Source organism: Phenylobacterium sp. 58.2.17, from assembly GCF_026411515.1.
GTDB lineage: Bacteria > Pseudomonadota > Alphaproteobacteria > Caulobacterales > Caulobacteraceae > Phenylobacterium.
Genome location: NZ_JAPMTQ010000006.1, coordinates 112,031 through 153,055, shown reverse-complemented (window position 1 = coordinate 153,055; position 41,025 = coordinate 112,031). Strand labels below are relative to the sequence as shown.

The 41,025-nt window shown below is 68.5% G+C and carries 33 protein-coding genes (1 of these 33 running past the window's edge); 20 read left to right on the top strand and 13 right to left on the bottom strand.

Features of this window, described 5'->3' with window-relative positions:
• Positions 1-80: 80 nt before the first annotated feature.
• Positions 81-893: a sterol desaturase family protein gene (locus OUA97_RS07185; RefSeq protein WP_267231140.1), complete on the bottom strand. Its 813-nt coding sequence runs from the start codon at positions 891-893 to the stop codon at positions 81-83.
• A gap of 178 nt (positions 894-1,071) precedes the next feature.
• On the opposite strand from OUA97_RS07185, the gene cysT reads away from it, so the two are divergent.
• From cysT to OUA97_RS07170, 3 genes are read left to right on the top strand one after another with little or no spacing between them, the layout of a single operon-like run.
• A complete protein-coding gene (gene cysT, locus OUA97_RS07180) occupies positions 1,072-1,938 on the top strand; it encodes a sulfate ABC transporter permease subunit CysT (RefSeq protein ID WP_267231139.1) in 867 nt (288 codons plus the stop codon).
• Positions 1,935-2,777, top strand: coding sequence for a sulfate ABC transporter permease subunit CysW (gene cysW, locus OUA97_RS07175; RefSeq protein WP_416362415.1), 843 nt, complete (start codon positions 1,935-1,937; stop codon positions 2,775-2,777). Before cysT ends, cysW begins: the two co-directional genes overlap by 4 nt.
• Before the next feature lie 16 nt (positions 2,778-2,793).
• The gene (locus OUA97_RS07170; protein WP_267231138.1) at positions 2,794-3,831 is read left to right on the top strand and encodes a sulfate/molybdate ABC transporter ATP-binding protein; all 1,038 of its coding nucleotides are present in this window, start codon (positions 2,794-2,796) and stop codon (positions 3,829-3,831) included.
• A gap of 31 nt (positions 3,832-3,862) precedes the next feature.
• On the opposite strand, the gene OUA97_RS07165 is transcribed toward OUA97_RS07170, so the two are convergent.
• Genes OUA97_RS07165 through OUA97_RS07155 form a run of 3 tightly spaced genes read right to left on the bottom strand, consistent with a single transcriptional unit; the run spans position 3,863 to position 7,235 of the window.
• Positions 3,863-4,840, bottom strand: coding sequence for a transglutaminase family protein (locus OUA97_RS07165; protein WP_267231137.1), 978 nt, complete (start codon positions 4,838-4,840; stop codon positions 3,863-3,865).
• A gap of 14 nt (positions 4,841-4,854) precedes the next feature.
• The gene (locus OUA97_RS07160) at positions 4,855-5,781 is read right to left on the bottom strand and encodes an alpha-E domain-containing protein (RefSeq protein ID WP_267231136.1); all 927 of its coding nucleotides are present in this window, start codon (positions 5,779-5,781) and stop codon (positions 4,855-4,857) included.
• The gene (locus OUA97_RS07155; RefSeq protein ID WP_267231145.1) at positions 5,778-7,235 is read right to left on the bottom strand and encodes a circularly permuted type 2 ATP-grasp protein; all 1,458 of its coding nucleotides are present in this window, start codon (positions 7,233-7,235) and stop codon (positions 5,778-5,780) included. The genes OUA97_RS07160 and OUA97_RS07155 overlap by 4 nt, the downstream gene beginning before the upstream one ends.
• Before the next feature lie 298 nt (positions 7,236-7,533).
• Here OUA97_RS07155 and OUA97_RS07150 point away from each other — a divergent pair, with 298 nt between their 5' ends.
• Genes OUA97_RS07150 through OUA97_RS07140 form a run of 3 tightly spaced genes read left to right on the top strand, consistent with a single transcriptional unit; the run spans position 7,534 to position 13,819 of the window.
• Positions 7,534-9,267 carry an autotransporter assembly complex protein TamA gene (locus OUA97_RS07150; RefSeq protein ID WP_267231135.1) on the top strand — a complete coding sequence of 578 codons (1,734 nt, stop codon included), beginning with the start codon at positions 7,534-7,536 and terminating at the stop codon, positions 9,265-9,267.
• Positions 9,264-13,442: a translocation/assembly module TamB domain-containing protein gene (locus OUA97_RS07145; protein WP_267231134.1), complete on the top strand. Its 4,179-nt coding sequence runs from the start codon at positions 9,264-9,266 to the stop codon at positions 13,440-13,442. Before OUA97_RS07150 ends, OUA97_RS07145 begins: the two co-directional genes overlap by 4 nt.
• Positions 13,443-13,444: 2 nt before the next feature.
• On the top strand, positions 13,445-13,819 hold the full coding sequence (locus OUA97_RS07140; protein ID WP_267231133.1) for a hypothetical protein: 375 nt from the start codon (positions 13,445-13,447) through the stop codon (positions 13,817-13,819).
• On the opposite strand, the gene phhA is transcribed toward OUA97_RS07140, so the two are convergent.
• Both phhA and hspQ read right to left on the bottom strand, forming a co-directional pair.
• Entirely contained in the window at positions 13,816-14,691 is an 876-nt protein-coding gene (gene phhA, locus OUA97_RS07135) for a phenylalanine 4-monooxygenase (protein WP_267231132.1), read from the bottom strand. The two genes, OUA97_RS07140 and phhA, sit on opposite strands and share 4 nt — an antisense overlap.
• Positions 14,692-14,808: 117 nt before the next feature.
• Positions 14,809-15,141, bottom strand: a complete 333-nt coding sequence (gene hspQ / locus OUA97_RS07130; RefSeq protein WP_267231144.1) for a heat shock protein HspQ — start codon at positions 15,139-15,141, stop codon at positions 14,809-14,811.
• A gap of 313 nt (positions 15,142-15,454) precedes the next feature.
• Here hspQ and OUA97_RS07125 point away from each other — a divergent pair, with 313 nt between their 5' ends.
• Positions 15,455-16,564: a Ppx/GppA phosphatase family protein gene (locus OUA97_RS07125; RefSeq protein ID WP_267231143.1), complete on the top strand. Its 1,110-nt coding sequence runs from the start codon at positions 15,455-15,457 to the stop codon at positions 16,562-16,564.
• The gene (locus OUA97_RS07120) at positions 16,561-17,265 is read left to right on the top strand and encodes an RlmE family RNA methyltransferase (RefSeq protein ID WP_267231131.1); all 705 of its coding nucleotides are present in this window, start codon (positions 16,561-16,563) and stop codon (positions 17,263-17,265) included. The genes OUA97_RS07125 and OUA97_RS07120 overlap by 4 nt, the downstream gene beginning before the upstream one ends.
• A gap of 6 nt (positions 17,266-17,271) precedes the next feature.
• On the opposite strand, the gene OUA97_RS07115 is transcribed toward OUA97_RS07120, so the two are convergent.
• Positions 17,272-18,162 carry a LysR family transcriptional regulator gene (locus tag OUA97_RS07115; RefSeq protein WP_267231130.1) on the bottom strand — a complete coding sequence of 297 codons (891 nt, stop codon included), beginning with the start codon at positions 18,160-18,162 and terminating at the stop codon, positions 17,272-17,274.
• Between the two features lie 54 nt (positions 18,163-18,216).
• Here OUA97_RS07115 and OUA97_RS07110 point away from each other — a divergent pair, with 54 nt between their 5' ends.
• The 8 genes from OUA97_RS07110 to OUA97_RS07075 all read left to right on the top strand — a co-directional run bounded on the left by OUA97_RS07110 (position 18,217) and on the right by OUA97_RS07075 (position 27,342).
• Complete coding sequence (locus OUA97_RS07110) at positions 18,217-19,401, top strand: MFS transporter (RefSeq protein ID WP_267231129.1); 1,185 nt, start codon at positions 18,217-18,219, stop codon at positions 19,399-19,401.
• 71 nt (positions 19,402-19,472) lie between these two features.
• Positions 19,473-20,933 (top strand): IMP dehydrogenase, encoded by a 1,461-nt coding sequence (guaB, locus tag OUA97_RS07105; RefSeq protein WP_267231128.1) that lies wholly within the window; start codon positions 19,473-19,475, stop codon positions 20,931-20,933.
• Entirely contained in the window at positions 20,933-21,328 is a 396-nt protein-coding gene (locus tag OUA97_RS07100; protein WP_267231127.1) for an MAPEG family protein, read from the top strand. Before guaB ends, OUA97_RS07100 begins: the two co-directional genes overlap by 1 nt.
• A 15-nt stretch (positions 21,329-21,343) precedes the next feature.
• Positions 21,344-22,633 (top strand): RsmB/NOP family class I SAM-dependent RNA methyltransferase, encoded by a 1,290-nt coding sequence (locus OUA97_RS07095; protein ID WP_267231126.1) that lies wholly within the window; start codon positions 21,344-21,346, stop codon positions 22,631-22,633.
• Positions 22,630-24,189, top strand: coding sequence for a glutamine-hydrolyzing GMP synthase (guaA, locus tag OUA97_RS07090; RefSeq protein WP_267231125.1), 1,560 nt, complete (start codon positions 22,630-22,632; stop codon positions 24,187-24,189). Before OUA97_RS07095 ends, guaA begins: the two co-directional genes overlap by 4 nt.
• Positions 24,190-24,477: 288 nt before the next feature.
• Positions 24,478-25,734, top strand: coding sequence for a tyrosine-type recombinase/integrase (locus tag OUA97_RS07085; protein ID WP_267231124.1), 1,257 nt, complete (start codon positions 24,478-24,480; stop codon positions 25,732-25,734).
• A 10-nt stretch (positions 25,735-25,744) separates the two neighbouring features.
• Positions 25,745-27,058 carry a SidA/IucD/PvdA family monooxygenase gene (locus tag OUA97_RS07080; RefSeq protein ID WP_267231123.1) on the top strand — a complete coding sequence of 438 codons (1,314 nt, stop codon included), beginning with the start codon at positions 25,745-25,747 and terminating at the stop codon, positions 27,056-27,058.
• 86 nt (positions 27,059-27,144) lie between these two features.
• On the top strand, positions 27,145-27,342 hold the full coding sequence (locus tag OUA97_RS07075; RefSeq protein WP_267231122.1) for a hypothetical protein: 198 nt from the start codon (positions 27,145-27,147) through the stop codon (positions 27,340-27,342).
• A gap of 39 nt (positions 27,343-27,381) precedes the next feature.
• Here OUA97_RS07075 and OUA97_RS07070 read toward each other — a convergent pair whose 3' ends face one another.
• Positions 27,382-27,678, bottom strand: a complete 297-nt coding sequence (locus OUA97_RS07070; protein WP_267231121.1) for a helix-turn-helix transcriptional regulator — start codon at positions 27,676-27,678, stop codon at positions 27,382-27,384.
• Positions 27,675-27,956: a helix-turn-helix domain-containing protein gene (locus tag OUA97_RS07065; RefSeq protein WP_267231119.1), complete on the bottom strand. Its 282-nt coding sequence runs from the start codon at positions 27,954-27,956 to the stop codon at positions 27,675-27,677. Before OUA97_RS07065 ends, OUA97_RS07070 begins: the two co-directional genes overlap by 4 nt.
• A gap of 334 nt (positions 27,957-28,290) precedes the next feature.
• Here OUA97_RS07065 and OUA97_RS07060 point away from each other — a divergent pair, with 334 nt between their 5' ends.
• The 3 genes from OUA97_RS07060 to OUA97_RS07050 all read left to right on the top strand — a co-directional run bounded on the left by OUA97_RS07060 (position 28,291) and on the right by OUA97_RS07050 (position 31,577).
• The gene (locus tag OUA97_RS07060) at positions 28,291-28,890 is read left to right on the top strand and encodes a winged helix-turn-helix domain-containing protein (RefSeq protein WP_267231118.1); all 600 of its coding nucleotides are present in this window, start codon (positions 28,291-28,293) and stop codon (positions 28,888-28,890) included.
• A 274-nt stretch (positions 28,891-29,164) separates the two neighbouring features.
• Positions 29,165-29,836, top strand: a complete 672-nt coding sequence (locus OUA97_RS07055) for a lasso peptide biosynthesis B2 protein (RefSeq protein ID WP_267231117.1) — start codon at positions 29,165-29,167, stop codon at positions 29,834-29,836.
• A gap of 70 nt (positions 29,837-29,906) precedes the next feature.
• Positions 29,907-31,577 carry an asparagine synthase C-terminal domain-containing protein gene (locus OUA97_RS07050; protein WP_267231116.1) on the top strand — a complete coding sequence of 557 codons (1,671 nt, stop codon included), beginning with the start codon at positions 29,907-29,909 and terminating at the stop codon, positions 31,575-31,577.
• Here OUA97_RS07050 and OUA97_RS07045 read toward each other — a convergent pair.
• From OUA97_RS07045 to OUA97_RS07030, 4 genes are all read right to left on the bottom strand, one after another.
• Positions 31,501-33,942: a prolyl oligopeptidase family serine peptidase gene (locus OUA97_RS07045; protein WP_267231115.1), complete on the bottom strand. Its 2,442-nt coding sequence runs from the start codon at positions 33,940-33,942 to the stop codon at positions 31,501-31,503. The two genes, OUA97_RS07050 and OUA97_RS07045, sit on opposite strands and share 77 nt — an antisense overlap.
• Before the next feature lie 30 nt (positions 33,943-33,972).
• On the bottom strand, positions 33,973-36,963 hold the full coding sequence (locus OUA97_RS07040; RefSeq protein ID WP_267231114.1) for a TonB-dependent receptor: 2,991 nt from the start codon (positions 36,961-36,963) through the stop codon (positions 33,973-33,975).
• Between the two features lie 154 nt (positions 36,964-37,117).
• Entirely contained in the window at positions 37,118-38,095 is a 978-nt protein-coding gene (locus OUA97_RS07035) for a FecR family protein (protein ID WP_267231113.1), read from the bottom strand.
• A gap of 6 nt (positions 38,096-38,101) precedes the next feature.
• A complete protein-coding gene (locus OUA97_RS07030; RefSeq protein ID WP_267231112.1) occupies positions 38,102-38,617 on the bottom strand; it encodes an RNA polymerase sigma factor in 516 nt (171 codons plus the stop codon).
• Positions 38,618-39,447: 830 nt separating this feature from the next.
• On the opposite strand from OUA97_RS07030, the gene OUA97_RS07025 reads away from it, so the two are divergent.
• A protein-coding gene (locus OUA97_RS07025; protein ID WP_267231111.1) for a ParB/RepB/Spo0J family partition protein crosses the window boundary here: on the top strand, positions 39,448-41,025 show its 5' portion. The gene runs 402 nt beyond the window's last position; only the first 1,578 of its 1,980 coding nucleotides appear in the window; the start codon lies at positions 39,448-39,450; its stop codon lies beyond the right edge, outside the window.

The window sequence follows — 41,025 nt, the reverse complement described above, 5'->3', positions numbered from 1 at the left end:
TCAGATCGTAACGCGCCATTCAAAGCTCCCTTCCGGAAGCCTTGAATCAGCGTCGCCGATCGCCAGCAAGATTTATGGGTTCAGAACCTAGTCCTGGCGCCGACGGCCAGGCGACGCAGGCTCCCAGCCCAAGCATGAAGCGGATAGAGGTACTGGCCGATTGCGCCTTTACCCATATCGGCGTCCACGCCCAAAGCGCCCTCGCAAGGCCCGGGGGCGAAGTAGGTGCCGAATAGCCGGTCCCACACCGAGAAGAGGGTCGCGAAGTTCTTGCCGTGAACATCGCGTGAGTGATGCCATCTGTGCATGGCGGGGGAATTGAGGATCAGGTCCAGCTTGCCGAAGGTCCATGGCACGTCGGCGTGGATCAGATAGCCGTAGTAGTGCCGGGCCAGGCCGTTGAGGCCCAGGGCCCATGCCGGAAAGCCGAGCGCGGCCAGAAGTACGGTGTCTAGCGCCGTGCCGAAGCGGTCGACCGGATGCATGCGGTTCAGGCTGAACCACGAGAGTTCGCGGTCGCTGTGGTGAATGGCGTGCGCCGGCCACAGGGCCGGGCTGTGCTGCAGTCGATGGCGCCAGTAGCCGATCAGATCGCCGATCACCAGGACGGCCAAGGCCGCGCCTCCGTGCCCGGCCGCGCTCCAGATGAAGGCGAGAGGCGCCTGCGACAGGATCGGATCTAGGGCGATGATGGCGGCCAGGATGAGCGGCGCCACGAACAGCAGGTCGATGACGTAGATGACCGCGTTGATTCGTGTCTCAGACAGCTTCGCCCTGCCGGGCAACCGACGCAGAAACAGTCCGATCAGCGCGAACGTCACGCCAAAGATGAGCATTTCGACGGTCTGGCGCCGGGCCAGGGTCAAAAGGTCTTCAAGGCTGAGCCAGGTCAAAGCCGCCGTCCCCTGCGTTCACCGGGCAGGGATAACGCACAATGGCTTAGCCTTTCATTTCCGGGTGTAAGAAAAACTATATTGTCGATGGGGGCAATGGGAATTAGCCAGGCCGCCCTGACCGGACGCAGCGAACTCGGCGTCTCGGCGTTTAAGCGTCTGAACCGGGGCTGTAACAATGACTGCGACCTCGCCGGCCGAACCTGTCGCGTCACGAAGGCCGTGGATCCGGCGACGCTCGGCGATCCCTGGCTTTACGCTGACCATGGGTCTCACGCTCGCGCTCCTGTCGCTGATTGTGCTCATTCCACTGTCGGCGGTGGCGCTGAAGGCGTCGGAGCAATCGGCCTCGGAGTTTCTGCAGGCCGCCTTCAACGAACGTGCGTTGACCGCTTATCGGCTGTCGTTCGGCGCGGCCTTGATCGCGGCTCTGATCAACGGCGTCTTCGGGCTGCTGACCGCCTGGGCCCTGGTCCGCTATCAGTTTCCCTTCAAAAGTCTGGTCAACGGGATCATCGACCTGCCGTTCGCCTTGCCGACGGCGGTCGCCGGCATCGCGCTCGCCACCCTCTACGCGCCCAATGGCTGGATCGGCGGCCCGCTGGCCCCGGCCGGGATTAAGGTCGCCTATACGCCGCTGGGCGTCATCGTGGCCCTGACGTTCATTGGCCTGCCGTTCGTCGTGCGCACGCTGGAGCCGGTGATGCGCGACCTGGCTGCGGACGTTGAGGAGGCCGCCGCCAGCCTCGGCGCCACGCGCTTTGACACCATCGCCCGGGTGATCCTGCCGGCGTTGGCGCCAGCATGGCTGACCGGTTTCGCCCTGGCGTTCGCGCGAGCGGTCGGCGAGTACGGCTCGGTGATCTTCATCGCCGGCAACATGCCCTACAAATCAGAGATCGCACCGCTGCTGATCATCATCGAGCTCGAGCAGTATGACTATGCCGGGGCCGCGACGATCGCCGTGGTGATGTTGTCGGTCTCGTTCCTCATGCTGTTCGTCATCAACGCCATCCAGGCCTGGGCGCGGAGGCTCGCCGCATGAGCCGGCTGCGTCACCCAACCGAAGACCCGCCGTGGGCGAAGGCCCTGGTTCTGGCGATAGTCGCAGCCTTCCTGGCTTCGGTGCTGATCCTGCCGATGGTGTCGGTGTTCTTCGAGGCCCTGCGCAAGGGGCTGCCGGCCGCTCTGGAGGCGATCGGGACCGAGGATGCCCGTGCAGCGATCAAGCTGACCTTGATCACCGCCGCGATCACCGTGCCCTTCAACATCATGTTCGGGGTTTGCGCGTCGTGGGCCATCGCCAAGTTCGAGTTTCCGGGCAAGCCTTTCCTGATCACCCTGATCGACCTGCCGTTCTCGGTGTCGCCGGTGGTCGCCGGCCTGATCTACGTGCTGGTGTTCGGCGCCCAGGGCTGGTTCGGGCCTTGGCTGATCGACCACGACATCAAGATCATCTTCGCCGTCCCTGGCATCGTGCTGGCCACTATCTTCGTGACGTTTCCATTCGTCGCCCGTGAACTGATCCCGCTGATGCAGGAGCAGGGGGTGGACGAGGAGGAGGCCGCTGTTTCGATGGGGGCGTCGGGTCTGCGCACGTTCTGGAGCGTGACGGCGCCGAACATCCGCTGGGGGTTGCTCTACGGCGTCCTGCTCTGCAACGCCCGCGCCATGGGCGAGTTCGGTGCCGTGTCGGTGGTCTCGGGCCATATCCGCGGCCTGACCAACACCATGCCGCTGCATGTGGAGATCCTCTACAACGAGTACGATTTCGTCGGCGCGTTCGCCGTCGCGGCGTTGCTTTGCTTCCTGGCGGTCCTAACCCTGGTGCTGAAGACCCTGCTTGAAATCGCCCAGCCGCCGTCGCGGCCGGGCCGTCATTGATCGCGAGACGCTGCAGATGACCATTTCCATCCGTTCGGTGGAGAAGAATTTTGGGCGGTATCCAGCGCTCAACAGCGTCAGCCTCGAGATCGCCGACGGTGAGCTGCTGGCGCTGCTGGGGCCATCTGGTTCGGGCAAGACCACCCTGCTGCGCGTCATCGCCGGGCTGGAGTTCCCCAGCAGCGGTCAGGTGCTCTACGGGGATCGGGACATGACCTATGCCGGCGCCGCGGCGCGGCAGGTCGGCTTCGTGTTCCAGCAGTACGCGCTGTTCCGCCACATGACGGTCGCCAAGAACGTCGCCTTCGGTCTGGACGTGCGCAAGGGCGCGGCCAAGCCGGGCGAGGCCGAGATCGCCCGGCGCGTCGACGAGCTGCTGCGGCTGGTCGAGCTGGGCGACCTGGGCAAGCGCTACCCGGCCCAGCTGTCGGGCGGCCAACGCCAGCGCGTCGCCCTGGCGCGCGCCCTGGCGGTGAACCCCAGCGTGCTGTTGCTCGATGAGCCGTTCGGAGCCCTCGACGCGACCGTCCGCAAGTCGCTGCGCAAGGAACTGCGCCGGATCCACGACGCCACCGGCGTCACGACGATCTTCGTGACCCACGACCAGGAAGAGGCGCTGGAACTGGCCGACCGCGTCGCGATCCTGAACCAGGGCGCGATCGAGCAGGTCGGAACCCCGCAGGAGATCCACGACGATCCGAGCGGCGCCTTCGTCGCCGGTTTCGTCGGCGAGTCCAACCGCCTCGAGGGCGAGGTGAAGGGCGGGCGATTCCGCAGCGGCGACGTCCAGTTCGTCGCCTCGGGCCTGGCCGACGGCGCCGCGGTGGCCTATGTGCGGCCGCATGAGCTGGTGCTGTCGCCGACGGCGGGGGAGGCGACCTTCAGATTCGTCGCCAACCACATCGCCCCGCAGGGCGCGGTGGCGCGGATCGACGGGACCACGTCCGGCGGCCTGCGCCTGGAGGCGGCTTTCGCCCGTCAGGCGGTGGCGGACTTGCGGCCGGGCGCGCAGCTCAATCTATCGGTTGGGCGCGCCTACGTCTTTCGGGCCTAGGTGATGCCGGGGCCGGCGCCGCCGGAGTCTCTCACTGCTGCTGTTGTTGCTGTTGCTGGTCGTAGGCGGGGACGCCGGCCGGCCGCCGCCGTCCACCTCGCGCGAACGACGGTTGTGCCATGCGGATGAACTCGGGCTCGGTCGGGGCGGCGCGGGCGCGCCTGACGGAGACGCCGACCGCCAGCTGGCTCTCGGCGTCGCCCTTATAGACCCCGCGCGAGGGCGGCACGTCGTTGTAGTCGCGACCCACGGCGGCGGCGATGTGGCGCTCGCCGGCCATCACGTTGTTGGTCGGATCGAACCCGACCCAGCGCAGCGACGGCAGGAAGACCTCGACCCAAGCATGGGTGGCGTCCGGATCCGAGCGATCCCCGGCCTGGCGGTCGGTGAAGAGATAGCCCGACACATAGCGGGCCGGCACGCCCCAGCTGCGGCAGATGGCGATCATGATGTGGGCGAAGTCTTGGCAGACGCCGCGGCCGGCGCTCAGGGCCAGGTCGATCGGGCTGTCGGCATGGGTGACGCCAGGCTCGTAATCGAACGAGGTGTAGATGGCCTCGGAGAGGGCCCGCACTGCGTTGAGCGGATCGCGCCGCCGCAGGTCGTCCAGGCGGTGCTCGGCGACATAGTTGCGCAGCGCGTCGGTCTCGGCGGCGAAGCCGCCGAGGGTCAGGAAGTCGAAGTTCTCGCCGCGAACGAAGTCGCTACGCAAGCGATCCCATTCGCCGTGATCGAGGCTGTCAGGCGGCGTGGGCGGGGCCTGGGTCTCGACGGCGGCGTTGGCCACGATCCGCAGGCGGTCATGGGGCTGGGGGACATCGAAGTGATAGACGGCGTTGCCGAACGGATCGGCGTAGGAGAACAGCTGCGCGGCCGGATCGACGTCGAGGTCGAACGACACGAGCCGCTGACGAGGGGTCTTCTGCGGCTGCATCCAGACCTCCATGACGCTTTCGCGCACAGGCTCGGCGTAGTGGTACTGGGTGACGTGCCGGACTTCGAGAAGCATGGGGCGATTGGGTCCTAGGCCGGCAGCCGGGTTTCCAGGGAATAGGCGACGAAGGTGTCGTAGATCGACTGATGCAGCGCCGCGCAGTCCTCCAGCACGCTTGAGATCAGGCCCCCGGCGCCGTCGTCCATGTCGGCATACTGCAGGCGCGCGCGCAGGCGCCCGGCCAGCCGCTCCGGCGGCGAGTGGCCGCCGGCGTCCGCGTGTCGCGCGGCGGAGCTGAGATATTCTTCGATGCGCGCCGTGCAGAAGCGCATCGAGCGAGGGAACTCCTCGTCGAGCAGCAGAAACTCCAGCACCTTGCGCGGCTGGACGTCAGCGGTGAAGCGGCGCAGGTATGGCTCGAGCGCGCAGCTCATCCGCAGCACGCTCATCAGCGCCATGTGGTCCTCGGGCGCGCGGCGCAGCCCGAAGCACGCCTCCAGCAGGCGACCGATGAGCTGCGCGCGTTCGAGGTAGACGCCGAGCAGCAGAAACCGCCAGCCCTCGCCATGACTCATCGTCGCATCGGAGGCGCCCTTGAAGAGGTGCAGGTCGGCGATGATCTCGTGCAGAAACGCCGACGGGCCGTCGCCGAAGGCGCGGGGCGCGTCGCCTGCCGTGACCCGGAGATGGAGCATGTTGAGGCGCTCCCAGGTCTCGGTGGTGATCTGGTCCCGGACCTGGCGCGCGTTTTCGCGGGCGCGGGCCAGCGAGGACACGATCGAGCCGCCGTCATGCCGGTCTAGCGCGAGCGCCAGGGCGAGCTGATAGGGATCGTCGGCGCTGTGCAGTTCAGCGTCGCCGACCGCCGAAAGCACAATGCGCGAAACAAGGCCTGCGGCCTCGTTGCGGTCCAGGGTGGCGTTGAGCATGACGTCGCTGAGCCGGCACAGATGCTCAGCGCGTTCGACGTAGCGGCCGATCCAATAGAGGCTGTCGGCCACGCGGGCGAGCATCATGGCTGGGCTCCTGTCGGCGCCGATTCCAGGACCCAGGTGTCCTTCGAGCCACCGCCCTGGCTAGAGTTGACGACCAGCGATCCCTTCTTCAGGGCGACCCGGGTCAGGGCGCCGGGCGTGACTACGATCTTGTCGCCCGACAGGATGAAGGGGCGCAGGTCGACGTGGCGCGGCTCGATCTCGCCATCGACGAGGCAGGGGGCGGTCGACAGCTGGATGGTCGGCTGGGCGATGTAGTTGGCGGGATCGGCGGCGATGGCTGTGGCGAACGCCTCGCGCTCCTTGCGGCTGGCGTGCGGTCCGACCAGCATGCCGTAGCCGCCCGAGGCTCCGACCGCCTTGACCACCAGCTTGTCGAGGTTGGCCAGCACGTGGGACAGCTGGGCCGGCTCGCGGCACAGATAGGTCTCGATGTTCGGCAAGATGGCGTCCTCGCCTAAATAGTAGCGGATGATCGCCGGAACGTAGGCGTAGACGGCCTTGTCGTCGGCGACGCCGGTGCCTGGCGCGTTGCAGATCACTACGTTGCCGGCGCGATAGGCGTTGAAGAGGCCGGCAGAACCCAGCGCCGAGTCTCGGCGGAAGGTGAGGGGATCGATGAAGTCGTCATCGACCCGGCGATAGATCACGTCGATCCGTCGGAGGCCGGTCGTGGTGCGCATGTAGACCATGTTGTCGTGCACCACGAGGTCGCGGCCCTCGACCAGCGGGCACCCCATCAACCGCGCGAGATAGGCGTGTTCATAATAGGCCGAGTTGTAGACGCCCGGAGTCAGCACCACGATCTGAGGGTTCGGCCGCCAGTCGGCCGCCATGCTTTTCAACGTCGTGAGCAGGAGATCGGGATAACGGTCGATCGCCCGCACGCCGGCCTGGCGGAACGATCCGGGAAAGGTGCGCCGCGAGGCCTCCCGGTTGGCCAGCATGTAGGACACGCCCGAGGGGACGCGCAGATTGTCCTCGAGCACGGCGAAGGCGCCGTCCGGCTGGCGGATCAGGTCAGAGCCGCACACGTTGGCGTAAGCCTCGTGCGGGACATAGAGGTTCTGCATCTCGCGGCGGTAGGAGGGCGCGCCCAGCACCAGTTCGCGAGGAACCACGCCGTCCATCAGGATCTGCTGGGCGCCGTAGATGTCGGCGAGGAACATGTTCAGTGCGCGCAGGCGCTGGGTCAGGCCGGCCTCGATCCGTTCCCACTCGACGGCCGGGATGATGCGGGGCAGGAGGTCGGTCGGAATGATCCGCTCGGTGCTGCTCTCGCCGCCATAGACGGTGAAGGTGATGCCCTGGAGCAGGAAGTAGCGTTCCAGCGTCCTTTGGCGCTCGGCCATCTCGGCCGGGGCGAGGGTCGCGATGCGTTGATGCAGGCCCGCATAGTGGTCGCGCACGCCCCCTGCGGCGGTCAGCATCTCGTCGTAGGGCGTGGCCGGCGACGGGGCCGCCTGCAGGCCCATTGTGCAATCAGGGTCTTGGATCGCCACGCCGTACTCCACCCGCCAGCCCTTTCCTGCGGTTCGCCAGGAAGCTTAGGAAAGGCGAGGGCGATTGAAGCCGGAAATCCGACCGCCATGGCCCCCTGGGCGCAGGCGCCTGCGAATTGGGCATATGGGCGCCTGCGGCGGCGGCGCCTTCGTTGATCGGTGGTGGGTGACAGGCGAGCGCGACGCGGGCTACACCGATAGATGGGGCGCTTGTGAAAGGATTGGCGTGGGACGATTGGTCGTCGCGGTCGCCGCCTCGGCGGCCATTTGCGTGTCTGGGACAGCCCGGGCCGAATCCCCGCGCGCGACCATCGAGGGACAGCTCGACCGCGACCTGCGCGAGGCGATCGATCGCGCCGTCGGCGAGACCGACAAACCCATCGCCAATCGCTTCGAAGCGCGCCGCCGGGCGAACGATGCGGGCGAGGACGCGATCGCGGTGCTGCGCTCCGAAGGCTACTACGCCTACGAAGTGGAACCAGACGTCGGCGACGGCGACCCGCCGACGGCCATCGTGCGCGTGACGCCAGGCCCGCGCTTCACCCTCTCGGACCCGCAGATCGACTGGATCGCCCCGGCTCCGGTCGAGAGCGTTCGGCAATCGGGCGAAGTGGTGATGGGCCTGGCCACCGGAGCGCCCGGCCGCGCTGTGGACGTGATCAATGCCGAAGGCCGCATCGTCGCGGCTGTTCAGAAGCGCGGCTATGCGGACGCCGCGGCCCAGCCGCGCGAGGTCATCGTCGACCACGCCGACAGGACCGTGCGCCCGACGTACAAGATCGCGGCGGGCGAACTCGTGCATCTGGGGGGGCTGAAGATTGTCGGCGAAACCGGCCGCAGCCGGCGCGGCTGGCTCGATAGCCTCGCGCCGTGGAGCGCGGGCGACGTCTACGACCCGGAGGATGTCGGCGAGCTTGAGCGACGCCTGCTCGACACGGGGGTGTATGACTCCGTGACCGTCTCGCTGGCGCCCAAGGACCAGGCCGAGCCGGATGGCCGCCGCCCGATCCTGTTGAGCCTGGCCGACCGCAAGTCGCGGACGCTGGAACTTGGAGCCAGCTACTCGACCACCGAGGGCCTTGGCGCAGACGCCCGCTGGACGCGCTACAACCTGCTCGGCCGAGCAGACACCCTGGCGATGCTGGCGCGGGCTTCGAACATCGACAGCCGGCTGGGGGCGGAGTTGACGCTGCCTCACTGGCGCCGGCCGCAACAGACGTTCAAGGCTGGCGGCGGCGCCTATTCGAACCGCACCGACGCCTATGATGAAACCGGGATCGGCATCCGCGCCGACGTGACCCGCCGGTTTCGCAAAACGTCCTACGTCACGCTCGGCGGGTCGATCGACTACGGCAAGGTCGAGGAAAAGCAGACGATCCTGATCTCGTCGCTCGGGGACAATCTCGTCACCCTGGCGGGGCTTGCGGCCGGGGCCCTGGACCGTTCGGACGATCCGCTCGATCCCAAGCGGGGCTGGCGTCTCGACGTCCGAGCCGAGCCGACCTACCTGATCGGCGACGAGCGCATGGCCTACCTGAAGGTCCAGAGCCAGGGCACGGCCTACATCCCGTTCGGGGAAAAGGCGCGCACTGTTCTGGCCGGACGCCTCAAGGCCGGAGCAATGATCGGCGGCAGCATTCCCGAAGTGCCGGCGTCGCGCCGGTTCTACGCCGGCGGCGGCGGGTCCGTCCGCGGCTATGCCTACCAGGCCATCGGGCCCCGCGACATCGACAACACGCCGGAAGGCGGAATCTCGCTGCTCGAGACCTCGCTGGAACTGCGCCAGAAGGTCGGCGAACGCTGGGGCGTGGTCGCGTTCGTGGACGCCGGCGCGGTGGGCACGAGTGAATTTCCGACAGGCGACGATTTCAGCGTCGGCGTTGGGGTAGGCGTTCGCTACGACCTCGGCTTCGGTCCGATCCGGGCGGATATCGCGGTCCCGCTCGACCAGCGCGAAGGCGACCCCTCATTCCAGATCTATCTCAGCATCGGGCAGAGCTTTTGAGCGAGACGCCGAACGAGATCGAGGAGGCGCCGGCCGCGCCGAGGAAAAAGTCCCGCCGGCGGTGGGGACTGGTCGCGCTGGTGGTCTGCGCGCTGCTCGTCGTGGTGGCCGGGGCGGCGCTGCTTGCCGGGCGATATGGGGCCCTGTCGCCTCAAGGGCGCTCGATCATCGAGGCGCGGGCCAACGGGCTCAAAGTCGGCCGCTTCGGCCGCCTCTATGTCGAAGGGCTGAGCGGCGACATATGGCGTGACTTCAGCGTGCGGCGGGTGATCATCCGCGACCCCAAGGGGGTCTGGCTCGAGGGGCGCAACCTCCGCCTGGCCTGGACCTTCCGCGACATCCTCGGGCGTCGCTTCCATGCCACCGACGTCACCGCCGAGCACCTGATCGTCTATCGCCGGCCGGTGACCGAGCCCAGGCGGCCGTCGGCGGGCATGCCGATCGACGTGGTCATCGATCGCGCGGTCGGGCGGGTCGAACTGATGCCGGAACTGGCGCGCACCCGAGGGGTCTACGACGTCGATGCGTCGATCGAGCTGATGCGGCGCAATGGCGGTCAGCGGGGAACGGCGAAGGCGGCGAGCGTGCTTCACCCGGGGGACCGTCTCGACGTCAAGTTCGACCTGGGAGGCGGGCGGCCGCTGGTCCTTGAGGCCGACGCGCGGGAGGCCAAGGGCGGCGCCCTGGCCGGAACCCTCGGCCTCGCGCCTGATCGTCCGTTCCTGCTGCACGTCAAGGCCAAGGGCGAGGCATCGACCGGCCGGTTCTCGGCGCTCGCTGAGAGCGGGACCAGCCGACCGGTCGACGCGACAGGGGTCTGGGGCCCGGACGGCGGATCTGCGCAGGGCCGCATCGAGCTCGCAGCCTCGACCCACACCCAGCCGCTGGTGGCCCGGCTTGGGCCGCAGGTGCAGTTCGCCGCGACGGGGCGCAAGGCGGGGCAGGGGCTTTTCGACCTGGAGGCCGACCTGACCTCGGAGAACGTCGCTCTAACGGCGAAAGGCAAGGCCAACCTCGGCGAGCGGCGTACCGGGCCGCAGGGGGTGGCGCTGACGGCCTCGGCTCGGGAGCTCTCGAAGGTCACCGGCGGGCCATCCATGGGGCTCGGCCGGGTCGACGGCGTGCTGACCGGGACTTTGAATGACCTGCGGTTGGTCGGAACCGCGGACGTCGCGCGGCTGCAGCTCGGCGCCTACGGCCTCGAGCAGGTTTCAGGCCCGTTCGAACTCACGCGCAAGGACAAGGTGCTGGCGCTCGAGGCGCGGATCGCCGGCGCCGGCGGGCGCGGCTCGGGCCTCGCCGCGGCGCTGCTCGGCGCGCGCCCAACCGCTGTCGTCGACGCCGCGCGGCTAGCCGACGGGCGCCTGATGCTGCGCAAGGTCGAAGCAAGCGGAGCCGGGTTGAAAGTCGAGGCGAGCGGCGGCCGCAGTCTTCTCGGCGGTCTCAACTTCAAGGGGGCGGCGTCGTTCACGAACCTAGCGGCGGCGCGGTCCGGCGCCAGCGGTGCAGTTACTGCGGACTGGTCGGCCAGCCAGGGCGGTGCAGGCAAGCCCTGGGCTCTGACGCTCGACGCCAAGGGCGCGCGCTTCGCTTCCGGGTTCTCCGAACTCGACCGCCTGCTGGGCGCCTCGCCGCGCCTACAGGCCCGCGCGGAAGTGGCCGGACGCAAGATATCGATCGCGAGCGGAAACCTCGATGGGGCCGCGATCAAGGCCAGCACGGCGGGGGTATTGGACGAGACCGGCGCGATGCGCTTCAAGCTCGACTGGTCCGCCAGCGGGCCGTTCCGCGCCGGTCCGGTCGAAATCAGCGGCAAGGCCAGCGGCACGGGCGCCGTCACGGGCAAGCCCTCGGCGCCCCGGGCGGACCTGCTTGCCGACATCGAGGCCATCGACCTGCCGCGCTTGCCGCTGAAGAACGCCAAGCTGACCTTGAGTTTCATGCGTGGCGCGGGCGGCTCCAGCGGGGTCGTCGCGCTGGCGGCCGGCAGCGAATACGGCCCGGCGGCGGCCCGTTCGGCCTTCAGCTTTCCGCGCGGCGGCGTCGACCTCAGCGACCTGTCGCTGGACGCTGGCGGCCTGACCGCGAGCGGATCAATCTCGCTTCGCAAGGCGACGCCTTCCAGCGCCGATCTCAAGGTGCGGGTGATCAAGGGGGCCTTCCTCGATGGCGGGGCGGTCGCAGGTTCGGTGAAGATCGTCGATGCGGCCGGCGGACCGCGCGCGACCCTGAACCTGACCGCCAGCGACGCGGTTCTGCCCGGCTCCCGCTTTGCGGTGCGCAACGGGGCGGTCACGGCCGATGGGCCCCTGTCGCGGCTGCCTTATCAGGCCCGCCTCCAAGGGGTATCCGCCAGCGAGCGCTGGCGGCTGGACGGCGCCGGCGTCCTGATGGCGCAGGAACCCGGCTACGAGCTGACTTTCGCAGGCGACGGGGCCTACGGGCGACGCAACATGAAGACGGTGGAGCCGGCGATCCTGCGCTTTGGCGGCGCCGAGCGCAGTGCGCGGCTGCGGCTGGCCGCCTCCGACGGCGGCCGGATCGATCTCGACGCGAGCCTTGAGAAGGACGGCGCGGAAATCCGCGCGCAGGTCCAGCGACTGGGTCTGGGCCTGGTGAACGCCGACCTGAACGGCCGCGCCGACGGCACGCTCGTACTATCAGGCCGTGGCGGGCGGCTGGACGGAACCCTGGAAGCCAAGCTGGATGATGCGCGAGGCAGGGGCTCTCCGCGCGAGCAGGGCCTGGACGGGGTGCTCAAAGCGAAGCTTTCGGGGGAGGCGCTTGAGATCGACGCCGCCGTCACCAACGAGCATGGTTTGCGGGCGAACGCCGAGGTCGTCCTGCCGGCTGAGACCAGCGCCAGCCCCTTCCGGATCGCGATCGCCCGCACCCGGCCGATGCGTGGCACGTTCTTCGCGGATGGGGAGGTCAAGCCGCTCTGGGACCTGCTGGTCGGCGGCGAGCGCGAACTGGCTGGGCACGTGCAGATGCAAGGGACGCTCAGCGGCACGCTGGCCGATCCGCGCGCGGTCGGACAGGCGGAGGTCGACAACGGCCGGTTCTCCGACGGCGCCACGGGGCTCGTCCTGGCGGACGTGACCTTGCGCGCGACCCTGGCCGATAACGCGGTGAACATTGTGCAAGCGACCGGCGGCGATGGGCATGGCGGCTCGCTGGCCGGGTCGGGCCGGCTCAGCCTGCTGCGCGACGGGGAGTCGACCTTCAAGCTCGACCTCAAGAACTTCCGCTTGATCGACAACGACCTAGCGACCGCTTCGGCCTCCGGACAGGCGACTCTCGACCGAACAGCGGACGGCAAGGTCCGGTTGGCCGGCGACCTGACCATCGACCGCGCCGACGTCGCGGCCAAGCTCACCGGCGGCTCGGGCGTGGTGAACATGGACGTGATCGAGCGCAACAAGCCGGCGGACATTTCCGGTTCGCTGCAGCCGGTGGCGCGCCGCGGGGCGGTGATGACGCTCGACGTCACGCTCAAGGCTCCGCGGCGGATCTATCTGCGCGGCAAGGGGCTGGATGTCGAACTGTCGCTCGACGCCAAGGTCGGTGGCACCACAGCACGACCGACCTTGTCGGGCACGGCGCGCGTCGTGCGCGGCGAATACGATTTCGCCGGCAAGCGATTCGAGTTCGACGACCGGGGCGTGGTCTATCTGGCGACGTCGCCGCAGGCGATCCGCCTCGACCTTTCGGCCACCCGCGACGATCCCTCGCTGACCGCCGTGGTGCGGATCCGCGGCACGGCGGCCAAGCCGGAGATCACCCTGACCTCGGTGCCGACCCTGCCCAATGACGAGGTGCTGTCGCAGGTGCTGTTCGGCCGCTCGGCCTCCCAGCTGTCGCCGCTTGAAGCAGCTCAACTGGCCTCGGCCTTGTCGTCGCTGGCGGGAGGCGGCGGCTTCGATGTGGTGGGTAACCTGCGCACCTTCGCCGGCCTCGATCGGCTGTCGCTTGCGGGCGGCGATGAGTCCGGGGTCACTGTCTCGGGCGGCAAGTACCTGACCGACGACGTCTATCTGGAGATCACGGGCGGCGGGCGAGAAGGCCCCTCCGCGCAGGTGGAGTGGCGACTCGGCCGCAACCTCTCCATCATCTCGAAGCTGGCCAGCCAGGGGGACGGCAAGCTCGCCGTCCGCTGGCGCAAGGACTACTGACGATGCGACGGCTTCTTCCGGTTCTGCTGACGCCCATGCTGCTCGCTGGATGCGAAAAGCCGCTGACGGCGCCGACCAACCCTGGGGTCTGCTGGCGCATGGTCGAAGGCATGAACGGCAAGCCGGACTTCCGCCCGATCGCTCCGAACGTCGACACGCTGGAGAACTGCGCCGTTCAACTGGAGGGGCTGCGGATCACCAGCGGCTTGCCGGTGACGGGCGCGTTCCAGGGGCGCTTCATTTACGTCACCGATCAGGAGATCGGAGCCGCCTCCGGCCCCAAGGCGCAACGCTATCGCGTATTCACGCCCGAGCAGCGGCTGGAGATCCAGAAGGGTTTCCAGACGCTGTTGGATCGGGAGAAGGCCGGCGGCTAGGCGGTCGCCTGCCGACCGCCGCGTTCGGCGTAGGCCTGGGTCCCGCAGGTGAATATCCGGTCGCCGGGCGCCATGGCGTCGATGGCGATGTCGGGCTCGTTCTCCAGACGGGCATAGACGGCGGTGAAGTCGGCGAGCGTCGTCTCCCGCAGCGCCTTCAGCGACGGAATGACGAAGTAGACCTGCTGGAAGTCGTCGATGCGGTAGGGCGTGCGCATGACCCGTTCAAGGTCGAAGCCGATCCGGTTGGGGGAGGGATCGTCGAGCGCGAAGATCGACTCCGACCGGCTCGAGACGATCCCGGCCCCGTAGATCCGCAGGCCCTGCGGCGTCTCCATGAGGCCGAATTCGACCGTGTACCAGTAGAGCCGCGCCAGGTTGTGCAACTGACCGCGGCCGAGCGCCTTCAGTCCGCCCTCGCCATAGGCCTGCATGTAGTCGGCGAAGATGGGGTCGGTCAGCATCGGCACGTGGCCGAACACGTCGTGGAAGACGTCCGGTTCCTGCAGGTAGTCGAGCTCGTGCGGCTGGCGGATGAAGCGGCCGGCCGGGAAGCGGCGGTTGGCCAGGTGCTCGAAGAACACGTCGTCGGGAACCAGGCCCGGCACGGCGACCACGGACCAGCCGGTCAGCTTGCGCAGTTCCTCGTTGATGCGCGCGAACTCGGGGATGCCGCCGCGATGCAGGTCCAGTGCATCGAGGCCGTGCAGGAACGCATCGCAGGCGCGGCCGGGCAACAACTGCGCCTGGCGCTCATAGAGCGTCATCCAGACCTGATGCTCGGCCTGAGTGTAGCTCGCCCAATCCTGGTCGATCGTCCAATCGGCCCGGGCTTCGGGTGGCGGGGTGGTGTTGAAACCGTCTGCGCTCATGTCGGTAGAATGAGCGTGTCGCCGCGAAACTTCCGTTCGAACTGTGCCGGCAAATCGAAGTTCGGCGGATAAAGATTTCGCGCGGGCCGCGCCTGGGGGAATGGCCTTGCCGACGGCCTAGTGGCTGATCCGCGGGCGCAGCACGTAGTGCCCCTCTTCGAAGGATTCGAAGATCAGGGCGGCCTGCGGGTGGCCGACCGGCTCGCCGCTGTCGTCGGGCATCAGATTCTGCTCCGAGACATAGGCGACGTAGGCGTTCTCGTCGTTCTCGGCCAGCAGATGGTAGAACGGCTGGTCCTTGCGCGGGCGGATTTCTTCCGGAATCGACAGCCACCACTGCTCGGTGTTGGCGAAGGTCGGATCGACGTCGAAAATCACGCCGCGGAATGGATAGTGCCGGTGCCGAACGACCTGTCCGATGGCGTACTTGGCCAGACGCGCCTCGGTCAGCACCGTCGGGGGCGCCACCAAGTCTCGTCCGCTTTTTTCGATTCGCGCGTCCATAAAACCGACTCTAGACCCCGGCGCCTAACTGGGAGGTGAACGTACTGCTCATCGTTCACGGCGCAAGTGCGCGCCTTCCGAGAGGCGAACCGCCTTGCTACAGTCGCCTGTGAAACGAGGCGTCAACGCAGGCGCCTGCTAGGGACGGATGTCGGTCCATGAGGGTGGCGCTGTTGAGCACGTTCGGGTGGAGCGTGTTCCAAGGCCTTGAAATACAAGCGTTTCGGTCGCCGTTCCGGTGACCGCGACACTTGATCGGATAGCGGATTCCGCGTCTCGCAAGGGCCCGGCCGCGCCCTCGGCGGATTCGCCGTGCTATGGCGCGCTCGATCTGGGTACGAACAATTGCCGTCTGCTCATCGCCACGCCGATGGGGCGCGGATTCCGCGTCGTAGAGGCCTATTCGCGGATCGTGCGTCTCGGCGAAGGACTCTCGCAGACAGGGCGACTATCTGACGCAGCCATGGATCGGGCCATGGCCGCGCTCAAGGTCAGCGCCGAGAAGGTGCGCCGCCGCAAGGTGGTCAAGCTCAAGGCGATCGCCACCCAGGCCTGTCGTGCGGCGGAGAACGGACAGGAGTTCGTGGAGCGCGTCGCCGCCGAGACCGGGCTGAACCTTCAGATCATCACCCCGCGGGAAGAGGCGCATCTGTCGGTGGCCGGTTGCCTGAACCTGCTCGACCGTCAGGCGCAGGCTGCGCTGGTGGTCGATGTCGGCGGCGGGTCGACAGAGCTCTCCTGGGTGGACCTGACGGCGGGCGGCCTGGACACCGAGCTCGGTAAGTTTTCAGCCTCCCAGTTGCCGATCAAGGCGTGGCTGTCGATCCCGATCGGCGTGGTCACCCTGGCCGAGCGCTTTCCGGAGGGCGAACGCGCGACCGAGCGCTGGTTCCGGGCGATGGTCGATGCGGTGAAGGATGAACTCGCCGCCTTCCGCCACGCTGACGACCTGAGGCCGGTGTTCGACGCCGGCGCGGCGCATCTTGTCGGCACCTCCGGGGCGATCACCAGCCTGGCCGGCATGCACCTGGGTCTGCGGCGCTACGACCGCAGCGTCGTCGACGGCATCTGGATGAGCCGTGCGCAGTGCGACGCCGCCGCCCAACTGCTGCTGGAGCTCAGCCCGGCCGAGCGCGCCGGCCAGCCGTGCATCGGCCCCGACCGCGCCGACCTGGTCCTGGCGGGGGCGGCCATTCTCCAGGCTGTGCAGGAGCTGTGGCCCTGCACGCGGGTCCGCGTCGCTGATCGCGGCCTGCGCGAGGGCATCCTGATGTCGCTGATGTCGGGAACCGGAAAACGTCGTCGTCGCCGTCGGCGGCGGCGCGGGCGTGGATCGGGCGCGGCATCCGCGGTAAACGCCTCCGAATGAGCGAGCCGCCCCGCAAACGCATGGTTAAACCGCCGTCCGGCGGACTTGAAGAAGGTCGTGGCAAGCCCGCGCGCCTGAAGACGGCCAAGGATCGCACGCCGTCCCAGCAAGCCTGGCTGAACCGCCAGATCAACGACCCGTTCTCGGCCAAGGCCCGCGCGCACGGCTATCGCAGCCGCGCGGCCTACAAGATGACCGAACTCGATGATCGCCTGAAGCTGTTGAAGCCGGGCGCGCGGGTCATCGACCTGGGGCTGGCTCCGGGCGGCTGGACGCAGGTGGCCATCGAGCGCGGCGTCACGAACATCGTGGGCGTGGACCTGCTGCCCGTCGATCCTCTGCCGCCGGCCCACATCCTGGAAATGGACTTCACCGATCCGGCTTGCGGACCGATGCTGATCGAGTTGCTGGGCGGGCGCCCGGACGTCGTGCTCTCTGACATGGCGCCCAACACCGTGGGCCACAAGCGCACGGATCACCTGCGGATCATGGGGCTGATCGAGGCCGCCGCCGATTTCGCGATCAGCGTCCTGAAGCCCGGCGGCGCATTCGTCGCCAAGGCGTTCCAGGGCGGAGAGACCGCCGAGGTGATCGCCGAGCTCAAGCGCCACTTCAATGATGTGAGGAACATCAAGCCCAAGGCCAGCCGAGCCGACAGCTCCGAGGTCTATCTGGTCGCGACGGGCTTCAAAGGCGCCTGAGCAGGTTCAGCCAGGCGGGGCGGGGGTCTTGGCCCCCTCCGCGATCAGCCACGTCCTGAACTGGTCCAGCGCCCGGCTGCTGACCCCAGGTGCGGCGAGCAGTGCAAATGCGCTCTCGGCTCTGCGAAACCCGAACGGCGCCACCAGGCGGCAGGTGCGCACGTAGTCGGCCACCAGCGGCCAGGGCATCACCGCGACGCCCAGGCCGGCGATGGCGGCGTCCAGCGCGAAATGCAGGTGCGCGAACGGCTGCTCCGGACTTGGCGGCAACTCGACGCCCGCCAACGCCGCCCAGATCGCCCAGCCCTGGGGGTGGGTCTGGGCCATCAGTCTCGGCGCCTTCAGCGGATCGGCGCCAAACCGGTCGGCCAATGCGGGCGACATGACCAGGCCCAGATGGCTCTGGATGAGCGGGGTCGCCCCGGGCGCGGCCAACCGACTGGTCGGCACGATGCGCACCACCGCGTGCGCGCCGCGATACGAGATGGCGTGCGACGGCAGTTCGGCAAGCTGGAGATTGACGCGTGGGTGGGCGCTGGTGAAGCCGCCCAGGCGCGGGATCAGCCACTTGACCGAAACGCTGGCGTTGACCGCAATCAGCAGGTCTTCACCGCTGGACCGCACCTGCCGCACCGCCGTCGCGATCTGGTCGAAGGCCCCGGTCAGCGCCGGCAGCAGATCGCGGCCGGCTTGCGTCAGCTCCAGCCGGTGCTTGGGCCCGGTGAACAGCCGGACGCCCAATGCTTCCTCCAGCGCCTTCACCTGCCGGCTCACCGCGCTGTGGGTGACGTGCAGTTCGTCGGCCGCCAGGGTCGCGCGGCCGGTGCGCGCCATCGCCTCGAAGGCCCGAAGGGCGTTGAGCGACGGCAGGACGGAGAATGTGAGATTTTCGAACATACGTTGTCGAATATATCGTTTTCCTCAAATTTCCTATGAGCGCACAAGCTCGCCATGTCGGGAGCGCCCAAACCCAAAGCCGCCGTCACCCTGGTCTTGGGGCTGGGCCAACTGGTCGCCTTCGCCTCCAGCTTCTACCTGCTGGGCGTGCTGGGCGACCCCATCGCCGCCGATCTGGCGCTGCCGCCGACCTTCGTCTTTAGCCTGATGTCGGTCGCCATGGTGGTCACGCCGCTGGTCGCCGCGCCTTATGGCCGCTGGATGGACGCCCATGGCGGCAAGGGCATGCTGCTGCTCTCCAACCTCGTTTTCGCTGTCGGGCTGGTCCTTCTCGCCCTCGCGCAGGGGGGGCTGACGATCACGCTCGCCATCCTGGTCATCGGACTTGGCATGGCCATCGGCCTGTATGGGACCCCGTTTGCGACCTTGGTGTCGCTCTATGGGGAGGCGGCGCGGCGGCCGATCACCGGCGTGGCGTTGCTGGGCGGCTTGGGCTCGACGGTCGGCTGGCCTTTGACCCTACACTTCGAGCAGGCCTTTGGTTGGCGCGGCGCCTGCGTCGCCTGGGCGCTGGCCCACCTGGCCCTGATGCCGCTGGCCGCGCTGGCGGTTCCCAAGGTCAGGGGCAGGGCGGCGGACGGAACGGATGCGAACGCGGGCGATACGGTCGTCTGGGATCGCCGCATGGTGCAGATGGCCGTGCTGTTCGCCTGCTCCTGGTTCGTCTCGACCAGCATGAGCAGCCATCTGCCCCGACTGCTGAGCGAATTTGGCCTGACGCCGGCGAAGGCCGCGGCGATCGCTGGCCTCACAGGCCTTGCGTCGGTGACGGTTCGGTTCGCCGAGTTCACGGTCCTGCGCCGCTTCCGGCCGCTGATCGCGACCCGGGTTGCGACCCTCATGCACCCGCTGGGCGCCACGGGATTGCTGACCCTGGGCGCGCGGGGGGCGCCGCTGATGGCCCTTGGCCACGGGGCCGGAAGCGGGATGCTCACCGTCGCAAAGGGCGTGCTGCCGCTCAGCCTGTACGGGCCTGCGAACTATGCTTACCGATCGGCCCGGCTGTCGCGGCCGGCCCAGATCGTTCAGATCGGCGGCCCGGCGCTGTACGCCTTGGCCCTGGCGCAGTCGCCAAAGGCGGCCCTGGCCCTTTCAGCAGGCCTCTGCCTGGTCATGTTCGCCATGACTTTCGGCCTTCAGACCCATTCGAAACCTCAAAAGGAGCACGCTGCGGCATGATTACGCTCGATCCGGCCCTTGCCGGGAGCGCCCGAGAGGGCTTATACGCGGCTCGCAAAATGGAGCCTTACATGGACATTCGCGAAGGTCTCACCTTCGACGACGTTTTGCTGGAACCGGGTGCGTCCGACGTGATGCCCACCCAGGTGGACACCGCCACCAAGTTCACTCGCGAAATCAGTCTCAATATCCCCCTCGTGTCCTCCGCCATGGACACGGTCACCGAGAGCCGCCTCGCCATCGCCATGGCGCAGGCCGGCGGTCTGGGCGTGCTGCACCGGAACCTCACCGTCGAGGAGCAGGCCGATCAGGTCCGCGAGGTGAAGCGCTATGAAAGCGGGATGGTCATCAATCCGCTGACCATCAACCCGGAAACCACGCTTCGCGAGGTCCGGGAGATCAAGGCGCGCCGCAAGATCTCTGGCTTTCCCGTGGTCGAGCCGGGCACCGGCAAGCTGGTTGGCATCCTGACCAACCGCGACATGCGTTTCGAAGGCCGCGACGACATCCCGGCCAAGGAACTGATGACCAAGGACAACCTGATCGTCGTCCGCCAGGGCGTCAGCCAGGCCGAAGCCCGCGAGCTGCTGCGCAAGCACAAGATTGAACGCCTGATCGTCGTCGATGACGACTATCACGCGGTCGGGCTGATCACGGTCAAGGACATGGAAAAGGCCCAGGCCTATCCGTCCGCGGCCAAGGACGCCCAGGGCCGCCTGCTGGTCGGCGCGGCCTCCACCGTCGGCGACGCCGGTTACGAGCGCTCGATGGCTCTGGTGGACGCCGGCGTGGACGTGGTGGTCATTGACACTGCCCACGGCCACAACGCCGACGTCGCCAAGGCGGTCGGGCGACTGAAGCGCGAGACCAACCGCGTGCAGATCGTCGCCGGCAACGTCGCCACCTATGAAGGCGCGCGGGCCCTGATCGACGCCGGCGCCGACGCCGTGAAGGTGGGCATCGGCCCGGGCTCGATCTGCACCACCCGCATCGTCGCGGGCGTGGGCGTGCCGCAGCTGACGGCCATCGCCGACGCGGTCCGGGCCGCCAAGGGCACAGACGTTCCGGTGATCGCCGACGGCGGCATCAAGTACTCGGGCGATCTGGCCAAGGCGTTGGCCATGGGCGCGCACGTGGCGATGATGGGCTCGGCCTTCGCCGGCACCGACGAGGCGCCGGGCGAGGTGTTCCTGTACCAGGGCCGCTCCTACAAGGCTTATCGCGGCATGGGCTCGCTGGGCGCGATGGCCAACGGGTCGGCTGACCGCTACTTCCAGAAGGAAGTCTCAGCGCTGAAGCTGGTGCCCGAGGGCATCGAGGGCCAGGTCGCTTACAAGGGCCCGATCGGGGCCATCCTGCACCAGATGGTCGGCGGCCTGCGGGCGGCCATGGGCTATGTGGGCGCGGGCGACCTCGAGACCTTCCGCAACAATGCGCGCTTCATCCGCATCACTGGCGCGGGGCTCCGTGAGAGCCACGTCCACGACGTGATGATGACCCGCGAGGCTCCGAACTATACGAGCCCGGTCTGATGACCATGGCCGTCGAACTGAAGCTGCTGGGCGTGGCCGTGATCCTCGGCCTTATCCAGATGCTCTGGGCGACGGCCGCGGCTCGGCGCCAGCAGGGCCTGAAGTGGGCGGCCGGCTCGCGGGACGAACCGCGACCGATCGCCGGGGCGGCGGCGCGGCTCGACCGCGCCTTCGCCAACTTCAAGGAGACGTTCCCGCTGCATGCCGCGGCGGTGATCGTCGCCTACCTGGCGGCCAAGCTGGGCGACCTGACGCTGTGGGGCTCGGTGCTCTACGTCGCCGGGCGGGCCCTGCATCCCATCGCCTATGTCCTGGACGTGCCTTACCTGCGGACGCTGGTCTGGTTCGTCGGCTTCGGCGGCACCCTGGCGGTCGTGGCCGCCATTTTCCTTTGACTGTGAGAACAGCCCTTGCGTGACGGCGGACGCCTCTCCGCAGCCATCGAGATCCTTACCGACGTCGAGACGCGTCACCGGCCTGTGAAGCTGGCGCTGAAGGCGTGGGGGGATGCGTCCCGGTTCGCGGGGTCGAAGGACCGCGCTTGGGTCTCGGGCCTGGTGCTCGACGTTCTGCGCCGCCGGCGTTCGCTCGCCTGGCGCATGGGCGACGACAGCCCGCGGGCCGCGGTCTTCTGCGCCCTGCATGTGCTGTGGAACTGGCCGGTGGAGCGGATCGCCGAAGCTGCGGCCGACGCGCCGCATGGCCCCGGAGCGGTGAGCGAGGCCGAGCGCGCCGCCCTGGTCCAGCCGCGCGACATGGCCGAGGCGCCCCCGTCGATCCGCGGCGACTATCCCGAATGGCTGCAGCCGTCGCTTGCGCGGGCCTTCGGCCCTGAGGCGGCCCTCGAAGGGGCGATGCTTTCCGAGCGCGCGCCGGTGGACCTGCGGGTCAACACCCTGAAGACCGATGTCGAGCAGGCGCTCAAAGCGCTCGAACCGCTGGGCGCCCAGCCGACCGGCGTGCTGCCGAACGCGTTGCGTATTCCCGCCCCCGACCCGAGCCAGCGCACGCAGTCGCTGGAGGCGGTCCCAGCCTTCTCCAAGGGCTGGTTCGAGGTTCAGGATCTCGCCTCGCAGATCGCCGCCGAGGCGGCCGGCGAGATCAAGGGCGCGCAAGTGCTCGATCTCTGCGCCGGGGGCGGGGGCAAGACCCTGGCCTTGGCCGCCGCCATGGCCAACAAGGGCCAGATCTACGCCTATGACAGCGAAGCGCGGCGGCTAGCCGATACGGTCCGACGCTCCGAACGGGCGGGCGTCCGCAACCTGCAGGTCCGCTCGCCGATCTATCCCAATGCGCTGAAGGGCCTCGACGGCAAGATCGACGTGGTCTTCATCGATGCGCCCTGCACAGGCACGGGCGCCTGGCGTCGTCATCCCGACACCAAGTGGCGGCTGAAGCCGGCGACCCTGGCCCAGCGCACGGCCGACCAGGACGCGGTGCTCGACCACGGCGTTCAGTTCGTGAAGCCGGGCGGGCGGATCGTCTATGTCACCTGCTCGGTGCTGCCCGAGGAGGACGAGGATCGCGTCGCCGCCTTCCTTGAGCGTTGGACGGACTTCCGCGTGATCCCGGCCACCCAGAACCCCCATCTCGTCACCCACCTCACGGCGGAGGGTTACCTTCGCCTTTCGCCCCGCAGCTCGGCCACCGACGGCTTCTTCGTCGCCGTGCTTGAGCGCGCCAAATGGACCCCGCAATGACCCAGCCCGCCCACGAGAAAGTCCTGATCGTCGATTTCGGCAGCCAGGTGACCCAGCTCATCGCGCGCCGGGTGCGCGAGAGCGGCGTCTATTGCGAGATCCACCCCTTCGACAAGATCGACGAGGTGCTCGGCGGTTTCTCCCCGAAGGCGGTGATCCTGTCGGGCGGTCCGGCCAGCGTCCATGAGGACGAGAGCCCCGCGGTGACCAAGAAGGTCTTCGAGCTCGGCGTGCCGGTGCTGGGCATCTGTTACGGCGAGCAGACCATGTGCGCCGAGCTGGGCGGCCGGGTCGAGCCGGGCACGACCCGCGAGTTCGGCCGCGCAGAGATCGAGATCGTCAAGGAAAGCCCGCTGCTGGATGGTTTCGGCGGCGTCGGCCATCGCGAGGTGGTCTGGATGAGCCACGGCGACAAGGTCACGGCCCTGCCGATGGGCTTCGAGGCGGTAGCGGTGTCGGAGGGCTCGCCCTTCGCGGTGATCGCCGACGAGGGCCGCCGCTACTACGGCATCCAGTTCCACCCGGAGGTGGCCCATACGCCGCGCGGGGCGCTGATGCTGCGCAACTTCACCCACAAGATCGCCGGGCTGAAAGGCGACTGGACCATGGCGGCGTTCCGCCAGGAGATGGTTCAGAAGATCCGCGACCAGGTGGGCGAGGGCAGGGTGATCTGCGGCCTGTCGGGCGGGGTCGACTCCTCGGTCGCCGCGGTGCTGATCCACGAGGCGATCGGGGACCAGCTGACCTGCGTGTTCGTCGACACCGGGCTGCTGCGCAAGGACGAGGCCACCCAGGTGGTGACTATGTTCCGCGATCACTACAACATTCCGCTGGTGCACGTTGACGCCGGTGATCTCTTCCTCGGTGAGCTAGCCGGGGTTTCGGATCCGGAGACCAAGCGCAAGACCATCGGCAAGCTGTTCATCGACGTCTTCGACAAGGAAGCGGCCAAGATTGATGGCGCGAACTTCCTGGCCCAGGGCACGCTCTATCCGGATGTGATCGAAAGCGTCTCGGCGCGGGGCGGCCCGTCCGCGGTGATCAAAAGCCACCACAATGTCGGCGGGCTGCCGGACTACATGAAGCTCAAGCTGGTCGAGCCGCTGCGCGAACTCTTCAAGGACGAGGTCCGCGCGCTGGGCGTCGAACTGGGCCTGCCGCCGCAGTTCGTCGGCCGCCATCCATTCCCCGGCCCGGGCCTGGCGATCCGCATTCCGGGCGAGATCACGCGGGAGAAGGTCGCTGTGCTGCAACAGGCCGACGCCATCTATCTTGAGGAAATCCGCAAGGCCGGGCTCTATGACAGCATCTGGCAGGCGTTCGCCGTCTTGCTGCCGGTTAAGACGGTAGGGGTGATGGGCGATGCGCGCACCTACGAGGACGTCCTGGCCCTGCGGGCGGTCACCTCGACCGATGGGATGACCGCGGACTTCTTTGAATTTCCTTGGGAAGTTCTCGGCCGCTGTGCGACGCGGATCATCAACGAGGTGCGCGGCGTCAACCGCGTGGTCTACGACGTGACCTCCAAGCCGCCCGGCACGATCGAGTGGGAATGATTCCGATGGATTCGGTTCGCTTCGAAGCCTATCGCGGATTTCCGCTAAAGCGTTGAAATAAAAAGTGAATGATGCCGGTACCTATCGGCTCCTTTTGATGCCCAGCGATAGCGCGTGGCGCGATCGCTGACGGGTCGGCTACGCGTTGCCGAGGGTCGGTCGCAGAGATACCGTCAATGAATTCAGCCGGGGTGACGGTATTTGTTTGGCCATAAGTGGCGGAAAACAAATCACAAAATCCGCGCTGGACGGCCGAAATTGGCCTGACGGTATTTTGCGGAGATTGGCGTGCTTACAGACGTCGCCCTCAAGAATCTCAGGGCTCGAGCAAAGGGCTACAAGGTCACCGATAGGGACGGAATGTACGTGCACGTGTCGCCAGGCGGCGCGATCTCGTTTCGTTTCGACTATCGGCTGAATGGTCGGCGGGAGACCGTCATGCTCGGCCGCTACGGTCCGGCAGGACTCTCCTTGGCGCGAGCGCGAGAGAAGTGCTTGGACGCCCGCCGCGCGGTGAGCGAGGGCCGTTCCCCGGCCATCGAGAAGCAGCGGGAGAAGCGGCGGATCAAGGAGGCGAAGAGCTTCGGCCAGTTCGGTGAGAAGTGGCTGACAGATGGGCCGATGGCGGACAGCACGAAGGCGATGCGTCGCTCGATCTGGGAACGGGACCTGTTGCCGGCCTGGCGCAATCGCCTTTTGACAGAAATCTCGCCTGCCGACATCCGAGCCCTGTGCGCCAAGATTGTCGATCGCGGCGCGCCCGCGACGGCGCTGCACGTTCGCGACATCGTCAAGCAGATCTTCGGCTTCGCGATCTTGCATGGTGAGAAAGTCGCAAATCCGGCCGATGAGGTTGGCCCGTCGTCCATCGCCACGTTCAGGCCGCGTGACCGGTCGCTGTCGCCGTCGGAAATCCGCATCGTGCTGACGCAGGTCGAGCATGTGGCGACGCTTCCAACGATCCGGCTCGGCATCCGCCTGTTTCTGATGACCCTGGTGCGAAAGAGCGAGCTGCAGGATGCGACCTGGGATGAGGTCGACTTTGAGAACGCGGTCTGGACCATCCCGAAAGAGAGGATGAAGCGGTCGAAGGCCCATAACGTCTATCTTTCGACCCAGGCGCTCGACATCTTCATCGCGCTCAAAACCTGCGCCGGGAACTCGCGGTACCTGCTGCCGTCGCGCTACGATGCAGACGCGCCCATGTCGCGGGCCACGTTCAATCGCGTGACGACGGCGATCTACGAGCGGGCGACGGGTCAAGGGCTGCCGCTGGAGCCGTTCACGGTGCACGATCTGCGTCGCACCGGATCGACGCTCCTCAATGAGCTCGGATACAACAGCGACTGGATCGAAAAGTGCCTCGCCCACGAGGACGGACGGTCATCGCGAGGCGTGTACAACAAGGCCGAGTACGAGGTGCAGCGGCGACACATGTTGCAGGAGTGGTCGAACGTCCTGGAGGCCTGGGCGGAAGGTCGGAAGTATGTTCCGGTACTGATGCCGCCTCAAATGCCGATCCTGGCGCCTGACCCCAGCCTCTAGGCCGCCGATCGTGACCAAATCCCTCGCGATTGTCGGAGCGGGCCCCAAGGCCGCAGCCATCGTGGCTCGCGCGGCCGTTCTGCGTGAGCTGTGGCCGGAGCGGGAGCATCCGCAGATCGTCGTCTACGAACAGGTCGCGCCTGGATCGGCCTGGAGCGGGGAGGCGGGCTACACGAGCGGCCTTCTGCAGCTCTGTTCTCCAGCCGAAAAGGACATCGGCTTCCCCTATGTTGAGACCACCGGCCTGGACGGCGACCCGACCCGGTCGATCGCCGGCGAGATCTTCAGGCGGTTCAGCTGGAACGCCTTCCTCGTCGAGACCGGACGGTTCGCCGATTGGGTTGACCGTGGGCGCGAGCCTCCGCCGCATGCCGCGTGGGCGCACTACATCGCCTGGGTGTTTGAGCGCGCCGGGCAGGCCTGCACGATTGCCGAGGTCACCCGTATCGCGCGGACAGGCCACGGCATGTGGCGCATCACGTCCCGAGCTGGAGACGTCGATAACCTCTTGGACTCGGACGGGGTCGTCCTGACGGGAACGGGCGATCCAAGACGTGTTCCCGAACGTGGGGAGATCCCGGCGCAGCGGATCTTCGATCCGGCCGATGTCTGGGCGGCGAGGGACCTCTTCCTCGCCGGGCGGGAGAAGGTTGTCGCCGTCGTGGGCGACGGCGGCGCAGCAGGCGCGGTGGCCGCTTGGCTTGCGCCGCGGCTGGCGGAGAGGGGATCGTCACTCCGGAGCATCAGCCCACTGGGCACCTTGCTGCCCAGAGGTGATGGTCACGCCGAGCGTCGCTGGTTTACCGACCCTTCCGACTGGCGCGAGCTGTCGGAGCCCCAACGGCAAACGCTGCTGGCGCACACCGAGTCAGGGGTGATCTCGCTGCGCAACAAGGCGGTGATCGATGCCGCTAGCAACGTTGAGTATGCCGTGGGCCGGGCAGAAGGCGTCCGCTTTGAGCTCGATGAGCTTCTCATCACCATCGGCTACGACCGCCCATCAGGCGATGGCGGGACAGTTTCGATGACGCGCGATGTTGCAGCTGACTACCTGGTGAATGCTATGGGCTTTGACCCGTGGAGCGTCCTGAAGATCGTGCGCGGCAAGGCTCAGGCGCTGCTCGCCGACACGCCCACGGCGAGGGCCTTGAAACGTACGACGACAAGCGAGATGCGCGCGGATTTGTCGTTGCCACCGTCTTCGGAGGTTCCCGACGGTCTGCATGTTCCAGGCCTTTGCGGCTTGGCGCGCGGGCCGGGCATGCCCACCCTTGGATGCCTCGGCCTCGTCGCGAGTGCGGTGCTCGACGGGTACGTCGACTGATCCCGGGAACCAGAATTGTAAGTAAGCGCTGACAATCTATAGATATATACCTATATATGTCCGGTGAGGTTTTTGAGGAGGCATCCATGGACGAAGACATGGTTCTCAGGTCTGTGAACCTGCGGGTGCGCGACGACAATGCGCTGCGCCAATTTGCGTTCGATCGTCATCTCACCAAGAGCGATCTCATTCGCGCCGCGATCCGCGCGAAGCTTGAGGAGTGGCGGGGGGACAACTCCGGTGAGGTCCTGCAGGCCGATCTCGCCGCCGCGCAGGAGCGCTGACGCGGGTTGAACTCTGACGATGCGCCCGCCCCGGGCGGGCTAGCCCGCTAGTCCCGCGCCGGCGCCAGGCCGCGCGATCGCCTTGACCGGCCGTGTCCGGCGCTTGTGAACGTCCGGATGCTGCGCTCTGACAACCGGGGCGGCCCGTCGCTTGTCGAGCCAGGCCTCCACTTCGCTGAGATCCCACACGATGCAGCGCGGCGAGAGCGCGAACCGCCTGGGAAACTCCCCGCGCTGCTCCATCTCATAGATCGTGCTGTCGGCGAGCGGGACCATCTCACGGAGTTCGCGCCGGCGGATCATCCGCTTCAGGGGCGGGCTGGCGGTGCGGTTCATGGCTTGTCGGCGCGCATCACAACGCCCTCCACTGACGCCGTTCCGATCATCACCGCCGTCAGGATGGCATGCGGGTCGCTGTCGGTGGCCAGGGCGAACGCCTTGATGCGCTCGAAGTTGAGCTGACCGCGGCCGGCCTCGAAATGCTGGTAGGTGCGCAAGGCCAGGCCCATGGCAGCGGCGACCTCCCGGGCGGACATGCCGCGGCGCCGGCGGATCGCCCGGAGGGCTTCCTTGAGGGTGTTGGTCTCACTGAGAGGGCCATCGGCGGGCGGCATGGGACAAGCACTGCGCAACGCGGCCTACTCGCCGCGATGTTTCTTTTGGCGTCGCCCGGACAAGCAATCAATGGTTGTCGAGGTGATCTGCTCACAAAATGCGAGCAATGCCGAATAATCACGGATCGAGATCGAATGAAACGCGGAGTTGGGGTAATGGATCTGCGCCAGAATGTGGCGCACGTGCCGCCAGATCATTGCGTCGAAAGATCCAGAATGTTGCCGAAGCCTGCGGATATTGCAGAATGTTGGTGATGATCTGCGCGCGAGGGCTGGACGGCTTGTCGCCAACGCGTCTTCACTCAGAGCAAAGAGAGATGAAGGGGAGGGCCGATTGCGGACCAGGGACCCTTTCGGCGAGGTCCTGGAGGCCCTGCGCCGACGAATTCGCGAGGGCCAGCTCGCGCCAGGCGCGCCCCTGATCGTGATGGATCTCGCGGCCGATCTGGACGTCTCGGCGACCCCAGTGCGCGAGGCCCTGGCCCATCTTGCCGGCGAAGGCCTGGTCGGTGGCCGTCACGGCCAGGTGCGCGGCTATTTCGTCTGGTCGGCAAGTCCCTCCGATCTCTCAGATCTCCTGCGGCTGCACCAGGCCCAGGTCCTGATCGCGGTCGCGCAGGCGCCCGCGCCCGCCACCTTTATGCGAGATCCGTCGCCGGCCGTTGACGGCGCCGACCCGGTGGCGCTGGCCGAGGCGTACTTCGCCGCCAAGGTCTCGGCCGGGGGTGGACCCGTCTTGATGCGCGCCCACCTTCAGGTCGCCGATCGCCTGCATCTGCTGCGCCAGCGCGAGAGCCGGGTCCTGCCCGACGTGGCCGCGGAGCTGGCCGACCTGATCGCCGCAGAGCCTGGGCCCGAGGCGGCCGCCCGGCTGCGGGCCTATCATCGGCGACGCCTGGGCGCTGTGGTCCGCTTGGGCGCATTGATGGTCTGACGCGGCCCTATTCTATAGAGCAACTATAGATTGAATACAGAACGGCCGGGGCGCTCGATCAGCAGGCCGCAATTCCGCGGCGCAGTCCTGATGGAGGTTCCGATGATCCGGACACCGACTTCGAAGCTGATCTGCTTCGGCCAAGCCAAGCGCGTGACTCTCGGCGGCGACCTGAACCAGCCGCCTGAGTTCGAGCTGCAGCCGCGCCCGTAAGGGCCCGTCGGGGCCGGCGGAAGTCCATGTCTTCCGCCGGCTTCGCAGCCGAGACCCGCCCATGCCCCTCACGCCCACCTGGCGCTTCGCGCCGAGCGTCCATGCCGTCATCGACAGCGGCGCGCTCGTAATGCTCGATGTCCGCGCCGACGCCTACTATTGCCTGCCGGCCGCCGGCGAGGGCCTTCCGCCCGGTCCGATCAACGCCGACGTCAAGCGCCTGCCACGCGATCTCCTGGCCGAACTCGCCGGCGCCGGCCTGATCGTCGAGGCCGTGGGCGCATCTCCCCCGGCCCTGACGGTGACCCCGGTCACCAGCGATCTCAGCCGCGATGTCCTCCCGCGACCGAGCTTGGCGGACGGCGCACGGTTATCCCTGGCCATGGCGCGCCTGGCGCCCAGCTTCTGGCGCAAGCCGTTCGCCGAGGTGCTCGATCACGGCCGTCGCCGCCGCCAGCCCTTAGCTGGTGACTGCAGTGAACCGACCGAGCCCCTCCTGACGCAGGCCAGGCTCTTCAACGCCGTGTTGCCCTGGTCTCCGGTCCAGGGCGCGTGCCTCTTCCAAGCGACCTTGCTGCTGGAATTCCTGGCGGCGCGCGGGCTCGCCGCCGACTGGGTGTTCGGGGTGCGGACCTGGCCGTTCTCCGCCCACTGCTGGGTCCAGGCTGGCGGGATCGTGCTCAACGACACCGTTGAGCGGGTCGCCCCCTACCGCCAGATCCTGCGGGTCTGACATGGTGGGCTATGTCGCCTTTCACTGGTCAGAGGCGCCGCCGCCTAGTCCGCTCGAGCCACTCCGCGCCGTGCTCGCCTTGCAGTCCGACTGGCGGATCGCCGTCGACGTCGACGGCTTGCTGCTGGCGGTCCGCGGGCCTGTCTGGCCCCGGGTGCGGCGCTTGCCTGCGCGCCGGGGCTGGGTGGTCGGCGATCTCTTCCGCCGCACGTTCCGGCCGGTCGCCGACGACGAGGCCGACCATCTGATGATCTCCCAGGCCTGCCCGGCCCTCGAGGTCGCCGAACGGCTGAGGGACACCTATTGGGGCCGCTACGTGGCCCTGATCGATCCCGTTCGCGCGGCCGGCGGCGTCTATCGCGACCCGTCCGGCGCGGTGGACGCCCTGACCTGGCGCGGCGATCGCCTGTCCGTCGCCGCCGCCCAGTGCCCGGCCTGGATGCCGCCGGGCCTGGCGCCGGCCGTGACCTTCGACTGGCCGGAGATCGGCCGATGGCTGGTCGACGGTAGCGCGCCGGCGGTGCGCTCGGGCCTGCGCTCGGTGCGTTCAGTCACCCCAGGCGCCTTCGCCGCCTTCGCCGGCGGTGAGCGTCAGGTCTGGCGCCCCAGCGACTATGCGCAACGCCCCTCCATGTCAGCCGCGGACGCCGCGACGGCCTTGCCAGACCTGCTCGACCAGTGCGTCGCCGCGTCAATCGCCGATGCCGCCGGAATCGCCGCCGAGATCTCCGGCGGACTCGACTCCGCGATCCTGGCGTCAAGCCTAGCGCCGGCCGGGGGCGAGCGGGTGCGCCATTGGTTCAACTATCACGCGGCCGAGGGCTCCGGGGACGAACGGCCCTTCGCGCGCGACGTGGCCGCCCGTTGGGGCGTGCGTCTCACCGAGGTGTTCCGCGCCCCGTTCCGCTACGACGCCGAACTGCTGGAAGGCGGGGCCCTTGGCCTGCGACCGGGCTTCCAGGCCTTCGACGCCGCGGCCGACATCGACCTGGCGCGCCGGCTCGCCGAGGCCGGTTGCGACCGGATGGTGAGCGGCCAGGGCGGCGACATGGCGCTGTTCAACATCCCGACCGCGGTGGTGGTCGCCGACCACCTGCGCGCCACGGGTCTGCGCGGCGTGAGCTCCCCCTATGTCGCCGACGTCGCGCGCTGGACGCGCCAGTCGGTCTGGCGGACCCTCGGCCAGGCGCTGAAGCCGGGCGCGGCCTGGTGGGGCGAGGCCAAGCTGCACGATCACCCCTGGATGGCCGGGACGGCAGGCCTGCCCCCCGGCAAGCGCGCGCACATCGCCATCATCGCCCAGAAGCTGACCGCGCACATTGAGAACCGTCGGAGCCGGCAGGCCGAGATCCTGACGCCGTTCCTGTTCCAGCCGATCGTCGAGCATTGCCTGGCCATCCCCGTCCCCGATCTCACCGCCGGCGGGCGAGAACGGGCGCTCGCCCGGCGCGCGTTCGCTGCGCGCCTGCCGGTCTCGGTGCTGGAGCGGCGCGAGAAGGGCGAGTTCTCGGCCTTCTATCACCGGGTGATCGCCGACAGCCTGCCGTTTCTGCGGGGCTATCTGCTCGATGGAGAGCTCGCCGGCGCCGGGCTGATCGACACCGATCGCTTCGACCGGCTGCTCACCGTGGAGAATTTGATCTGGCACGCCGACAGCGCACCGATCATGGCGGCGGCGACGGCGGAGGCGTGGGTCCGCTGCTGGCGTCGGCGGGGGGGAGGGTCGTCGCCAGCCAGCTGAGGATTGTCCGGTAGCGGTCGCGAATATTGGCCGGGCTCGCCGTGTTGTGACCTTCGCCCCAATAGACCACCAGCTGGGCGTCCTTGCCCTGCCGGTAGAGGGCGCTGAACATCGCCTGCGACTGGAACACCCCCAACTCGTCGGTCTCCCCGTGCAGCAGCAGCACCGGGGCGGTGATCTTGTCGGCGACGAAGAGCGCGCTGGCGCGCCGATAGCGCTCCGGGTCGATCCAGGGCGGCGCGCCCATGCTGGCCTGGGCCTGCTCCACATGGCCGTTGGTGAGGTTCGGTGCGTAGCCGTCCTCGGGCACGGCGGCCTGATGCAGGGGGAAGATCGCCCAGTTGGAGACGTCGTCGGCGACGGCGGCGCTGGCGATCACGGACCTGAACCGCGCCGACTGGGCTGCGGCGAGCAGCACCCCACGCCCGCCGAAACTATGACCGAACAGGGCGATCCGATCTGGATCCACATGCCCTTGAGCCACAGCCGCATCGACCGCTCGCAGAATGTCGTCGGCGAGGCCGGCGCCCGGCTCATCGACGCCTGCCGTGTAGGGCAGGCTCGGGGCCAGCACCGCATAGCCGGCGGCGGCCAGCAGCTGGGCGTTGGCCGAGTCGTTCCACTCCCCCAAGGCCAGGTGACGCGGCGCGGCGGTGAAGACGTGGCCCCGATAGGGGATCACCACCAGGGGCAGCTTGGCGTTCGCTGGCCGGTCGGCCGGCAGGTAGAGCGAGCTCGTCAAAGGTTCGCCGCGGGCGCCGCGATGGGAGACCGCAACAACATTGGCCGGCGTCACCGCCTGGTAGCCGGCGTTGAGCTGCAGGATGGGGGTCTGCGCCCCGGGCGACACCAGGGTCACCGTCCGCTGGCCATTGCTCGCGCGTGTCAGGACGATGGCGAAGATCCGGCCTACGGCGAGAACATCGGTGTCAGGCGGTAGGCCCGCCTGTCGGGCGGGCGAGGCGGGTGGGCGCCAAACGAGTTTGGCGCCCCCGTCTTCGACCAGGGTTGTGTCCGGACCCGGTGGGGTGGGGTCGTTGCGGACACGGGCCTGACCGTCGACGGATCTCAAGAGGACCGCAGCGCTCGGCGTGCGCGGGCCGGCGGTGGCCTGTCCGGCCGCATCGACGGTCCAGAGCCGTTCGGCGCTGACGAGGCCGATCCGCGTGGGCGCGAGACTGGCTAGGACAGGTGTCGGGGCGGCCAGGCCGCCTGTCAGCTTGACCGGACCGCTGGCAGCGAGCCGGTACCAGTCGGAGCGGCCGCCTTGGCTCGGTCGGGCGTAGGCCACGACCTCGCGGCCCATCCAGACCGCGCGGGGGTAGAGGTGATCCTCGCCGCTGCGGTCTTGGGTGAGCGTCAAGTCACCCGTTTCGAGCGGCGTGCAGCCCTGGGTCGTCACCCGCGTCAACTGGCGGGCGTTCCAGGCGCCGCCGGCAGGATGTAACGCGGCGAGCAGTTCCTCGCGGTCGGGCGCCCAGCTGAGCTGCAGGAGCGTCGCCTCGGTCTCGCCGCAGGGCGTGGCCAAGGCGCCGGTGTCGAGATCCACCAGGCTGAGCCGCCGCTTGCGGCTGGGCAGCGCGCTATAGACCCGGTCGCCCGGGCGATCCTGGGTCTCGGCGCGGTTCTCAAGCAGGGCGACATGGCGGCCCGAACGCGAGACCTCCAGATCGACGAAGTCGCCCTGGGCCAGGGTGCGGATGGCGCCGGTGTCGGCCTCGACGCTGAGCAGCAGCAAGGGGAGCCGGGTGGCGCGCACGGACTCGAACCGGCCGCTGCCATATCGGACCTTTGACGGCGATTGTCCGGCGGCCGTCCGCGCCCGGCCCGCCGCCACACGCTCGCCCGCCCGCCACGGAATGGCCAGCTGCCTGGGGATGTCGCCATCAGCCCTGGCCAGCAGCACCAGGGTCGACGCCGAGCGCCACTGCGCGGCCCGGCCATAGAGCGGTTGGTCGGGCGTCACCGGCAACCAGATCACCTGGCGCGTGGCGAGTTTCAGGATGCCGGCCTCATACCGGCGCGCCACCAGGCGATAGACCAGCATGTGGCGTCCATCCGGGGCGATGGGGCCAGCCAGATAGCCCGCCTCCGGGGTTTGGTCGAACAAAGGGGTGGCGATCGCCGGCCGGCGCAGATCGACATAGGCGAGCTGCGTCAGGCGGGCCGTGGTGTGCAGGTTGAGGTCGAACGCCGCGGCCTGACGCCAGGGCCGCCGATGCTCGATCACCGCCCACCGCTCCGCGGGATCGATCAGCACCTGGCCGACCGATTCCGTGGACAGCAGGTCTTCCACCGTGAAGGGGCGCGCGGCCGTCGAGGTCGGCGCGAGCGCGCAGACCAGCAGCGCCAGAAGCGCACGCATGGCTACCTCAGGAAGTTTAGGGGTGGGGCGCTACCAGCGCTTGGTAAGCCGCACGGCCAGGAAGCGGCCGATGGGATCGGCGTTGGCCGCGTCGTACCCGACCCCCTGCGGGCTGTCGTAGAAGGGTGGGTCTGCGTCGAACAGGTTCTGCGCGGTGGCGGCCACGGTGAGGCCTTCGAAGACCCCGCCGCGGGGCGACCAGGTCAGTTGCAGGTCCACGGTCGTCCAGGCGTCGATTCCCTGACCGGCGCTGGTCTTGTAGGCGCCCGCATGATTGACGCCCAAGGTCCCGCCAAGCGCGTCACGCCGCCAGGTCACGGCGGCGCGGCCGCGGAACCGGAGCGGTTGGCCGGCGACATTGACGAAATCGCCGATGGGCGCGGTGGGGGTCAGCTGCTGCTCGTAGTCGATCAGGTAGGCGCCGTTGGCGGAAAGGTCGAACCGGTCGGCGCCGCGATCGAAGCCATAGCTCACCTGAGCATCGATCCCCCGGACATGCAGCCGCCCGGTGTTGGCATACCGGCTGTCGATGATCACGCCGAAGGCGTTGGCGGGGTAGAGCCCAGGGGTGGTGTAGGTGGGATCCTCCAGCAGGGTCTGGAGCGCCGCCTGGTCGGCGGCGCTTGCCGGACTGACGAACCGGACGAAGGGCGCGATCACCGGATTGGTCACCCCGCTCGCCAGGAACCGAAACACGGGCCGGTCGATCTGGTTGGTGAAGTCGGTGTCGAAAAACGTCGCCGACACCTTGAGGCCCGGCAGGGCCGGCGGTGTCAGGTCGAAGCCGAGGGTCCAGGAGGTGGCGCTCTCGGGCTCCAGGTCCCGATTGCCCCCATCGACGTTCAGGGCGAGCACCCGCGCCCCGCCGCTGGTGAAGCTGAGCGCGTTGATGGTCTTGGGCAGGTTGATCTCGGTCAGACCCGGCGCGCGATAGGAGGTGCCATAGGTGGCGCGCACCCGGGCGCCCTCGATGGGCTCCCAGGTCACGCCCACCTTGGGGTCGGCGGAGTCCTTGGCGTCGCTATAGGCCTCGATCCGTCCGGCGAGCGACAGCTCGAGCCGACGCACCCCACGCAAGGCGTTGTCGGGACCGACCAGCGGCGCGCGCAGTTCGGCGAAGGCGGCGCTGACCCTTCGCCCCTGTCGCGTCGGCGCGGTGATCGTCGGCGCGACCGTGAACAGCTGGCTCTCCTGGTACTGGTCGAAGGTTTCGCGCCGGACGTGCCCGCCGAGGGCGAGGCGCAGATCGCCGCCCGGCAGGCTGAAGAGCTTGCCGTCGGCCTGCAGGTTGAAGGCGCGCACCCGGCTCTCGAACCGCTGCTTGCTGTAGCCGCTGCCGATGAAGTCCAGCACCGCCTGGCTGTTGGCTTGTCCCGAGCCATAGGGGTTGAAGAACCCGTCGCGGGCGGCGCGGAACGTCGTGGCCGGGTTGTCGGCGCTGACGCCTACCGCCTCGTTGAGGAACAGCGAGTTCAGGTTGCCCGTGGTGCCGGCGTTGGTTTTCTCTTGGGCGAACGCGCCATAGGCTTCGGCCCGCCAATCTCCCCAGAGGTCCGCGCGCGCGCCGGCCGAGACGCCAAGGCTGCGACCGACAGCGAAGGCGTTGGTGGGACCAAGGTCGTCGTAGAACGAGTAGGCGATCTGCTGGGTTCTTGCGCCGGTTGGCGAGGCGAAGAGGGGGTTGGCGTCGGTGATGTTGACGATGGCCGACGGCGCAATCGACGCCGTGTTCGTCGCCCGCCGGCTGAACCGCAGATCGCCCGTGAGCTCAAGCCCAGCGCCCAGGGTCTGCGACACCGCGGCATAGAGGCTATTGCGCTCCTGCTGGGGGAGCAGGTCGGTGCCCTCCCGCACCGTTTGGTAGTTCAACTGGCCGAGCTGGAAGTCCGCGGCGCTGAGAGGAAAGGTCGTTGCGCCGGCGCGGATCCCATAGGTCGGGACGGAGCTGTTCGTCGCCGGATTGAACACCAGCACGTTGCCGGGGCTGGCGTTGGTTGACCGGTGATCCGTGCCGCCCAACGGCCGCAGATCCGCGCTGGCGGTATAGGCCCGGTCGGCGAAGCTCAGCCGGTCGCGCTGATAGTACTCGTAGCTGACCAGGGCATGGCCGCTCCCCCAGACCTTGCCGAACGTCTGGGCCAGGGTGGTCTCGGCGCCGCCGCCGCGCGCGGCGCCATACCGCGCACGGGTTTCAGCGCCGTCAAAATCGCGCTTCATCAGGATGTTGACCACCCCGCCGACCGCGTCCGAGCCGTAGAGCGCCGAGGCTCCGTCCAGCAAGACCTCCACCCGCGCCACCGCGGCGGCCGGGATCGCCGAGACGTCGGCGAAGTCGCCACGGCCGCCGGTCCCCGCCATCCGCCGCCCGTTCACCAGCACGAGGGTGGCGTCGGGGCCCAGGGCCCGCAGGTTGACCCCGGTGGCCCGGGCGTAGTTCTGCGAGGTGGTGTCGAAGCCGGTGCTCACCGCATCCGGCGTGGCCAGCCCGGCATAGTTCTGCGGCAGGGCCGCCAGGGTGTCGGCCAGCGTGCCGTAGCCTTGCCGGTCGATCTCGTCGCGATCAAACTGCAGCACCGGTGAAGCGCCGGACCGCACCCCACGGATATGGGTGCCGGTCACCACCAGCTCGTCGAGCATCTCGGCGGCTGGCGCGTCGGTCTCGCTCAAAACGGGCTCCGATACGGCGGCCACGACCCCGCGGCGGAGGACCAGCACGCCTGGCCGGCTCTGCCGCACGGTAAGCCCCGTACCCGCCAGCAGGCGGTCCAAGGCGTCCCGCGCCGTGTAGGCGCCGGTGAGCCCGTCACTGCGCCGGCCCACTACCAGGTCCGGCGTGTAGAGCAACTGCACGCGAGCCTGGATGGCGTAGGTGGTCAGCGCCCCGTCCAGCGCCCCGGGCGGGATGGTGAACTGGATGGTGGGCTCGGCCGGCGCGGCGATCGCCGCCGGGGCGGCCGCCAGCAGGGCCAAGGTGCTGCAGGCGGTCAGGGACAGTCGATGAAACAATGCAGATCGCGACACGGTACACTTTCCCCCTCTGGACGCGGACCCCTGCGCCGAAGCGCGGAGCCGCTATTGGGGGATAGACACCACCGCCCAGGGCTGACCCTGACGAGGCTAGCAAATTCTTCCTGAGGAGGTGAACGCCGAAACCGCGACGTCGCGTTGATCTCGGCTAGGCTCTCGGCGACAGGCGGATCTCATCGCGCTTGGGCCTCTCCGCCGAGAGATTGAAGAGGTCACAGACCGCCGCGACGAACGCCTCGGTGTCGCCGGTGTCGAACTTTCCGTTCACGGGCGCCGCGCCCAGGTCGCCGGCGTCGAGCGTAACCTTCGTGTGGCTGTAGCGATTGACCTCGGCGACAGCATCCGCCAGCGGCGTGGCCTGGAACACCAGCTGGCCGGCGGTCCAGCTCGTCGCCGCGGCGACATCGACCGCGGCGGGCTTCGCGGCCGCCGGGCCGGTGGCGATCGCCTGACCAGGCGCCAGCCGCCAAACCTTGGTGGCGCCCGGCGCGCCGTGGCGGACCTCGACGGCGCCTTCCACAAGGGTGACCTGAGCCGCGCCATTGATGAGACGCACATCAAACCGGGTGCCTATCGCCCGGACCTTCGCGTCGTCGGCCGAGACGATGAACGGCCGGGCCGCGTCGTGGGCCACCTCGAAGAACGCCTGACCCCTTACAAGCCGGATATCCCGCTCATCCTCGCCCAACTTCACCCGCAGTCGGGTGTCGGTGTCCAGACGCACGCGGGTGCCGTCCTCGAGGGTCACCAGCTGTTGCTCGCCGATCTTGGTCTGGTAGGTCTGGCCAGCGCTGGCCACCGCCAGGTAAAGCGCCGCCGCGCCCACCGCCGCCAACCCGCCCAAAGGCAAGGTCCAGCTTCGCGCCCAGTTGCGCCACCGCCGGCGCCGCGCCCCCCGCGCGTGGGCGTTCGCCGCGGCGCGGGCGATGTGGGGGTCGTCCCGCAGTTTCGCCCCGATCTCCCAGATCGCCTCTACACGACCATAGGCCGCGTCGTTGGCCGGCACGCGGCGCCAGGCGTGGAACGCCTCCAGAGCAGGTGTGCTGATGCGACGACTGTTCAGCTGCGCGAACCAGTCGGCGGCCTCCCGCTCGGCCTGCTCCTCATTGGTGCTGAAGCTCGCCATGGCGCCTCAATCCAGCATGCGCGCGGCGATCAGGGCCAGCGCTTTCGACATCCGCCATTCGACAGTCTTGAGCGGAATATCGCAATGGGCTGCAATCTGATCATAGGTCATTCCGACATGCCGGTTCAGCAGAAAGATGTCCCTGTAGGGTCCGGGCAGGCTGTCCAGCACCTGGCGGTACAACACCGCCTGGCTCTGCTCGGTGTCGGCATGGACATCGGCATGGTGCGCCAGTTCCGAGAATCGATAGTCGCGACGTCGGCGGCGCGCCGCCCCGCGATGGCCGTTGAGCGCCAGGTTCCGGGCGATCCGCAACAGCAGGCCTTGCGGATGACGGATCTCGCCCGCGGCGTGCAGTGGGGCCAAGCGCAGATAGGCTTCCTGGACAAGGTCGTCGGCCTCATCGGCGCCGTGTTGGCGGCGCAACATCGCTTTCAGCCAACCCGAATAGCGGCGGTAGAGATCGTCCAGACCACCGTCGTCTGCCGGTGCGGCCGGATTGGAACCGTCTGGCGGCGTCATCGCCTGCTCCCTCAACTGCTCACCTGGGGCGGGCGCTAAGCGCAATCCTTTGGAAGGCCCTGTGGCGAGCGGTCGGGCCACGCGGAATCCAGCCGCGCCGCGCGGGCGCGCCTCGATGACCCGGACGAACGGCCCGGTTGGTCGCGTGATCTCTGCACAGGGGATTCCAAGCCCCTGCCGGCGCTTTCACGCCAGCAGGGGAATCGTGAACCAATCCAGCCGGCGGCGCAAGAGTCGCGCCGAAGGGGGTCGGGCGTTGGAATCCTCCGCAGTGGGAGGCCCGCGTGTTGGAGGTCCGACCGCTGCCGCATGGGCGCCATGCGCCCATCCCCCGGCTCCAGGTCGGCTCGTATTGGCGGCGCCCGAGGCGCTGTTCTACGAGGGGTGATCGCGGCCAACAAGTCGGCGCCGCATCCGATGTTTGTTCGAACAAACTGAAAGTTCCCGCATCGCCTGAGCGGTGAGCCGCCGGCGATCGCCCTCGGTCCCGCCGCGTGCGCGGCTCCTACGGGGGCGCCGTCTGCGCGCCTTCGGCGTCGCCGGCCGCTCGTCGCCGCGTCCCGCCCGCCGAAAGCGGGCTCCTTGCAGTCTTCATTCTTGGGACGCGCCCGGCGACGGGCGCGTCGGCGCTTAGGGCTCCGCCCTCGGCGCGCTTCGGAACGGCTTCCGCCCAGCTTCGGGGCGGGCAGGACCGCGAGGTCCGCGCAAGGGCCGAGCCCCTGCAGCCAGGTCCCCGCGAAGCCGTCCACTCCGCTTGCACACCCGGTCTCGCCGACGGGCAGGGCCGCAGGCGCGCCTTGCGCCTGCACCCATGCCCCAAGGAGGCATCCATGACTGTTCACAGCCCTATCGAAATCGCCGCGCCGCAAGCGGGCGGCCTGCAAGCGGGCGCCATCGTCGAGGTGGCGCTCAACAAGTTGAAACCCTCGCCCCGAAACGCGCGGCGCACCCCGCATGCGGACGCCGACATCGCGGCCCTGGCCGCCAGCATCGCCGTGAAGGGGTTGCTTCAGGCGCCGGTCGTGGAGCCGGAGACGGACGGGGAGGGCGCCCCGACCGGCTTCTACCTCGTCAGCATCGGCGAGGGGCGCCGTCAGGCGCTCACCCTGCTCGCCAAGCGCAAGGCGATCCCAAAGTCCGCGCCCGTGCGCTGCGTGGTCGATGTCGACCACGACCCTCACGAGATCAGCCTGGACGAGAACGTCACCCGCACGGCCATGCATCCCGCCGATCAGTTCGAAGCGTTCAGCAGGCTGGCGGAAGAACGCGGCCTGGGGGCCGAGGAGATCGGCGCCCGGTTCGGCGTCTCGGCCCAGGTCGTGCGCCAGCGCCTGCGGCTGGGGGCGGTCAGCCCAAACCTGATGGCGCTCTATCGCGCCGGAGACCTCAACCTCGACCAGCTGATGGCCTTCGCCGTCAGCGAGGACCATGCTCGCCAGGAGCAGGTGCTGGACCAGCTGGACGGCCATCGCCCGCCCTATCTGATCCGCAGGGCGATGACCGAGGCCAAGGTTTCGGCGCAGGATCGCCGGGCGCTGTTCATCGGCGTCGAGGCCTATGTGGAGGCGGGCGGTACGATCCTCCGCGACCTCTTCACCGAGGACGGCGGCGGCTGGTTCGAGGACGTGGCCCTGTTGGAGCGGATGGTCGGCGAAAAGCTTGCGGCGCTCGCCACGGCGGTGCGGGAGACCGAGGGCTGGAAGTGGGCCGAGGCGCACCTCGACTATCCCCGAGCGCTCGGCCTCTCGCGTGTCTATCCCCGGCCCGTGGAGCGCTCCGACGAGGTGAAGGCCGAAATGGCCGCGCTTTCGGAGGCCTATGACGCCCTGGTCAGCGACTGGGACGCGGTGGACGACCTGCCCCCGGAGATCGCCGCGCGGTTCGCCGAGATCGATGCGGCCCTCGACGCCTTCGGCGACGGGACCGCCTATGACCCCGACGAGATCGCCCGGGGCGGGGTGTTCGTGATCCTCGGACAGGACGGCGTGGCCCGATGCGAGCGCGGCTTCGTCCGTCCCGAGGACGTGCCGCCGCCCGCCGCCGAACCCGAGGCCGAACCGGCCGAGGCGCCCCGTGCCGACGCGCCCGCTGCGGACGAGGAGGCCGAGGACGAGGGCTGTGGTCCGCTCGGCGAACGCCTGGTGCTGGACCTGACGGCGCAGCGCACCATGGCGCTGCGCGACGCCCTGGGCGGCCAGCCGACCGTCGCCCTGAGCGCGGTCGTCCACGCCCTGGCGGCGTCGCTGTTCTATCCGCCCTACGAGCGCGGGTCCTGCCTGGAGCTTCGGCACACCAGCACCTTCCTGTCGGGCCACGCGCCGGGGCTGGAGGACACGCGCGGGGGGCTGGCGGTGGCCGAGCGCCACGCCCGCTGGGCCGGTCGCATGCCGGACGCCTTGGCCGACCTC

What these genes read in the sequence shown, in the direction of transcription:
- cysT (WP_267231139.1), top strand. Translation starts at nt 1,072, where the DNA reads ATGACTGCGACCTCGCCGGCCGAACCTGTCGCGTCACGAAGGCCGTGG.
- OUA97_RS07045 (WP_267231115.1), bottom strand. Translation starts at nt 33,942, where the DNA reads ATGCGTGCGCTTCTGGCGCTGCTGGTCTGCGCGCTCGCGCCGACCTCG.
- OUA97_RS07075 (WP_267231122.1), top strand. Translation starts at nt 27,145, where the DNA reads ATGGACGAAGACATGGTTCTCAGGTCTGTGAACCTGCGGGTGCGCGAC.
- OUA97_RS07030 (WP_267231112.1), bottom strand. Translation starts at nt 38,617, where the DNA reads ATGACGCCGCCAGACGGTTCCAATCCGGCCGCACCGGCAGACGACGGT.
- OUA97_RS07055 (WP_267231117.1), top strand. Translation starts at nt 29,165, where the DNA reads ATGCCCCTCACGCCCACCTGGCGCTTCGCGCCGAGCGTCCATGCCGTC.
- cysW (WP_416362415.1), top strand. Translation starts at nt 1,935, where the DNA reads ATGAGCCGGCTGCGTCACCCAACCGAAGACCCGCCGTGGGCGAAGGCC.
- OUA97_RS07110 (WP_267231129.1), top strand. Translation starts at nt 18,217, where the DNA reads ATGTCGGGAGCGCCCAAACCCAAAGCCGCCGTCACCCTGGTCTTGGGG.
- OUA97_RS07140 (WP_267231133.1), top strand. Translation starts at nt 13,445, where the DNA reads ATGCGACGGCTTCTTCCGGTTCTGCTGACGCCCATGCTGCTCGCTGGA.
- OUA97_RS07165 (WP_267231137.1), bottom strand. Translation starts at nt 4,840, where the DNA reads ATGCTTCTCGAAGTCCGGCACGTCACCCAGTACCACTACGCCGAGCCT.
- OUA97_RS07115 (WP_267231130.1), bottom strand. Translation starts at nt 18,162, where the DNA reads ATGTTCGAAAATCTCACATTCTCCGTCCTGCCGTCGCTCAACGCCCTT.
- OUA97_RS07100 (WP_267231127.1), top strand. Translation starts at nt 20,933, where the DNA reads ATGACCATGGCCGTCGAACTGAAGCTGCTGGGCGTGGCCGTGATCCTC.
- guaB (WP_267231128.1), top strand. Translation starts at nt 19,473, where the DNA reads ATGGACATTCGCGAAGGTCTCACCTTCGACGACGTTTTGCTGGAACCG.
- guaA (WP_267231125.1), top strand. Translation starts at nt 22,630, where the DNA reads ATGACCCAGCCCGCCCACGAGAAAGTCCTGATCGTCGATTTCGGCAGC.
- OUA97_RS07170 (WP_267231138.1), top strand. Translation starts at nt 2,794, where the DNA reads ATGACCATTTCCATCCGTTCGGTGGAGAAGAATTTTGGGCGGTATCCA.
- OUA97_RS07160 (WP_267231136.1), bottom strand. Translation starts at nt 5,781, where the DNA reads ATGATGCTCGCCCGCGTGGCCGACAGCCTCTATTGGATCGGCCGCTAC.
- OUA97_RS07035 (WP_267231113.1), bottom strand. Translation starts at nt 38,095, where the DNA reads ATGGCGAGCTTCAGCACCAATGAGGAGCAGGCCGAGCGGGAGGCCGCC.
- OUA97_RS07120 (WP_267231131.1), top strand. Translation starts at nt 16,561, where the DNA reads ATGAGCGAGCCGCCCCGCAAACGCATGGTTAAACCGCCGTCCGGCGGA.
- OUA97_RS07155 (WP_267231145.1), bottom strand. Translation starts at nt 7,235, where the DNA reads ATGGGCCTGCAGGCGGCCCCGTCGCCGGCCACGCCCTACGACGAGATG.
- OUA97_RS07065 (WP_267231119.1), bottom strand. Translation starts at nt 27,956, where the DNA reads ATGCCGCCCGCCGATGGCCCTCTCAGTGAGACCAACACCCTCAAGGAA.
- phhA (WP_267231132.1), bottom strand. Translation starts at nt 14,691, where the DNA reads ATGAGCGCAGACGGTTTCAACACCACCCCGCCACCCGAAGCCCGGGCC.
- OUA97_RS07070 (WP_267231121.1), bottom strand. Translation starts at nt 27,678, where the DNA reads ATGAACCGCACCGCCAGCCCGCCCCTGAAGCGGATGATCCGCCGGCGC.